At 64.7% G+C, this 57,203-nt stretch carries 48 protein-coding genes and 1 pseudogene (2 of these 49 running past the window's edge); 26 read left to right on the top strand and 23 right to left on the bottom strand.

Going from position 1 to position 57,203, the window contains the following annotated elements; genetic code table 11:
- Together HG549_RS17275 and HG549_RS17270 are read right to left on the bottom strand one after the other, a co-directional pair.
- On the bottom strand, positions 1-349 hold the 5' end (the start) of the coding sequence (locus HG549_RS17275) for an ABC transporter substrate-binding protein (RefSeq protein WP_170030826.1). Its footprint begins 542 nt before the window's first position; the window shows 349 of its 891 coding nt (coding positions 1-349); the start codon lies at positions 347-349; the stop codon falls past the left edge of the window.
- Positions 349-2,496 carry a TonB-dependent siderophore receptor gene (locus HG549_RS17270; protein ID WP_170030824.1) on the bottom strand — a complete coding sequence of 716 codons (2,148 nt, stop codon included), beginning with the start codon at positions 2,494-2,496 and terminating at the stop codon, positions 349-351. The genes HG549_RS17275 and HG549_RS17270 overlap by 1 nt, the downstream gene beginning before the upstream one ends.
- A 198-nt stretch (positions 2,497-2,694) precedes the next feature.
- On the opposite strand from HG549_RS17270, the gene HG549_RS17265 reads away from it, so the two are divergent.
- From HG549_RS17265 to HG549_RS17205, 13 genes are all read left to right on the top strand, one after another.
- Positions 2,695-3,720, top strand: coding sequence for an NAD(P)H-dependent glycerol-3-phosphate dehydrogenase (locus HG549_RS17265; protein ID WP_170030823.1), 1,026 nt, complete (start codon positions 2,695-2,697; stop codon positions 3,718-3,720).
- A 24-nt stretch (positions 3,721-3,744) separates the two neighbouring features.
- Complete coding sequence (locus HG549_RS17260; RefSeq protein ID WP_170030821.1) at positions 3,745-4,092, top strand: DUF4389 domain-containing protein; 348 nt, start codon at positions 3,745-3,747, stop codon at positions 4,090-4,092.
- Positions 4,089-4,547 (top strand): phosphohistidine phosphatase SixA, encoded by a 459-nt coding sequence (sixA, locus tag HG549_RS17255; protein ID WP_170030819.1) that lies wholly within the window; start codon positions 4,089-4,091, stop codon positions 4,545-4,547. The genes HG549_RS17260 and sixA overlap by 4 nt, the downstream gene beginning before the upstream one ends.
- A gap of 193 nt (positions 4,548-4,740) precedes the next feature.
- Positions 4,741-5,529, top strand: a complete 789-nt coding sequence (locus HG549_RS17250) for an alpha/beta fold hydrolase (RefSeq protein WP_170030817.1) — start codon at positions 4,741-4,743, stop codon at positions 5,527-5,529.
- Entirely contained in the window at positions 5,526-6,380 is an 855-nt protein-coding gene (locus HG549_RS17245) for an alpha/beta hydrolase (protein ID WP_170030815.1), read from the top strand. Before HG549_RS17250 ends, HG549_RS17245 begins: the two co-directional genes overlap by 4 nt.
- 109 nt (positions 6,381-6,489) lie before the next feature.
- Entirely contained in the window at positions 6,490-7,284 is a 795-nt protein-coding gene (locus tag HG549_RS17240) for a DUF4892 domain-containing protein (RefSeq protein WP_170030813.1), read from the top strand.
- A gap of 11 nt (positions 7,285-7,295) precedes the next feature.
- Complete coding sequence (locus tag HG549_RS17235) at positions 7,296-8,342, top strand: AI-2E family transporter (protein WP_170030811.1); 1,047 nt, start codon at positions 7,296-7,298, stop codon at positions 8,340-8,342.
- Between the two features lie 364 nt (positions 8,343-8,706).
- Positions 8,707-8,796, top strand: a complete 90-nt coding sequence (kdpF, locus tag HG549_RS17230) for a K(+)-transporting ATPase subunit F (protein ID WP_170030809.1) — start codon at positions 8,707-8,709, stop codon at positions 8,794-8,796.
- A 9-nt stretch (positions 8,797-8,805) separates the two neighbouring features.
- Positions 8,806-10,500 (top strand): potassium-transporting ATPase subunit KdpA, encoded by a 1,695-nt coding sequence (gene kdpA / locus HG549_RS17225; RefSeq protein ID WP_170030807.1) that lies wholly within the window; start codon positions 8,806-8,808, stop codon positions 10,498-10,500.
- A 9-nt stretch (positions 10,501-10,509) separates the two neighbouring features.
- The gene (kdpB, locus tag HG549_RS17220) at positions 10,510-12,564 is read left to right on the top strand and encodes a potassium-transporting ATPase subunit KdpB (protein WP_170030805.1); all 2,055 of its coding nucleotides are present in this window, start codon (positions 10,510-10,512) and stop codon (positions 12,562-12,564) included.
- 10 nt (positions 12,565-12,574) lie between these two features.
- The gene (gene kdpC, locus HG549_RS17215) at positions 12,575-13,126 is read left to right on the top strand and encodes a potassium-transporting ATPase subunit KdpC (protein WP_170030803.1); all 552 of its coding nucleotides are present in this window, start codon (positions 12,575-12,577) and stop codon (positions 13,124-13,126) included.
- Between the two features lie 170 nt (positions 13,127-13,296).
- Entirely contained in the window at positions 13,297-15,951 is a 2,655-nt protein-coding gene (locus tag HG549_RS17210; protein ID WP_170030802.1) for a sensor histidine kinase KdpD, read from the top strand.
- Complete coding sequence (locus tag HG549_RS17205; protein ID WP_170030800.1) at positions 15,948-16,643, top strand: response regulator; 696 nt, start codon at positions 15,948-15,950, stop codon at positions 16,641-16,643. The genes HG549_RS17210 and HG549_RS17205 overlap by 4 nt, the downstream gene beginning before the upstream one ends.
- Positions 16,644-16,720: 77 nt before the next feature.
- On the opposite strand, the gene HG549_RS26060 is transcribed toward HG549_RS17205, so the two are convergent.
- From HG549_RS26060 to HG549_RS17180, 5 genes are all read right to left on the bottom strand, one after another.
- Complete coding sequence (locus HG549_RS26060; RefSeq protein ID WP_256665943.1) at positions 16,721-17,488, bottom strand: DUF6708 domain-containing protein; 768 nt, start codon at positions 17,486-17,488, stop codon at positions 16,721-16,723.
- Positions 17,485-20,670: a T6SS effector BTH_I2691 family protein gene (locus tag HG549_RS17195; protein ID WP_170030798.1), complete on the bottom strand. Its 3,186-nt coding sequence runs from the start codon at positions 20,668-20,670 to the stop codon at positions 17,485-17,487. Before HG549_RS17195 ends, HG549_RS26060 begins: the two co-directional genes overlap by 4 nt.
- A complete protein-coding gene (locus HG549_RS17190; RefSeq protein ID WP_170030796.1) occupies positions 20,667-21,632 on the bottom strand; it encodes a hypothetical protein in 966 nt (321 codons plus the stop codon). Before HG549_RS17190 ends, HG549_RS17195 begins: the two co-directional genes overlap by 4 nt.
- A 164-nt stretch (positions 21,633-21,796) precedes the next feature.
- Positions 21,797-22,702 carry a LysR family transcriptional regulator gene (locus HG549_RS17185; RefSeq protein WP_170030794.1) on the bottom strand — a complete coding sequence of 302 codons (906 nt, stop codon included), beginning with the start codon at positions 22,700-22,702 and terminating at the stop codon, positions 21,797-21,799.
- A gap of 62 nt (positions 22,703-22,764) precedes the next feature.
- Complete coding sequence (locus tag HG549_RS17180) at positions 22,765-25,695, bottom strand: aminotransferase (RefSeq protein ID WP_170030792.1); 2,931 nt, start codon at positions 25,693-25,695, stop codon at positions 22,765-22,767.
- Positions 25,696-25,921: 226 nt separating this feature from the next.
- On the opposite strand from HG549_RS17180, the gene HG549_RS17175 reads away from it, so the two are divergent.
- The 4 genes and pseudogenes from HG549_RS17175 (at position 25,922) to HG549_RS17165 (ending at position 31,123) form a co-directional block, all read left to right on the top strand.
- On the top strand, positions 25,922-27,703 hold the full coding sequence (locus HG549_RS17175; RefSeq protein WP_170030790.1) for a sensor domain-containing phosphodiesterase: 1,782 nt from the start codon (positions 25,922-25,924) through the stop codon (positions 27,701-27,703).
- Positions 27,704-27,732: 29 nt separating this feature from the next.
- Positions 27,733-28,260 (top strand): annotated as a pseudogene (locus HG549_RS26375) (PAS domain-containing protein); the annotation flags it as partial.
- Positions 28,261-28,395: 135 nt separating this feature from the next.
- On the top strand, positions 28,396-28,845 hold the full coding sequence (locus HG549_RS26370; RefSeq protein WP_372241580.1) for a methyl-accepting chemotaxis protein: 450 nt from the start codon (positions 28,396-28,398) through the stop codon (positions 28,843-28,845).
- 88 nt (positions 28,846-28,933) lie between these two features.
- On the top strand, positions 28,934-31,123 hold the full coding sequence (locus HG549_RS17165) for a TonB-dependent siderophore receptor (protein WP_170030786.1): 2,190 nt from the start codon (positions 28,934-28,936) through the stop codon (positions 31,121-31,123).
- Between the two features lie 100 nt (positions 31,124-31,223).
- Here the strand turns inward: HG549_RS17165 and HG549_RS17160 are convergent, their stop codons facing one another.
- The 7 genes from HG549_RS17160 to gloB form a co-directional block, all read right to left on the bottom strand.
- Complete coding sequence (locus HG549_RS17160) at positions 31,224-32,831, bottom strand: ABC transporter ATP-binding protein (RefSeq protein WP_170030784.1); 1,608 nt, start codon at positions 32,829-32,831, stop codon at positions 31,224-31,226.
- Position 32,832: 1 nt separating this feature from the next.
- On the bottom strand, positions 32,833-33,852 hold the full coding sequence (locus HG549_RS17155; RefSeq protein ID WP_170030782.1) for an ABC transporter permease: 1,020 nt from the start codon (positions 33,850-33,852) through the stop codon (positions 32,833-32,835).
- A 1-nt stretch (position 33,853) separates the two neighbouring features.
- Entirely contained in the window at positions 33,854-34,927 is a 1,074-nt protein-coding gene (locus tag HG549_RS17150; RefSeq protein WP_170030780.1) for a microcin C ABC transporter permease YejB, read from the bottom strand.
- A 1-nt stretch (position 34,928) separates the two neighbouring features.
- Positions 34,929-36,764: an extracellular solute-binding protein gene (locus HG549_RS17145; RefSeq protein ID WP_170030778.1), complete on the bottom strand. Its 1,836-nt coding sequence runs from the start codon at positions 36,762-36,764 to the stop codon at positions 34,929-34,931.
- Entirely contained in the window at positions 36,761-38,590 is a 1,830-nt protein-coding gene (locus tag HG549_RS17140; protein ID WP_218576015.1) for an extracellular solute-binding protein, read from the bottom strand. The genes HG549_RS17145 and HG549_RS17140 overlap by 4 nt, the downstream gene beginning before the upstream one ends.
- 297 nt (positions 38,591-38,887) lie before the next feature.
- The gene (locus HG549_RS17135; protein ID WP_170030776.1) at positions 38,888-40,318 is read right to left on the bottom strand and encodes a lytic transglycosylase domain-containing protein; all 1,431 of its coding nucleotides are present in this window, start codon (positions 40,316-40,318) and stop codon (positions 38,888-38,890) included.
- Between the two features lie 100 nt (positions 40,319-40,418).
- Positions 40,419-41,198 carry a hydroxyacylglutathione hydrolase gene (gene gloB, locus HG549_RS17130; protein WP_170030774.1) on the bottom strand — a complete coding sequence of 260 codons (780 nt, stop codon included), beginning with the start codon at positions 41,196-41,198 and terminating at the stop codon, positions 40,419-40,421.
- A gap of 85 nt (positions 41,199-41,283) precedes the next feature.
- On the opposite strand from gloB, the gene HG549_RS17125 reads away from it, so the two are divergent.
- From HG549_RS17125 to HG549_RS17110, 4 genes are all read left to right on the top strand, one after another.
- Positions 41,284-42,057 carry a class I SAM-dependent methyltransferase gene (locus HG549_RS17125; RefSeq protein ID WP_170030772.1) on the top strand — a complete coding sequence of 258 codons (774 nt, stop codon included), beginning with the start codon at positions 41,284-41,286 and terminating at the stop codon, positions 42,055-42,057.
- 13 nt (positions 42,058-42,070) lie between these two features.
- On the top strand, positions 42,071-42,517 hold the full coding sequence (gene rnhA, locus HG549_RS17120; RefSeq protein ID WP_170030770.1) for a ribonuclease HI: 447 nt from the start codon (positions 42,071-42,073) through the stop codon (positions 42,515-42,517).
- Positions 42,518-42,568: 51 nt separating this feature from the next.
- Positions 42,569-43,327 (top strand): DNA polymerase III subunit epsilon, encoded by a 759-nt coding sequence (dnaQ, locus tag HG549_RS17115; protein WP_170030768.1) that lies wholly within the window; start codon positions 42,569-42,571, stop codon positions 43,325-43,327.
- 187 nt (positions 43,328-43,514) lie between these two features.
- Positions 43,515-45,764 (top strand): Orn/Lys/Arg decarboxylase N-terminal domain-containing protein, encoded by a 2,250-nt coding sequence (locus HG549_RS17110; protein ID WP_170030766.1) that lies wholly within the window; start codon positions 43,515-43,517, stop codon positions 45,762-45,764.
- Here HG549_RS17110 and HG549_RS17105 read toward each other — a convergent pair.
- Positions 45,748-45,966, bottom strand: a complete 219-nt coding sequence (locus tag HG549_RS17105) for a hypothetical protein (protein ID WP_170030764.1) — start codon at positions 45,964-45,966, stop codon at positions 45,748-45,750. The genes HG549_RS17110 and HG549_RS17105 overlap by 17 nt on opposite strands.
- A 156-nt stretch (positions 45,967-46,122) precedes the next feature.
- Here HG549_RS17105 and HG549_RS17100 point away from each other — a divergent pair, with 156 nt between their 5' ends.
- Positions 46,123-46,683, top strand: a complete 561-nt coding sequence (locus HG549_RS17100; protein WP_170030762.1) for an NADPH-dependent FMN reductase — start codon at positions 46,123-46,125, stop codon at positions 46,681-46,683.
- A gap of 161 nt (positions 46,684-46,844) precedes the next feature.
- Here the strand turns inward: HG549_RS17100 and HG549_RS17095 are convergent, their stop codons facing one another.
- Positions 46,845-48,905, bottom strand: a complete 2,061-nt coding sequence (locus tag HG549_RS17095) for a TonB-dependent receptor domain-containing protein (protein ID WP_170030760.1) — start codon at positions 48,903-48,905, stop codon at positions 46,845-46,847.
- Between the two features lie 220 nt (positions 48,906-49,125).
- Between HG549_RS17095 and HG549_RS17090 the strand changes: the two genes are divergently transcribed.
- Genes HG549_RS17090 through HG549_RS17080 form a run of 3 tightly spaced genes read left to right on the top strand, consistent with a single transcriptional unit; the run spans position 49,126 to position 50,086 of the window.
- A complete protein-coding gene (locus tag HG549_RS17090; protein ID WP_170030758.1) occupies positions 49,126-49,374 on the top strand; it encodes a helix-turn-helix transcriptional regulator in 249 nt (82 codons plus the stop codon).
- Between the two features lie 9 nt (positions 49,375-49,383).
- The gene (locus tag HG549_RS17085; RefSeq protein WP_170030756.1) at positions 49,384-49,731 is read left to right on the top strand and encodes a head completion/stabilization protein; all 348 of its coding nucleotides are present in this window, start codon (positions 49,384-49,386) and stop codon (positions 49,729-49,731) included.
- On the top strand, positions 49,724-50,086 hold the full coding sequence (locus HG549_RS17080; protein ID WP_170030754.1) for a hypothetical protein: 363 nt from the start codon (positions 49,724-49,726) through the stop codon (positions 50,084-50,086). The genes HG549_RS17085 and HG549_RS17080 overlap by 8 nt, the downstream gene beginning before the upstream one ends.
- Here the strand turns inward: HG549_RS17080 and HG549_RS17075 are convergent.
- On the bottom strand, positions 50,083-50,463 hold the full coding sequence (locus HG549_RS17075) for a helix-turn-helix domain-containing protein (RefSeq protein ID WP_170030752.1): 381 nt from the start codon (positions 50,461-50,463) through the stop codon (positions 50,083-50,085). The genes HG549_RS17080 and HG549_RS17075 overlap by 4 nt on opposite strands.
- 200 nt (positions 50,464-50,663) lie before the next feature.
- Here HG549_RS17075 and HG549_RS17070 point away from each other — a divergent pair, with 200 nt between their 5' ends.
- Positions 50,664-50,927 (top strand): ogr/Delta-like zinc finger family protein, encoded by a 264-nt coding sequence (locus tag HG549_RS17070; RefSeq protein WP_170030750.1) that lies wholly within the window; start codon positions 50,664-50,666, stop codon positions 50,925-50,927.
- A gap of 94 nt (positions 50,928-51,021) precedes the next feature.
- Here the strand turns inward: HG549_RS17070 and nuoN are convergent, their stop codons facing one another.
- The 6 genes in view from nuoN to nuoI are tightly spaced (at most 40 nt apart) and all read right to left on the bottom strand, a layout consistent with a single transcriptional unit that may run on beyond the window.
- Positions 51,022-52,491, bottom strand: coding sequence for an NADH-quinone oxidoreductase subunit NuoN (gene nuoN / locus HG549_RS17065; protein ID WP_170030748.1), 1,470 nt, complete (start codon positions 52,489-52,491; stop codon positions 51,022-51,024).
- 7 nt (positions 52,492-52,498) lie between these two features.
- Complete coding sequence (gene nuoM, locus HG549_RS17060; RefSeq protein WP_170030746.1) at positions 52,499-54,031, bottom strand: NADH-quinone oxidoreductase subunit M; 1,533 nt, start codon at positions 54,029-54,031, stop codon at positions 52,499-52,501.
- A gap of 40 nt (positions 54,032-54,071) precedes the next feature.
- A complete protein-coding gene (gene nuoL / locus HG549_RS17055; RefSeq protein ID WP_170030744.1) occupies positions 54,072-55,925 on the bottom strand; it encodes an NADH-quinone oxidoreductase subunit L in 1,854 nt (617 codons plus the stop codon).
- Positions 55,922-56,230 carry an NADH-quinone oxidoreductase subunit NuoK gene (gene nuoK / locus HG549_RS17050; RefSeq protein ID WP_008096201.1) on the bottom strand — a complete coding sequence of 103 codons (309 nt, stop codon included), beginning with the start codon at positions 56,228-56,230 and terminating at the stop codon, positions 55,922-55,924. Before nuoK ends, nuoL begins: the two co-directional genes overlap by 4 nt.
- A gap of 3 nt (positions 56,231-56,233) precedes the next feature.
- Positions 56,234-56,734, bottom strand: a complete 501-nt coding sequence (nuoJ, locus tag HG549_RS17045; RefSeq protein ID WP_170030742.1) for an NADH-quinone oxidoreductase subunit J — start codon at positions 56,732-56,734, stop codon at positions 56,234-56,236.
- A gap of 10 nt (positions 56,735-56,744) precedes the next feature.
- Positions 56,745-57,203 carry the 3' portion of an NADH-quinone oxidoreductase subunit NuoI gene (nuoI, locus tag HG549_RS17040; RefSeq protein WP_016488223.1) on the bottom strand. The gene runs 90 nt beyond the window's last position, so the window shows 459 of its 549 coding nt (coding positions 91-549); the start codon falls outside the window, past its right edge; it ends in the stop codon at positions 56,745-56,747.

Here is a 57,203-nt window from a genome sequence, read left to right as displayed (position 1 = left end):
TCCACAACAACGTGAGGAACCCTGGCAGCGACTTTCCCAGGCGCTGTGCAGCCTGTACCCGGCTGACCCGCATGGCCAGGGCTGGTGGGCCGGTGTTTTCTCCCAGGCGCCACTCCAGCGCGGCGTTGTCCAGCAGGATCAGGCGCAGGTCGCTCTTGAGCAGGCCGGGGCGTGGCAGGTCGGCGGTGGTCTGGAAGTGCACATGATCATGCGGGCGGCGGCTTTCCAGGGCCGCGACGAAGCTGCGGATGCCGGGCTGGTCCTCTGCGCCGACCAGCACGATTTCGCTGGCGGACAGCGGCCCCAACGGCCACAGGCAGAGCAGCAACAGGCGCAGCAACAGGGCCATCAGAACTCCAGCTCCGCGCTGACGCTCAGGCGATGGCGGCTGTCGTAGCGGTTCTGGATCGCGGTGGTCGGTTCATCGTCCAGGCGTTGTTGCCATAGCGCCGCCAGCTCGAGGTTGCTGCCATGTACCCGGAAGCGTTTGGCCAGGCGCAGGTCGAGGCGCTCGTAACGGTACTGGTTGAGGGCATCGTCGCCATAGTAGAACAGCGCGCTCGACCAGCCGTCGCCCCATTCGCGCATCCACCCGGCCGAACCGCTGTTGCGGGCGCTGAGGCGGCGGTCGTCGGGGTTGCTGGCCCAGGCATCGACATAGGCATAGGTCAGGCGCAGGCGGTCGCGCAGGGTCGGGCGCCAGTCCAGTTGTGCCTCGCTGCCGCTGAAGCGGGCCTTGTTGGCATTGCTGGCAATGAACTGGTTGTTCTTCAGGGGCTCGCTGATCATGCCGGTGATCTCGTCGTAGAACAGCTTCACATCCATGCTCAGGTCGATGTCGCTGAAGTAACCGTTGTAGCCTACCTCGCGCGAGCGCATGCGCTCCTGTTCGAGGTCGCCCGGGCCACGGGTCTTGACGAAGTACTCGCCGTTTTGCAGGCCGAACGCATTGGGGCTGAGGTTCTTGACCGTATAGCTCCAGTTGACGTTGTTCTCGAACATGTCGGGCGAGCGCACGGCCTCGGAATACACCGCACGCAAGCCATGGCGCGGGGTGATCAGGTAGTTGACCGCCACGCGCGGGGTCAACGAGCTGCCAGACAGGCGCGAGTCCTCGAACATGGTGCCGCCCTGCAGGATCCAGTGCTCGTCGGCGCGCCACTCCAGCTGGCCGAACAGGCGCCAGGTCTGGTCGTCGATGCTGCCGTTGAAGTAGGTCTGCGAGTCGGCACGATCGTAGCGGTAATTCATGCCGCTGAGCAGGCGCAGGCTGTCGGTGAGGCTCAGGGTATCCTGGATTTCCAGGTCATAGCGGGTTTCGCGCGTGCTCTGGTCAACATCGCCGCAGACCTGCTGGTTGCCACCGTTCGCCCATTGCTGCTGGACCTTCTCCAGCAGCCCTTTCATGACCGGGTCATTGGTCGAGAGTGGCGCACCGGTAGCAATGCCGCGCGCCACTTTCTCGGCGAAGTCGGGGTTGATCTGCCAGAGCTTGGTCAATTCCGGGCTGAACGACTGCAAGGCATCGCAGGCACGCCAGACCTGCTGACGGTCGAAATGCTGCGCCGAACCCTGGATATAAAGGCTGTGCTCGGCACTGAAGTCCTTGGTCCAGCGCAGTGAACCTGCGTAGTCCTTGGCATTGACGTCAGCGTCGTTGCCTACCTGGTATCTGTTGAATACCGGCTTGTAGGTGTAGGGCCGCTGGTTGCTGCCTTCTTTCGCTGCCAGCTGCCATTCCAGGGTCTGGTCGTGGGCCAGGCTGTGGCTGGCATTGAGGTTGAAGCGGGTCAGCCGGCGGCTGTCGCGGTAGTCCTGGCCGAACTGGTTTTCATCGAAACCATCATCCTGCTGGCCTGACAGCGACAGGCGCATGTCGCCGCCGTCCCAGCCAAAGCCGTGGCTGGCGTAGAAGTCGTCGATGCCGTCCTGGCCGCGGGTGGTCTTCAGCCGCGTGCCATGGCTGTCGGCGGGGTTGCGGGTCAGGATGTTGACTACCGCCATCAGTGCATTGGCGCCGTAGCTGACCGTGTTGGGGCCGCGAAACACCTCGATGCGCTCGATGTCTTCCATGGCCAGCGGGATATCGCTCCAGTCCACCGTGGCCAGGCCGGCACGGTACACCGAGCGGCCGTCGATCAGCACCTGCATGCGCCGGGCGTCGTTGACGTTGCTGCCGTGGTAGTTGACGGTTGGCTGGTTGCCGGCGCCATAGCCGATCATCATGCCCGGCACCAGGCGCAGCAACTCGGGGATGTCGCGGGCGCCGCTGGCGCGGATCAGCTCGCTGTCGAGCACGGTCATGCTGCCCGGCACTGCCGCCGGGGATTGTTTCAAGCGCGTGGCGGTCAGAACCTGCGGCAGGTCGGTGTTGTCGATGAACAGGTCATCGGCCACGGCAGGGCCACCGAGCAGGGCAGTCAGCAGGAGCAGGCGCGGGTACGGGGGCGTGCCAGGGAACACAAAGCTGCCTTGTTTCAGGATTGAGACAGGCATGGTAACTGACCGGGCGGGTTTTGCCAGTGGGCTGTGGGGGAGGCGGGCTTGGGATGGTGGTTGGGGCGGGGGGCGCTCGATCTCACAAGCGCCAAAAAACCCAAGGCGAACCCGAAAAACCCCAACACTGGCTCTGTAGCAGACGACCCGTATAATGTTCAGGTCGCCACTTAACTTAATGGCTCTAACGGATTGAATATGACTGAACAGCAACCTGTTGCAGTTCTGGGAGGCGGCAGCTTCGGTACCGCCGTGGCGAACCTGCTGGCCGAAAATGGCGTGCCAGTGCGCCAATGGATGCGCGACCCCGAGCAAGCCGAAGCCATGCGCGTCAACCGCGAAAACCCACGCTACCTCAAGGGCATCCGCCTGCATGACGGCGTCGAGCCGGTCAACGACCTGCTGGCGACCTTGCAGGCCAGCGACCTGATCTTCGTCGCCCTGCCGTCGAGTGCCCTGCGCAGCGTGCTGGCGCCCCACGCCGAGCTGCTGCGCGGCAAGGGCCTGGTCAGCCTGACCAAGGGCATCGAAGCACAGAGCTTCAAGCTGATGAGCCAGATCCTCGAAGAAATCGCCCCCGAAGCCCGCATCGGGGTGCTGTCGGGCCCCAACCTGGCCCGTGAGATCGCCGAGCACGCGCTGACCGCCACGGTGGTCGCCAGCGAGGACGAAAAGCTCTGCCAGCAGGTGCAGGCCGTGCTGCATGGGCGTACCTTCCGTGTCTACGCCAGTAGCGACCGCTTTGGCGTCGAGCTGGGTGGGGCGCTGAAGAACGTCTACGCCATCATCGCCGGCATGGCGGTGGCGCTGGGCATGGGCGAGAACACCAAGAGCATGCTGATTACCCGAGCCCTGGCCGAGATGACCCGCTTTGCCGTCAGCCAGGGTGCCAACCCCATGACCTTCCTCGGCCTGGCCGGGGTGGGTGACCTGATCGTCACCTGCTCCTCGCCCAAGAGCCGCAACTACCAGGTGGGCTATGCGCTGGGCCAGGGCCTCAGCCTGGAGCAGGCCGTCAACCGCCTGGGCGAAGTGGCCGAAGGGGTCAATACGCTCAAGGTGCTCAAGGCCAAGGCCCAGGAAGTGCAGGTGTACATGCCGCTGGTGGCGGGCCTGCATGCGATCCTGTTCGAAGGCCGCACGCTGAACCAGGTGATCGAGCACCTGATGCGCGCCGAGCCGAAGACCGATGTCGATTTCATTTCCATCAGCGGTTTCAACTGAACCGCACGAAGCAAGGAGCGAAACATGAACGATACCCCGGAGCGCGCCCAGCGCGAGTCGATCATCCTGCGGGTGCTGTGGATGCTGGTCTTCCTGGTGGTCTGGCAACTGGCCGAGATCCTCCTTGGCGGCCTGGTGCTGGTGCAGTTGATCTATCGCCTGGTGTACGGCGCGCCAAGCGCCAGCCTGATGAATTTCGGCGACAGCCTGAGCCAGTACCTGGCGCAGATCGGCCGATTCGGCAGCTTCCACAGCGACCAGAAACCCTGGCCGTTCGCCGACTGGCCGACGCCGCGCGCCCCCGAAGGCGAGGCGCCGCATGCCGTCGCCCCTGCGCCGCACCCGGTGCGTGACGAGGAGCCCAAGCTGTGAAGCTGTGGGTATTGCGCCACGGCGAAGCGGAGCCTCGGGCCAGCAGCGATGCCGAACGCCGGCTGACCGCCCATGGCCGCGAGCAGGTGCTGCACAGCGCAGCTCGCCTGCTGGGCCAGCCGTTGCAGGCGATCCTCGCCAGCCCCTATGTACGCGCCCAGCAGACGGCGGCGCTGGTGCATGACACCCTGGGCTTCGCCGAGCCGGTGCGCACTGTGCCGTGGCTGACGCCTGAGAGTGACGTGCAGCAGGTGATCGGCGAAATCGAGCGCCTGGGCCTGGAGCATGTGTTGCTGGTCAGTCATCAGCCGTTGGTGGGGACATTGGTCGGCGCGCTGGAGCATGGCCATCAACAGCGGCCGGCGGGCATGAGCACTGCCAGCCTGGCCGAGCTGGAAGGGGACTGGCCGCTGGCTGGCTTGATGACCCTGCGGGCAATCAACTCCCCGGCTTGAGCCGCCGGGGCCGCTTTGCGCCCCTTTGGCGACACAAGGCCGCTCCCACAAGTATCGTGCTGCTTTCCGGGCCAGCGCTGTACCGGTGGGCGCGGCATGACCTGATAGCCCTCGCCGATGACCTTTCCGGACGTTGCCGAACTGCCCGGCGATACCGACAATGGGCCATCATTTGCCATCCGGATGTGGCGCCATGTCGCAGCAGATCTTCTTCGCCCATGCCAACGGTTTCCCCTCGGCCACCTACGGCAAGCTGTTCGCGGCGCTGGCACCGGACTACCAGGTGCAGCACCTGGCCCAGCACGGGCACGATCCACGCTTTCCGGTGGACGACAACTGGCAGGGCCTGGTCGATGAGTTGCTGCATCACCTGGCCCGGCAGGACCAGCCGGTATGGGGTGTCGGCCATTCATTGGGCGGTGTGCTGCACCTGCATGCGGCCCTGCGCCGCCCGGAGTACTACCGCGGGGTGGTGATGCTCGACTCGCCAGTACTCACCCGCGCCGACCAGTGGCTGCTGCGCACTGCCAAGCGCTTCGGCTTCATCGACCGTATCACCCCGGCTGGCCGCACCTTGGGACGCCGCGAAACCTTCGGTGACCGTAACAGCGCCCGCGCTTATTTTGCCGGCAAGTCGCTGTTTCGCCATTTCGACCCCGACTGCCTGGATGCGTATGTCGAGCATGGCCTGCAGGCGATGCCGCAAGGGCTGCAACTGCGCTTCGACGTCGCCACCGAAATCAGCATCTACCGTAGCATTCCGCATACCAGCCCTGCGCCTGCGCGGCACTTGCAGGTGCCACTGGCCATGGTCCGCGGCGAGCGCAGCAAGGTCATTCGCCGCCACCATGCGCTGGCTGTACGCGGCATGCCCAAGGGCGAATACCACAGCGTGCCGGGCGGGCACATGTTCCCACTGGAGCGGCCGACCGACACCGCCAGCCTGATCAAGGGCCTGTTCGACCGCTGGAGCCAGGCATGAGCACGCAGGTCGAGGAAGTACGCCTGAGCCTGGGCCATATCGAACTGGCGGCGCACCTGTTCGGTCCTGCCGACGGGCTACCGGTGATCGCCCTGCATGGCTGGCTGGACAATGCCAACAGCTTCGCCCGCCTGGCACCGCGCTTGAAAGGCCTGCGCATCGTTGCCCTGGACCTGGCCGGGCACGGCTACTCCGAGCACCGGCCGCCCGGCGCCGGCTATGCCCTGGCCGATTACGCCCATGACGTGCTGCGGGTGGCCGGGCAACTGGGCTGGCAACGTTTCGCCCTGCTGGGCCATTCGCTGGGGGCAATCATTTCGGTACAACTGGCTGGCGCGTTGCCGGAGCGGGTGAGCCACCTGGCTTTGATCGATGGCGTGATCCCCCCGACCGGTGCCGAGCAGGACGCCGCCGAGCGCCTGGGCATGGCCCTGCAGGCCCAACTGCGCCTGGACGACAAGCGCAAGTCGGTGTACACGACGCTCGAGCAGGGGGTAGAGGCGCGCATGAAGGGCATGGTCGCGGTCAGTCGCGAGGCAGCCGAGCTGCTGGCCCAGCGCGGCCTGATGCCGGTGCCGGGTGGCTACAGCTGGCGCAGCGACAGCCGCCTGACCCTGCCATCGCCGCTGCGCCTGAGTGAAACCCAGGCCATGGCCCATGTGCGCCGGGTAAGCTGTCCGGCGTGCCTGGTGGTGGCGGCCGACGGCATGCTGGCACGCCACACCGCGTTGCTGCAGCAGCTACCCTTTGAACAGGTGAAGCTGCCCGGTGGCCATCACCTGCACCTGAACGATGAGCAGGGCGCAGCGCTTGTCGCAGACTGTTTCAATCGCTTCTTTGGCTTTGCTTGACTTGCAACGGACAACTGTCGAGGCTTGGCGGGTTGAACAGGGAGACAACCATGCAATTGCCAGACATCCTGGAGCTTCACCTCGGCGCTGAGCGCCGCCTGGGTCGCCGATGAGCGCGCCTGTTGCCATTCGGTTTGCCTTTGCGGCCTGCCTGGTGATCGCCAGCCCCGTGTCATGGGGCAGCAGCTTGCCGGTACCGGTGGACGCCAAGGTGGTCGACCAACGCCCGGCCGTGGAGCAGGAACGCGTCTACCCGCTGGGCCCGCTACGCAAGATCAGCGGCCGCCTGCGGGTCGAGAACAAGGTCGAAAGCCGCGGCCAGGTCAGCTCGGTCACCTATGAGCTGCCAGTCGAGCGCACCGCCCGCGAAGCGTTCACCAGCGCGCGCGAAACGCTGCAGCGCGAGGGTGGCTACCCGCTGTTCTGGTGCCAGGGCCGCGATTGCGGCGAAGCCAGCCTGTGGGCCAACGATGTATTCGGCAATGCCCGCCTCAACGGTGGCGACGAGCAACAGGCGTTCATCCTGTTGCGCCGCTCGGCGCAGCAGGCCGACACCCTGGTCGCGCTGTACAGCGTTACCCGTGGCAACCGCCGCGCCTACCTGCATGTGGAAGAGTTCGTCGCCGGCAGCCCGCTGGGCGTACTGCTGCCAACTGCCGCCACGGTGCTGCGGGAAATGCGCGACACCGGCAAGCTCGACTACCCGGACCTCGCGGCGCCGCAAGACACCTGGGCAGACCTGCTGGCGCGCAGCCTCAACCTCGACAGCACCCTGCGTGCCAGCCTCAGTGGCCCGCAGGCCGAAGCCTGGCGCGAGGCGCTGGTCAAGGCGGGGGTGCGCAATAGCCGCCTCGAGGTCGGTAGCGCGCCTGGCGAAGGCCTGCACCTTGAACTGATCCGTTGAACGAGCCCGCCATGCTTAACAATGACCGCCTGTTGATCCAGATTCTGCTGCTGGCACTGCTGGGTGCCGGCCTTTGGGTGATGGCACCGTTCATTTCGGCGCTGTTGTGGGGGGCCATCCTGGCCTTTGCCAGCTGGCCGCTGATGCGCTTTCTCACCCGCGTGCTGGGCGGGCGCGAAACCCTGGCCGCCAGCCTGCTCACCAGCGCCTGGATCCTGATCGTGGCCCTGCCGCTGGTGTGGCTGGGGTTCAACCTGGCCGACCACATTCGCGATGCCACGGCGTTTGTCCGTGACGTGCAGGTCGATGGCCTGCCCGATGCCCCGGCCTGGCTGGGGGGCATCCCGTTGGTGGGCGAACGCCTGGTCAGCTGGTGGCAGTCGCTGGACCAGCAGGGCGCGGCCTTGCTGGCTTCGATCAAGCCGCACCTGGGGCAGGTGGGTAACTGGTTGCTGGCGCGCAGTGCGCAGATCGGCAGCGGCGTGCTGGAGCTGACCCTGAGCCTGGTCTTCGTGTTCTTCTTCTATCGCGACGGCCCGCGGTTGTCGGCGTTCGTCCTGCGCTTGCTGCACCGCCTGGTGGGCGAGCGCGGCGAGTACTACCTGGAGCTGGTCGCCGGCACGGTGCAGCGGGTGGTCAACGGTGTGATCGGCACGGCTGCGGCGCAGGCCGTGCTGGCCTTGATCGGCTTCCTGATTGCCGGTGTCCCCGGTGCCATCGTGCTGGGCCTGGTGACCTTCATGCTCAGCCTGATCCCCATGGGGCCACCCTTGGCCTGGATCCCGGCCACGGCCTGGCTGGTGTGGAAAGGCGAGTATGGCATGGCGGTGTTCCTGGGCATCTGGGGCACCTTCGTCATCAGTGGCGTGGACAACGTGCTCAAGCCGTACCTGATCAGCCGTGGCGGCAACCTGCCGCTGGTGATCGTGCTGCTGGGGGTGTTTGGCGGCTTGCTCGCCTTTGGCTTCATCGGGTTGTTCATCGGGCCTACCTTGCTGGCCGTGGGGTATAGCCTGTTGCTGGACTGGAGCCGGAATTCGGGGCCGGTGCAGTCTTAGGCTCTGTACGAAAAGTCTTGAGACGCAGGTCAGGCAAGGCGAAAACAGCCGAGGAAGCGGAGTGTACTGGAGTACATGAGCATTCCGAGGCTGTTTTCAACGCAGCATGAACAAGTATCAAGGCTTTTCGTACAGAGCCTAGTTCGCCCTTGAGGTGTTTGTCGCCCGTGAGGGGGAGCGCCGCCCGCGCGGCGCATCGCGGATAAATCCGCTCCTACAAAAATCAGGTCGGTGCAGGCAACACATGACTTGATCTTTACGCATTCTTTATCCTGATCGCGGCCCCTCGATCTCGCCCCTTTACGCCCCTCCCTCGGACAATTCCCCCAAAGCGGCCCAAGCCGCACCACGGGGAGAACCACACATGAACGTGCTCGACGGGCTGTCACTGCTGCTGGCAGTGGCATTGGCGTTTTATCTGCTGGTGGCGCTGCTGCGCGCCGATCGCAGCTAGGGAGCGGCCATGCACAGTTACGATTTCGCCTTGCTCCTGGCTTTTTTCGCCATCGTGCTGCTACCGGCACCCTGGCTCGGGCGGTTCTATTACAAGGTCATGGAGGGCCAGCGGACCTGGCTGTCACCGGTGCTCGGCCCGGTCGAGCAGGCCTGCTACCGGCTGGCGGGAGTGCGCAGCAGCCAGGAACAGACCTGGCGGCAGTACAGCCTGGCCCTGCTGGCCTTCAACCTGGCCGGGTTCCTGCTGCTGTTCACCGTGTTGCTGCTGCAGGGTTACCTGCCTCTCAACCCGCAGCACCTGCCCGGCCAGGAATGGTCGCTGGCGTTCAACACCGCCGTCAGCTTCGTCACCAACACCAACTGGCAGGCCTACAGCGGTGAGGCGTCGGTCAGCTACCTGAGCCAGATGCTCGGCCTGACCGTGCAGAACTTCGTCAGCGCCGCCACCGGCCTGGCTGTGCTGGTTGCCCTGTGCCGTGGCATCGCCCGGCGCAGCGCGACGACGCTGGGCAACTTCTGGGTCGACATGACCCGTGCCACCCTCTATGGCCTGCTGCCGCTGTGCCTGCTGCTGGCATTGCTGCTGGTGTGGCAGGGTGTGCCGCAGACCCTGGCCGATTACGCCCACGCCGTCACCCTGCAAGGCAGCGAACAGACCATCCCGCTGGGCCCGGCCGCCAGCCAGATCGCCATCAAGCAACTGGGTACCAACGGCGGTGGCTTCTTCGGCGTCAACTCGGCGCACCCGTTCGAGAACCCCACGGCCTGGAGCAACCTGTTCGAGGTGGCGTCGATCATCCTCATTCCGGCGGCGCTGGTGTTCACCTTTGGCCACTACGTGAAGGACCTGCGTCAGAGCCGCGCCATCCTCGCCTGCATGCTGGCCCTGTTCCTGATCGGCGGCAGCACGGCGTTGTGGTCCGAGTATCAGCCCAACCCGGCCCTGGACAGTGCGCAGGTCCAGCACAGCGCGCCGCTGGAGGGCAAGGAAAGCCGCTTCGGCACCACCGGTTCGGTGCTGTGGACGGTGACCACCACCGCCGCCTCCAACGGTTCGGTCAACGCCATGCACGACAGCCTCAACCCCCTTACCGGGATGGTGGCGATGGTCAACATGATGGTCGGCGAGGTGATCTTCGGCGGCGTTGGTGCAGGGCTGTACGGCATGCTGCTGTTCGTGTTGATCGCGGTGTTCCTGGCGGGGCTGATGATTGGCCGTACCCCGGAATACCTGGGCAAGAAGCTGCAGGCCCGCGAGGTGCAACTGCTGGTGGCGACCCTGCTGGTGATGCCGGTCGGCGTGCTGGTGCTCGGTGCCATCGCCGCCAGCCTGCCTGGCCCGGCGGCTGCGGTGAGCAACCCCGGTGCGCATGGTTTCAGCCAGTTGCTGTACGCCTACACCTCGGGTGCCGCCAACAACGGCTCGGCCTTTGCCGGCTTCGGTGCCGGCACGGTGTTCCACAACCTGATGATCGGCCTGGCCATGCTCATCGGCCGCTTTGGCTACATCCTGCCGGTGCTGGCCCTGGCCGGCAGCCTGGCGGCGAAGAAAAGCGCGCCCCTGGGGCTGAACAGCTTCCCCACCCATGGCCCGCTGTTCACCGGCCTGCTGCTGGTGACCATCCTGCTGGTCGGCGGCTTGACCTTCCTGCCGGCCCTAGCCCTTGGGCCAATCGCCGAACACCTGAGCCTGGGTTTTTGAGGATCGACCATGAACATGCCCATTCCTGAAGTACAAACCCGCCACAGCGCCAAGGACCAGACCCGCTTCGCCGCGCTGTGGCGCCCGGCGCTGGTGCAGGCATTCGTCAAGCTCGACCCGCGTCAGCTCAAGCGCTCGCCGGTGATGCTGGTGGTCGCCCTGACGGCGTTGCTGACCACCGTCCTGTGCGCCGTGCCTGGCAGCGGCGTCAGCACCGGGGTGGCCGTGCAGATTGCCCTGTGGCTGTGGTTCACGGTGTTGTTCGCCAACTTCGCCGAAGCCCTGGCCGAAGGCCGTGGCAAGGCCCGCGCCGATAGCCTCAAGGCTGGTAGCCAGGGCCTGACCGCTCAACGGCGCAAGCGCGACGGCAGCTACGAAACCGTCGCGGCCAGCGCGCTGCGCAAGGACGATGTGGTGCGGGTGGTAGCTGGCGAGATGATCCCCGGTGATGGCGAGGTGCTCGAAGGTATCGCTGCGGTCAACGAGGCCGCCATTACCGGCGAGTCGGCGCCAGTGATCCGCGAGTCCGGTGGCGACCGCTCGGCAGTGACCGGCAATACCCGGCTGGTCTCCGACTGGCTGTTGATCCGGATCACCAGCAACCCGGGCGAATCGACCCTCGACCGCATGATTGCCCTGGTCGAAGGCGCCAAGCGGCAGAAGACCCCGAACGAGATCGCCCTCGACATCCTGCTGATCGGCCTGACCCTGATCTTCCTGATCGTGGTGGTGACCTTGCAGCCGTTCGCCCACTTCGCCGGTGGCAGCCTGCCGCTGATCTTCCTCGCCGCGTTGCTGGTGACGCTGATCCCCACCACCATCGGCGGCCTGTTGTCGGCCATCGGCATCGCCGGCATGGACCGGCTGGTGCGGCTGAACGTGATTGCCCGCTCCGGGCGTGCAGTGGAAGCGGCCGGTGACGTGCACACGCTGATGCTCGACAAGACCGGCACCATCACCTTCGGCAACCGCCGCTGCAGCGCGCTGCATGCCGCCCCGGGCGTCACCGCCCGTGAGCTGGGGGAGGGCGCCTTGCTGGCGTCGCTGGCCGACGACACCGCCGAGGGCAAGTCGATCGTCGAGTACCTGCGCCAACTGCATGACTTCATCGAACCGGCTGCCGGGCAATTCGAGGCCGTGGCGTTCAGCGCCGAGACGCGCCTGTCGGGCATCGACTTCCAGCAGCACCGCTACCGCAAGGGCGCCGTCGATGCCGTGCTGGCCTTCGTCGGCATGCAACGCCTGGAAATGCCACCAGCGCTGGCCCGTGAAGTGGAGCGCATCGCCCAGAGCGGTGGCACGCCGTTGCTGGTGTGCCTGGACAAGCGCCTGCTCGGCGTGATCCACCTCAAGGACGTGGTCAAGCCCGGTATTCGCGAGCGCTTCGCCGAGCTGCGCAAGCTCGGCATCCGCACGGTGATGGTGACCGGCGACAACCCGCTGACCGCTGCCGCCATTGCCGCCGAGGCCGGCGTGGATGACGTGCTGGCCGAGGCCACGCCGGAGAAGAAGCTGGCCCGTATCCGCCAGGAGCAGAACGATGGCCGCCTGGTGGCCATGTGCGGCGACGGCGCCAACGACGCCCCGGCACTGGCCCAGGCTGACGTGGGCATGGCCATGAACGACGGCACCCAGGCCGCGCGCGAGGCGGCCAACATGGTCGACCTGGACAGCGACCCGACCAAGCTGCTGGATGTGGTCCAGGTCGGCAAGGAGCTGCTGGTCACCCGCGGTGCGTTGACCACCTTTTCCATCGCCAACGACGTGGCCAAGTACTTCGCCATCCTGCCGGCGCTGTTCGCTGCCATCTACCCGCAGCTGGGCGTGCTCAACCTGATGCACCTGGCCAGCCCGCAGAGCGCGATCCTGTCGGCCATCGTGTTCAACGCGCTGATCATCATCGTGCTGATCCCGCTGGCGCTGCGCGGCGTACGGGTGCAGGCCGCCAGTGCCGCGCACCTGCTGCGGCGCAACCTGCTGATCTACGGCCTGGGCGGCATTGTCGTGCCGTTTGCCGGGATCAAGCTGATCGATCTGCTGCTCACTGCTTTGCACCTGGTCTGAGGAGGCCGCCATGAATGCTTATGTCCGCCCGGCGTTGAGCCTGGCCTTGTTGATGACCCTGCTGACGGGCGCGCTGTATCCCCTGGCGGTGACCGGCATTGCCCAGCTGGCATTCCCCAGCCAGGCCAACGGTAGCCTGGTACGCGATGACCAGGGCCAGGTGCGCGGTTCGGCGCTGATCGCCCAGGATTTCCAGGGTGATGGCTGGTTCCATTCGCGCCCTTCGGCGGGTGCCTTCGCCACCGTGGCCAGCAGTGCAAGCAACCTGTCGCCGAGCAACCCGGCGCTGGCCGAGCGGGTCAAGGGTGATGCGGCAGCGCAGTATCAGGCGCAGCAGGGCGCGGTGCCTCTGGCGCTGCTGACCACTTCGGGCAGTGGCCTCGACCCGCACCTGCCACCGGAAGCCGTGGCCTACCAGATCCCACGGGTGGCGGCGGCGCGGCAACTGCCGGTAGAGCGCTTGCAAGGCTTGCTCGAAGAGGCCACCCTGCAGCCATTGGTTGGCCCGCCGGTGGTCAATGTGCTGGCGTTGAACCAGGCCCTCGAGCAGCTGCGCAACTGATAAAGCGCAACCCACATCCCGGTAGGAGCGGCCTTGTGTCGCGAAGGGCCGCAAAGCGGCCCCAGGATTGCAGATGGACAGATTGCCTGGGGCTGCTATGCAGCCCTTTCGCGACACAAGGCCGCGCCAGCAAGCACGTGCGAAGCAAGGCCCTTGGTAAAGGATGAAAGATGAGTGACTCCACCCGCGCAGACGCGCTGTTGGCTACCCTCGCACAAACCGGCCGGGGCCGGCTGAAGGTGTTCCTCGGCGCCGCCCCCGGCGTCGGCAAGACCTTCGCCATGCTCCAGGCCGCCCACGCCCAGCAACGCCAGGGCGTGCAGGTAGTGGCCGGGGTGGTCGAAACCCACGGCCGCGCCGAAACCGAGGCGCTGCTCGGTGGCCTGCAGCAGCAGCCGCTGCTGCGTAGCCAGTATCGCGGCGTCACCCTCGAGGAAATGGACCTGGATGGCTTGCTGAAGGCCGCGCCAGCCCTGGTGCTGGTCGACGAACTGGCGCACACCAACGCGCCCGGCAGTCGCCACGCCAAGCGCTGGCAGGACGTTCAGGAGCTGCTGGCTGCCGGCATCAACGTGTACACCACGGTCAACGTCCAGCACCTGGAAAGCCTTAACGACAAGGTCCGCGACATCACCGGCGTGCAGGTGCGCGAAACCCTGCCGGACTGGGTGCTGCAGGAAGCCTTCGAACTGGTGCTGATCGACCTGCCACCGCGTGAACTGCTCGAGCGCCTGCGCGAAGGCAAGGTGTACGTGCCCGAGCAGGCGCGCGCCGCCATCGACGCGTTCTTCTCGCAAACCAACCTCACCGCCCTGCGTGAGCTGGCCATGCAGACTGCCGCTGCGCAGGTGGATGCCGACCTGGCGCATGGCTATCGGCAACGCGGGCAGGAGGCTCCGGCGCTGCGCGGGCGCCTGCTGGTGGGGGTGGATGGCGACGACCAGGCCGAACGCCTGGTGCGCCATGCCAGCCGGGTGGCGCAGCGCCGCCACCTGCCGTGGAGCCTGGTGCACGTGGACAACGGCCGCCTGCGCGACGAAACCGCGCGGCAGCGCCTGCTGGCGGCCCAGCAACTGGCCGAGCGCCTGGGTGGGGAAGTGGTGCTGTTGCGCGCCGGCGAAGTGGCGGGCACATTGATCCAGCATGCCGCCGAGCGGCGCGCCAGCCTGGTGCTGGTCGGGCAGTCGCGCAACCGCCTGCGCCGGCGCCTGTTCGGTGCCGGCGTGGCCGCGCGCCTGCTGCGCGAAAGCCACGGCCTGGAAATCAACGTGCTCGACCGTGACGTGCAGCCGCAGGCGCCGCGTCTGGCGGTGCGGCAGGTGTGGGTCTGGCGCCATTACCTGCTGGCATTGCTGGCGACCATCCTGGCGGCGGGCCTGGCCTGGGCGGTGTCGAGCGTGCTGGCGCTGCCCAATATCTCGCTGGTATTCCTCGCCGCCGTGTTGCTGGTGGCGGTGCGCAGCAGCCTCGGGCCCGCCCTGGCCTGTGCCGCGCTGTCGTTCCTGACCTACGACTTCCTGTTCATCCCGCCCAACTTCTCGTTCACCATCCAGCGCGAAGAAGACGTGCTGACCTTGCTGTTCTTCCTGCTGATGGCCGCGCTCACCGGCAACCTGGCCGCGCGCCAGCGCCGCCAGTTGCAGGCGCTGCGCGAGACCCAGGCGCAGACCAGCCAGCTGCTCGACCTGTCGCGCCGGCTGACGGTGGCCACCGACCGCCAGGCGGTGCTCAACGCTGCCGCGCAGTACCTGGATGGCTGGCAGGATGCGCAGGTATGCCTGCTGGAGCGCAATGCCGAAGGCCAGCTGCAGGTGGCCACTGGCATCGCCCATGCCTTCAGCGACAACGAACGCGCTGCGGCCGAATGGGCCTGGCAGCATGGCCAGGCCGCCGGCCATGGCAGCGATACCCTGCCCAATGGCCGCTGGTGGTGGTGGCCGCTGGCGGTGGATGAACAGCCCCTGGCCTTGCTCGGCGTGCGTTCACGTTCCGGCCAGCCGCTCAGCGATCCGCGCCGGCGCTTGTTGACTGCCCTGGGCCAGCCGCTGGCCCAGGCCCTGGCCCGCGCGCGCCTGGCCGAACAGCTGGAGGCCGCACGCCTGCATGGCGAAACCGAGCAACTGCGCAGCGCCTTGCTCGCCTCGGTGTCGCACGACCTGCGTACCCCGTTGACGGCCATGCGCGGCAGCATCGACAGCCTGCTGGCATTGGGCGAGGCGATTCCGCTCGCAGACCGTCGCGAACTGTTGGAGGGCACCCGCAATGAGGCGGAGCGCCTCGACCGCTATATCCAGAACCTGCTGGACATGACCCGCCTGGGCCATGGCGGCCTCAAGCTGGCCCGTGACTGGGTGGCCCCGGCCGACATCGTCGGCAGCGCGCTCAACCGCCTGCGCGTGGTGCTGGCACCGTTGCGCGTGCACACCGATGTGCCGGCCGAGTTGCCGTTGCTGTTCGTGCATGCGGCGCTGATCGAACAGGCGCTGGTCAATGTGCTGGAAAATGCCGCGCGCTTCTCGCCCGCCAACGGCCGGCTGGAACTGCAGGTGGCGGTGCGCGAGGCCCAGTTATGCTTCGCTGTCAGCGACCAGGGCCCGGGCATTCCGGTAGCCGACCGCGACAAGATCTTCGACATGTTCTATACCGCGGCCCGCGGCGACCGTGGCGGGCAGGGCACCGGCCTGGGCCTGGCCATCTGCCAGGGCATGATCGGCGCCCACGGTGGCCAGATCGAGGTTGGCGAAGGCATCGATGGCCAGGGCACCTGCATCACTCTATGCTTGCCGCTGCCCCCTCAACCTGAAGCCGAAAGCGAAACCCCATGAGTCACTCCGCTACCCTCCTGGTCATCGACGATGAACCGCAGATCCGCAAGTTCCTGCGCATCAGCCTGGCCTCGCAAGGCTACAAGGTGCTCGAGGCTGCGACCGGCAGCGAAGGGCTGGCCCAGGCGGCGCTGGGCAAACCCGACCTGGTGGTGCTCGACCTCGGCCTGCCGGACATGGACGGCCAGCAGGTGCTGCGTGAACTGCGGGAGTGGAGTGCGGTGCCGGTGCTGGTGTTGTCGGTGCGTGCCAGCGAAGTGCAGAAGGTCGATGCGCTGGATGGCGGCGCCAACGACTATGTGACCAAGCCGTTTGGTATTCAGGAATTCCTCGCCCGGGTGCGTGCCTTGCTGCGCCAGGTGCCGCAGGCCGGCGGCTCGGAAATCGCCGCCAGCTTCGGGCCGCTGACCGTGGATTTTGCCTTTCGCCGGGTGACCCTGAACGGGGTAGAGGTAGCATTGACGCGCAAGGAATATGCGCTGCTGGCACAACTGGCCGGGCACCCGGGGCGGGTGATTACCCAGCAGCAGCTGCTCAAGGATATCTGGGGGCCGACCCATGTGGATGACACCCATTACCTGCGGATCGTGGTGGGGCATTTACGGCAGAAACTGGGCGATGATCCCACCGCGCCACGGTTCATCATCACCGAGGCGGGGGTCGGGTACAGGTTGGTAGCGCCAACCGCCTGACCGTGGGAAAAGCGGGTGATAGTGGTTGTCCTGTGCTGCCTGTCCCGGCCCCATCCGGCAAGCTGCAACCCCTTGGTTCAGGGCGCTGTTCTCGACTCCAGGTCCATTTCTGCTGGCCACACGACCCTAGGCGCCAGGCGCAGGGCGAATTCACACCAGAGCACATCGTCATGGTCCTTCGGTTCGCCGGGGGGCGGCAGGGCTGAAGGGCCTTGTTGCATGTAAGTGCAGATATAGGCCCAAGCGTACTGGTCGGCCCCCATCGTCACCAGAGGGAAACGGTCGATTACATTGTTTGTACCTGGCGCGACGATGGAAAGTGTGACACCCCATTTGAAAATGACCCCATTTGGCAGGGGACTGGCCTGGGACCATCGCTCGGCGCGTACCTGCGACCAATCGTAACTGACTGGAACGACTTTGCCTTTGTCGAATGGGTTCCACCATTGGTGTTTGAAGTTGTAGGCGTAGATTTTATGGCGGGCTCGGTTGAAACGGATGGGTAGATCCCTGGGTGGAGCAAGATCAGCACGGAACAGGATAATGATGCTCCATGAGTACAATGCGTACATGAACACTAGCAGGAGGACACTCTCAATATCTGTTGGGTCCGTATGGTTGATCATCCAAGGGAGATCGCTCAAGATCCAGATAAAATAAAGAAGCGTCAGTGCCGAAACTACACCACGGTATGCCATTGCTGAGCGAGATATTTCGAGATAGATCTCATCTTGGTGGTTTGGCGTCTGATTTCCCAGATTGGGCTGTAAAAGCGTTGAGTCGCAAGGCCCTGGCAGGTCTTCTTTCCAACCGGTGCAGGGCGGGACGAGTGCTGGCCCGCTCATTGTTTATTATCCTTGCTGGCACGGATGTCACTTTCCTTCACGCTCACTTGAGCGTATGCCGTCGGGTCATGGCGGTCTGGCCAGTAACTCAAGTTGAATTCAAAGGCTTGGATCGTGTGATGGTCGGAGAGTGGCAGCGATCCCTGGACACTGAGACCTTCCGTCCTTTCGTCCAGCTTTATCAAGGGTTGCATATCGGACATGCTTAAGAAAAGGTCTATAGGGTCTTTATTTTCAGCATTCATTTTCACAGGGGACGAGCTGTCGGCTGATAATTCAACTATTTCACAGTGCCTGCCTCCGCGGTGCAGGCGCAGACTCCACTGGTAATGTGAAAGGTGTCGGTTGAAATTCGGAATGCGGATTAAATAATTAAGCCTGAAGCTGGCCGGCACCGCGTTACCGTCACTGATAGATACTGTTGCTTCAGCCTCTCGGTGAATGGCGTGACTAAAATTGAACTGTATTTGAATCGAGACTTCCGCTTCCAGGCCGACGATTGCAGCGTTAAGGGCGCCAATAGCCGCGTCCATATCAGTGTCGGCTTCCCACTGCCGAAATGATCGAGGCAGTCCCCACCTACAGTTTCTGGCCCAAAGTTCCATTGCTGAAGACTCCTTACGTTTGGCTGCAGTTGCAAGCAAATAGGCAGCAACACCTAACATAATGCTTATGCCTACTGGGCCCAGTAACGCACCGTAGCCAAAAGCGGCCAAGACCCCAAAGGCTGCAGCCCCGAATGAGGTGGCACTTGCGAACCGGTAGAGTTGAGTCGCTGGGGTATCTCCTATCTGCTCGGATCTGGAGCTTGCGTATGTGTACTGGGCTCCGTCCATGACGCCAGCAAGTGCCGCAATGCCGGAACCAAATCTTGCAATACCAGTTCCCAGCGAAATGGTGGTTACCATTCCGGGCCACGGTATCTTCGGGCGTACCACTGCAACAACGAGTCCTGCCGATTCGACACTTGCCCCCAACAACCCAAGCGACGAAGACCAGATCGCCGCCAGCGCTTCCGGGTTGTTCTGATGCGTTTCCTGCAATGCCCGATAGTTCCTGCCCAGGCTGTCCTGGTGAAACCACAGGCTGCCCAGGGCAAACAGCAAGCCGACGCTTCCGCCACTGGCGGCGGCATCGCGCAGGCTGCGCATGGCATCGCTGGCCACGCTTTGCGCGGCCTGTGAACTGATCTTCAACCCCTCCGTGACCTGTGTATGCAGCGTACCCGCACCTATCGCGATATTCCGTACCAGCGCTCCGACCCCATCGGCTGCCCCTTCGCGTAACTGCGCCAGCCGCGCCTGCAGCGTCTCGGCGCTTTCGAACGTCCACAGCACCACCTCGATCATCTGGTTGCGATTGCCCGGCGCGGCGATATTGATCGCCCCGCTCAGCACCATGGCCCGCACCTTGCGGCCCAGGGGATCGCGGAACTGCTGGTCGATCTGCTGCAAGAACGCATCGGTCCGTGCCTGCACGGCCTCGTTGAGCAGGCTCAGGTACTCGCCCAGGGTCAGCGAGAGCCTGAACGGGGTCAGCTGCTGCCCGGCGAACAGTGCAAACGCCGAGCGGTGCACATGGCCGATCAGCGTCTTGGCCCGTTTACTGAGGTGCTGGCTGAGTGCGTTCCCCGCGCTGTTGGTCGCGCCCAGCAACTGGCCGACGGCATCCTGTATCGGCTTGATCATCAACAGCTGGCCATCGCCAGTCCCGGCGATGCCCTTGATGATGTCGTGCACCTTGCCGAAGTCGTCCCCGGACAGCGCCGCGACCACTTGCTGCATCAGCCCCTGGTGCTTGGCCAGCAGCGCCTGGTACAGCAGGCTCTGCTCGTCTTCCAGCAGCTGCTGCCAGATATGCTGGGTGCTTCCGAGCGGCTGATCGTCCTGGGGCAGGGTCTCGCTGGGGCCACCGGCCAGGCAGGCCGCCATCATCTGGATGAAATACTCGACCGATACAGGATCTGCCGCGTCATAGTCGAAACAACCGATTTGTTGAAACGCGCGCGCGGCGTAGTGCCGTGCATACAGATCACCGACCTGGTCGATCATCGACTGCCAGCGCTTCAGTTCACGCTCGTAATCGGCCTGGAACGCGGCGCGGGCGCTTTCGTCGTAACGCTCTTCCAGGCGCTCGCGGGCTTCCTGCTGTTTTCGCGCGATGTTGCGTTCGCTCCTTGCCTCGATGTCCACCGCCGGCAGAGGCGCCTTGCCGGCCAGCGAGCTGTGGTTCCACTGCTCGACCTCTCGCGCCTCGCGCCGTGCGTCCTCGGCACCCTGCGCGGCGGCAGTGGCGGCGTGCAGCTCGCGGATGCCCAGCAGCGCCTGCGAAGTGAAGTACTCGAAGTGCCGCTGCGGCTGCGCGCGCCACTCCTGCATGGCCTGGACCCAGCCCGTGCGCTGCGCATTCAGCTCCATCACCATGCCGACCGGGTCGGGCAGGGTCAGCGCCAGTATGCCGTTGGGCAGTTGTTCGCGCTGGATGACATTGCATACATGGGTGCGGGTTTCATGCCAGCGCCCCAGGCGGCTGTAGAAGCCATGCACGCTGGCATACCTGGCAGAGGAAAACGTCGAGAACTCCAGCACATTCTCCAGGCCGAAGCGGAAGCTGTCGGTCATGGCGATGCCGAGGCTGGCAGGGTCGTTGCGCGCGGTGTGCAGGTCCACCTCGACAAAGCGGGCGAGGGTGCCCGGGTCTGCGCTGGCGACGCCTTGCCGGTAACGGTCGAGGACCGCTCGCGGCCAGGGGTCGTTGGCGAAGGCGATCCAGGCTTTGCGGTAGAGCAGGGTATCGATGTTGATGAACGAGGCGATGACGTCATGGCCCTCGGTGGCGCACCACTTGGGCAATGGCCTGGGTGGCGCCAGGGGCATCTGCGACACCGGGAAGCGCTGCAGGGTGCCGGTTGCCGCGACCTCGTAGGCTTGCCAGATCTCCTGGTCGAGCAGCACGTAGACATAACCCTGGCGCAGCAGGCGCAACTGGTCGGTGTGCATCGGGTGGAAGGTGATTGCGCTGTCGTCGGCCAGGCGATAGGGGCGTTCCGTATCCGGGCGCGGGGCGTAGGCTTGGCGCAGCAGCAGGATCGGCAGGCCGAGCCGTCCGCAGGCGTTGCAGTGGCCGTAGGTGTTGGGGATCTCTTCCTGCATGGCGATGTGGATGGCCTTGCTGATGCTCATGAGTAACTCCTTGCCTGCGGCAAAGCCGCGACGATGTGCGACCAGGTGCGGTCGTCATAGCTGGCGAAGCGCGCGGCCAGGCGTTGCTCGCCGGCAGCTGCCTGGGCCACATCGCGCTGGATGGTCGGGTGCTGCAGGAGCAGTGGGTGAATCATCAGCATGTGCAGGCACATGCACTGGAGATCGGCGCGGTCGCGCAGGCCCTGTTCGAAGGCTTTGAGGATCTGCTTCATGGCCTGGGCGGGTGCGTGGTCCGGCAAACCCGCTGCGCCTGCGAAGTGCCAGGGAGCACAGGTTTGCTGCACGGCGTTCAGGCGACGCCAGGCAACCAGCAGTTGAATGATCTGCGGTGCGACGTGCTGCGTCGCCCTCACGGCGTCGGGGACGACCAACTCGCCAGCCAATGGTTGCCGTTCAAACACCGCGCAACTGCCGCGGCCATCCGGGTGTAACCAGCTACGAATGGGCCCGAGTACCTCGCCGGCGTTGCTCATGCTCACGCGCAGCAAGGCCAGGCGCACAGGCTGGAACCAGGCCGTGATGCCATGCGGTGGCGGCTGATGCAGCACCTGGCATTGCTGGCTGATGTGCCGGCCGATGAGGGCGGCGGGTTGCTCGCTGAGCAGCCAGCCACACACATGGTGCCGGCTGGCCGTTGCCTCACGGGCGGCGCAGGCTGCGCTGGCAGCGGCCAGGGCTGGCGGCACTGAGCCAGGTGTGGCGAGCTGGACCAGGGCTGGCCAGTATTGCCGGTCCCGGACCAGCCCGGAGCAGTCGATACGGGTTACCGCTTCACTGCCTAGCGCGTCGATGAGTGCCGGAACGCTCAAGGGGTGCTCGGGCGGACACCCGGCAAACGGGTCGAGTAGAAGATAGAGGGCTTCTTCTGGGTTGCGCTGCCGGGTGGCGAAGTCATGGAGGCGCTGTGGGTAGCGAGTGGCCGGTTCTGCCTGGCTCTGCATGGGAAATTCCTTTTCGGCTAGTGCACCTTGAATGGCGTCCGCTGGGAGGGCGGAACACTAGCGAGGAATCAATTCGCAGGGGAGGTTTGGACGTCGCAATAGCTTGTAGGAAGTTTCGCTTCTTACGTTTTCAATGGTCTTTGAGGCTGCCGACCTAGCCATAATCAGGCCCGCGGCGGCTCCTTCTCGAACAGCTGGCGCATGACCTCCAGGTAGCGCCGTGCACCCAGCCCCAGCGGGCGCGGCTTGACCCAGATGATGTCGACCCACAGGCGCAAGCGGCTGGCCATGTTGTCGAAGCGCACTTCCGCCAACGCACCCGAAGCAATCAGCGGTTCCACCAGCGGCTGCGGCAGGTAGGCCCAGCCCAGCCCGGACTGCACCAGGTCCAGCGTGGCCAGGTAGCTGTCGGTCAGCCAGATGCGCCGCGACAGCACCATGCGCGGGTCCGAGCCGGTAGCCTTGCCCGAGGCCACGATGATCTGCCGTTGTTCGGCGAACACCTCTTCAGGCAGCGGTGTGGCGCTGTTCTGCCCGGCCGGATGGCGCGGTGAAGCGACGGCCACCAGCAGTTGGCTGCCAGCCTCCAAAAACGACTCGCGCTCGTCGATGCCGGGCCGCTCGAACACCAGCGCCAGTTGCACGCTGCCGTCATGCAGCAGGCGAATGGCCTCGGTCTGGGTGGCCGAGCGCACTTCGATCTCCAGGCTGGGGAATTCCTCGGCAAGGATTTCCAGTGGCTGGCTCCAGCGGCCGGTCTGCAGCTCGGGCGCCATGGCAATGGTCAGGCGTTTTTCCAGGCCCTTGTGCAGCTGCAGGGCCTGCGCGTCGAGCAGGTTGAGCTGGCACATCACCTGCCTGGCCTGGGGCTCCAATGCCAGGGCGGCACTGGTGGGCAAGGCCTTGCGCGTGGCCCGGTCGAACAGCACCAGGTCGAGCTCCGCTTCCAGCTGGGCGATCGCCATGCTCACGGCGGAAGGCACGCGCCCCAGCTTGCGCGCGGCGGCGGAGAACGAACCCGCCTCCAGCACGGCGAGGAAGATTGCCAGGGAATCACTGCTGAAGGCCATGGCGGCAAACCTGATGATCGGGCCGGAAATTATGACTTTTCGCCGGCCCGCTTGACAGCCCCCTACAGGCCTTCGCCCAGCACCCGGTCAATGCTGTCGACAAAGTAGTCGACGCTTGCCCGGGTAGTGCACATCGGTGGCTTGATCTTGAGGATGTTCAGGTAATCGCCGGTCGGCTGCATGAAAATGCCCAAGTCACGCAGGCGGTCGCACAGCGCCGCGGTTTCCTCGGTGGCCGGTTCGAGCGTGTCGCGGTCGCGCACCAGCTCCAGCCCCAGGTAGAAGCCCGAGCCATGCGCCGCGCCAGCCAGCGGGTGCTTGTCCACCAACGCTTGCAGGCGTGCCTTGAAGTAGCGCCCGGTGTCGCGGGCGTTGTCCCACAGGCCTTCCTCCTGCATCACGTCCAGCACCGCCATGCCAATCCGGCAGCTGACCGGGCTGCCGCCGGCCGAGGAGAAGAAGTAGCCTTCGGCCTCCAGGGCTTCGGCAATTTCGCGGCGGGTGATGACCACGCCAAGCGGCTGGCCGTTGCCCATGCCCTTGGCCATGGTGATGATATCGGGCACCACGCCCTGTTCCTCGAAGCCCCAGAAGTACTCGCCCAGGCGGCCATAACCGACCTGCACTTCGTCGGCAATGCATACCCCGCCACGGGCGCGGACTTTGGCATAGGCCTCGCGCAGGTAGCCGGCCGGCAACGCGATGCCCCCGGCGTTGCCATATACCGGCTCGCAGATGATGCCTGCCAGTTGGCGGCCACGGGCATCGAGGTCGGCCAGCTTGACGTCGACATCGTGCAAGTACTGCGCGGCGCTGTCGGCACCGCGGAAGCGGCCGCGGAAGGTGTTCGGCGCTTCCACCGGGTGCACCCAGTCCGGGCGGGTTTCCAGGGCCTGCGGGTTGTCGGCGATCGAAGTGGAGATGGCATCGGTGGCCACCGACCAGCCGTGGTAGGCCTCCAGCACGCTGAGGATGTCGCGCCCGCCGCTGTAGGCCCAGGCCAGGCGAATGGCCAGGTCGTTGGCTTCGGTGCCGCTGTTGACCATGAACACCCGGTCGAAGCCGGGGGGTGCCAGCGCCAGCAGGCGTTCGGAGAACTCACTGATGGCCGCATAGTGGAAGCGCGAGTTGGTGTTCAGCAGCGACCACTGCCGCGCCGATTCGGCGACCATGCGCGGGTGGCCGTGGCCCAGCACGGCGACGTTGTTGAGCATGTCCAGGTACGAGCGGCCCTGCATGTCGATCAGGTAGTTGCGCCAGCCGCGCTCGATGTGCGGCGGTTGCGCGTAGTAGTGCTTCTGCGAGCGGGCGAAGCTGGCGTCGCGGCGGGCCAGCAGGGCCTGCGGGTCCGGCAGCGGCTCGGCATCGCAGTCGAAGCCCAGCAGCGCCGCCGGCGACGGGCACAGGGCCAGCCAGGCCGGGGCATGCGACGGGGTGGCGAAGAACGGCGGCTGGATGCTGCTGTCCAGGCACAGCTGCACGCTGAGGAAGCCACAGCTGCTACCCAGCGACTGGCCTTTTTCCACGACCTGGCCATCGGCGGGGGCGCCTTCCAGGCCTTGCAGCCACAAGCTCCAATGCGCGCTGCGCAGGCAGCCACGGCTGTCGCCATGGCGCTGCCAGGTGCCGGCTTCCGGTGCCTGCACCAGGCTGCCATTGGGCACATGCAATTCGACGCCGAGGGCGCAGGTGGCGGGCTCTTCGGGGCGGTCGATATGGGTTTGCGACAGGCGATACTGCCCGTGCAGGCTGCAGGCCGGGGCTGGCTGCGCGCTCAGCAGGTGCTGGTCGAAGCCCGGTTGCTCCCAGTTGCCCGCCTGGTAATGCGCGCTGAGCACGCCGAGGTCTACGCGCGTGACGGGCTGTTCATTCAGCTCCGGGAGCAGGGGCGCGCAGGTGCCCAGGTCCGGCGTGGCAGGTTGCAGCCCCGCTGCTTGCAGGATGGCCATTTCCATCAGCGCGAAAGGTACGGCAGTGGCGGTGTCGAAGATCTCCCATTCATGGGCGATGTTGGCGCGGATGTACTGGTTGCCCGGGTCGACGCTGAGCTGCTGCTCGCTGCTGAGCACTAACACGGCGGCGCGGTTGACCACCAGTGGCCACAGGGCGCGTAGCTCGGCTTCACCCAGTGGGTTGAGCGCGTGATAGGCACGCACGGCTGGCAGGATGCGCAGCGGGTCGCCCTCGGCGTGGTGCAGCAGCGCGGCGCAGGTTACCGACAGGTCGGCGATACGCCAGGTGCGCAGCAGGTCGCCGAAATCGATCACGCCCTGCAGCTGCCATTGGCGCGCGGCGTCGCGGGCCCAGACCGAGTTGTCGTCGGTGATGTCCAGGTGCACGGCCTGGATCGGCAGTTGCGCGGCGAGCGGGGCCAGATGCGCGGCTGCCACGCTGGTGGCCTGTTCGACACGCGCGCGTTGTGCCGGGTCGGACAGTACCGGCAACAAGTGGTGGATCAGCGCCTGGGCGTGTTGCGGGTCCCATTGCAGGGTGCGCGACAGGCCTGGGTGGTCGAAGCCGGCGAGGGCTTTGTCCAGCTTGGCGCAGAGGCCGCCCAGCTCGGCCATCAGGTACGCCGGCATATGCCCGAGGCGGGTCAGCGGCTGGCCTTCGACATAGTCGAGCAGGCGAATGCGCAGCGCCTGGCCGTTCACGTCCACTTCCAGCAAGGCCTGGCCATCATTGGCCGCGCGCACGGCCGGTACCGGCAGGCCCTGTTCGCGCAGGTAAGCCAGCGCTGCATGCTGGGCTTCAAGCTCGACCCGCGCATAGCTGCCGTGGCACGCCTTGAGCACGTACCTGCCTTGGGCTGTATCGACCCGCAGGTTCAGGTCCTGCTGGCTGCCCAGGGCCGACAGTTCGCCGGCAATTCCGTAATGGGCCAGCAACAGATCGCTGGCCTGGCATGGGTCGAGCGCCGGGTTCGGCAGGCTGGAACGCTGGGCCAGGATGTCAATGACGGAGGAAGCGGGCGTTACTGGCTGGGTGGGCATGGCTCTACCGTGTTCGCTGAAAGAGGGCGGTAGAAAATTTATGCGGGTTTTGATTGATGATGAAAGACGATAATCGTCAATTTTTCTGATGACTGCACAACGACCCCGGCGGCCGACGGTCGTAAACCTATACAATATCTGTACAAATATTTTGTCTTGTACAAGTATTAGGTGTAGCGTAGTGCTATTACTTTCTTGGCTCCCCCTGTGGGACAGGTGAAACGACATGAAGGTTGCGCCCGTTCCGAGCAACGAGCAGGAGCGCCTGGCCACAGTTGCCCAATGGTGCGTGCAGCATCAGGAGCAGAGCAGTGAGTTGCGTGCGCTGGTAGAGCTGGCCCGGCATTACTTTTCCGCACCCATCTGCCTGGTTTCGATTGTCGGTGAATGTCAGCAATGGTTCACCGCCCGTGCTGGCCTGGAGACACCGGGCACGGCCAGGGACGTATCGTTCTGTGCCCACACCATCTTGCAGGCGCAGCCGCTGGAGATACTCGACGCTGCTGCCGACCCGCGCTTCGCGGACAACCCGCTGGTGACCGGTGAACCGGGCATTCGCTACTACTGCGGTGCGCCGCTACGGGTCGAGCAGCGGGTGGCGATTGGCAGTTTCTGCATCATCGACACCGCACCGCGCGCAGCGCTGAACGACGCTCAGCGCGGGATGCTGCTGGCCTTCGCCGACATGGCCATGCAGATCATCGCCGGCATGCGCCGCAACAACTTTCACGACCAGGCCACAGGGCTGTTCAACCGCCTGAAGCTCGAATGTGACGTCGGCGCGGGGCTGGATCGCGGCCAGTCGATGACACTGCTGGCCGTCGACATCATGTCGGCAGAGGCGCTGAGCGAGCTGATTCGCGGGCTGGGGTACAACTTTGCCCATGACTTGACCTTGCAGGCCAAGTCGCGCATCGCCAGCCAGCTGCAAAGCGGCTTGTCGTTGTACAAGATCAGCCCCACCCGGTTCGCCGTGCTGCTCGAGGATGCCGCTGCTGTCCTGCCGCTTTGCCAGCGCATCCTCCAGGCGCTCCAGGCGCCAGCCCAGTGTCACCAGATACCCGTGCTGCTCGACGCAGGCATCGGCATCGCGCCCATCACCCCGCTGGAGGATGAGCGCAACAGCCTGGAGTGGCTGCGCCGCGCCGTGGCCGCTGCCGACACGGCACGGCGCAGTGCGGGGCGGCATGCCTGGTACCAGACCGAGGTGGACGCGGCCCAACGTCGTGCGTTCATGTTGCTCACATCGCTGGCGCAGGCGTTGCACAGCGAAGATGAACTGAGCCTGCACCTGCAGCCGCGGGTCGAGCTGCCCAGCGGCGAGTGTCGCTCTGCCGAGGCCTTGTTGCGCTGGCGCCACCCGCTGCTGGGTGACGTTTCGCCCGGCGAGTTCATCCCGCTGGCAGAACAAACCGCGCTGATGGCCAACCTCAGCCTCTGGGTAATGCGTGCCGTGCTGCGCATTCTGCAGTGCACCCGCGGCCTGGATTTCAGCGTCAGCTTCAACGTCACTGCGCGAGACCTGGAAAGCGCGACGTTCATGGACACCTTGCTGGCCGAACTGCAACGCCAGGCGGTCGCGCCGGGCCGCGTACAGCTGGAGTTCACCGAAAGTGTGCTGATGGAGCAGCCCGAAGAGGTGCACCAGCAATTGCAACGCGCCGGCCAGGCCGGCATTGCTGTCGCCATCGACGACTTCGGTACCGGTTACAGCAACTGGGCCTACCTCACTCGCCTTCCGGCCTCGCTGGTCAAACTGGACAGAAGCCTTGTGCAGCGGTCCGCGCGTGGTGGCAAGGAGGCCTTGCTGGTGCAGTCGGTCGTCAGCCTGGCCAGCAGCCTGGGTTATCAGGTGGCCGCCGAGGGTATCGAAACGGCCGAGCAGCTTGCCCAGGCCAAGGATTGGGGCTGTGCCGAGGCGCAGGGCTACCACATCGCCAGGCCAATGCCGGTCGAGGTGTTCCGGCAGTGGTACTGCCGCACCCGGTTGTCGGGCCCGTTGGCCTGATCACATCTTGTCATTACGCAGGTACTTCCATGTTCAATCGGCACCTCAAAGCCGCGCTCGCCGAGCGCGATGCGCAAATACTGAGCCTTCGCCAGCGTCTGGCCCAGATCGAACAGGGACCTTTCATGAGGCTGGATGCCCAGGGCCGCGTGCTGGAACTCAACCCGGCGTGCGCTGCCGCCCTGGGCGCAGAGCCCGGCAGTGGCGTTGGCCAGCTGCTGGCGCAGTGGCTGCCGACCCCGGCCCAGCAGGGCCAGGCGCTGCTTGACGCGTTGCTGCGTTCGACGGCTGTGATCCAGTTCGGGCTCGATGGCACTGTGCTGGATGCCAACCCGATGTTTCTCGAGGCCATGGGCTATCGGCTCGAACAGGTGGTGGGCAGGCATCACCAGATGTTCTGCAGCGCCGCGCAGGCCAGCAGCCCTGACTACGCCGCGTTCTGGCAGACGCTCAATACCGGGCGTTATGTGGCGGGTCGCTTCTGCCGCCTGGACCGGCAAGGCCGTGAGGTCTGGCTGGAAGCCAGCTACAACCCGGTCAGCGACGCCCGGGGGCGCCTGGTGAAGGTGGTCAAGTTCGCCTCGGTGGTGACTGACCAGGTGCGGCGGGAGGCGGAGGTCAAGCGTGCCGCGCAGGTGGCGCTGGACGTTTCCCGCAGCACCGACGCCGGCGCCAGCGAAGGCGTGGCGGTGATGCACGCCATGGAGCAGACCATGCAGGACGTGGCTCGCCAGATGCAGGCTGCGGGGGTCACCATCAGTGCGCTGGGCGAGCAATCGACCAGCATCAGCGCCATCGTGCAGACCATTGGCGGGATTGCCGCGCAGACCAACCTGCTGGCACTCAACGCGGCTATCGAGGCGGCACGTGCCGGCGAGCAGGGCCGAGGCTTTGCAGTGGTGGCCGATGAGGTACGCAAGCTGGCGGCGCGCACCAGCACGGCCACCGCCGAGATCGATGCCGTGGTCGCACGTAACCAGGTCCTGGCCAGCCAGGCAGTCAGCGAGGTCGAGCGCAGCCGGATGGAGGCGGCCAGCGCATTGCAGTTGGCGCTCCAGGCCGGTACTGCCATCAGCGCCATCCAGGCCGGGGCGCGCAAGGTGGTGGATGCGGTGGAGCGGGTAAGCGAAGACCTGGGCTAGACAGAGCGGCAGGGCGGTCGCATTTGCCATATGTGTTTGCGAAGCATTAGCATTAGCAAGCTCATTAATCTTGCTCCGGATATCCGTCATGCCTTCGCCGCCACTGTCACGCCCAGCTCTGCTGGCGTTCTGCTGTTTCGTCCCGCTGCTGGCCCACGCTGGCGAACCGATCCAGCTGGAGGCTACCGACATCAATGCCGACGCCCTCAAGGTGCGGCCAGGCGCAATACCCGAGGCGTTCGCCGGTGGCCAGGTTGCCCGTGGCGGGCAGATGGGGGTGCTGGGCGACCAGGACTACATGGATGTGCCCTTCACCATGACCAGCTACACCGCCAAGGCTATCGAGGACCAGCAGGCCGAAGACATCGGCGACGTGCTGGCCAACGACCCTTCGGTGCGCGAGTCGTACGGCTTTGGCAACCAGTCCAAGGTGTTCGTGATCAGGGGACTGCCGCTGGCGGGTGATGACATTTCCTTCAACGGCCTGTACGGCATCTTGCCGCGCCAGGTGATGTCCACCGATGGCGTGGAACGGGTCGAAGTGTTCAAGGGGCCGAACGCTTTTCTCAATGGTGTCAGCCCGACCGGCACCGGCCTGGGCGGCAACGTCAACCTGCGGCCCAAGCGCGCCGAAGACCTGCCGACACGCCGCTACACCCAGGACATCAGCGCTGATGGCCGCATGGGCGAGCACCTGGATATCGGCCAGCGCTTTGGTGAAGACAACCGTTTCGGTGCCCGGCTGAACCTCAGCCAGCGTGAAGGCGAAACGGCGGTCGACGATCAGCACCAGCGCAGCAAGCTGTTTACCGCGGGCCTGGACTACCGCGGTGACACCTTTCGCCTGTCGACCGACATCGGCTACCAGAAGCAGCGCATCAACCACCTGCGCAATTCGGTGCGCCTGGGTGGCACCACCACCCGCCTGCCGACCGCGCCGGATGCCAGCCACAACTATGGCCAGGCCTGGAGCTACAGCGAGTCGGAAGACACCTTTGGCATGGCGCGCGGCGAATGGGACCTGAACGACAGCTGGACAGCCTACCTGGCCGGCGGTGCGCGGCATACCCGCGAACACGGCACCTATGGTACCCCGGTGCTGGTCGGCAACAGCGGCGCGGCGACTATCACTCCTTCCGATATTGTCCATGGGGAAGACAACAGCAGCTTCAGTGCCGGCCTCAATGGCCGCTTGCAGACCGGAGCGATCAGCCACCAGATCGCCGTGGGTGCGAACACCCTGTGGACCCAGGCGGAAAACGCCTACACCTTCTATGCGCCGATCAGCAGCAACATCTACGACACCGTGCAGCAAGCCAAGCCTGTGAAGGTCACCCGCTGGGGCGGTGACATGGGCGACCCGGGGGTAACCGCCAAGACCCGCACCCGCAGCCTGGCGATTTCCGACACGGTTGGCCTGTTCGACGAGCGCCTGTTGCTGACCTACGGCGTGCGCCGCCAGCAGCTGCGTATGCAAAGCTATTCCTACGACGGCAGCGGTCCTGTCACGCCTGGCCGGCCGAGTACGGACGGCAGCCGCAGTGGCGACCCCTACGACAAGTCGATCACCACGCCGGTGTACGGCGTCGTGTTCAAAGCCAGCGACAGCGTCTCGCTGTACGCCAACCGTATCGAAGGCCTCGCCCAGGGGCCAACGGCGCCTGCCAACGTCTCCAACGCCAGCGAGATGTTCCCCCCCGGGCGGACCAAGCAGCTTGAAGCCGGTATCAAGCTTGACCGGCAGACCTTTGGCGCGAACCTGGCCGTGTTCCGCATCGAGAAGCCGTCGGACGGCTACACCTTGAACAATGTCTTCATCCGCGACGGCGAACAGGTCAACAAAGGCCTGGAATTGAGCCTGTTCGGCGAGCCCGTCGAAGGCCTGCGCCTGATGGCCGGTGGTACCCGCATGAGCTCGGAGCAGAAGAACACCGCCAACGGCAGCAATGACGGCAACCACGCCATCGGTGTGCCGACCTTCCAGCTCAATGCCAGTGTCGACTGGGACGTGCCGGGTGTGCCGGGGCTGGCGCTGAATGCGCGGATGCTACGTACCGGTGGGCAGTTCGTCGATGCGGCGAACAACGTCAGCCTGCCGACCTGGAACCGTTTCGACATCGGTGGTCGCTACACGCTGAAAGTGGCGGAGAAAGACCTGACCTTGCGGGTCAACGTGGAAAACCTGACCGACAAGAACTACTGGGCTTCGGCCAACGGCGGCTACCTGACCCAGGGCGATCCGCGGCTGGTGAAGTTCTCGGGCACTATCGATTTCTGAGTAGCCGACCGGGGCGTTCGCTTCACAGAAGTTCGTGGCGTGCCAGTGCCGGCCCCTTCGCCGGTCTAGCCGCAAAGGGGCCCGCCCTGGCGGTGGCTGGCTACGACGCCTCCACCTCCAGAAACGCCGCCTCCAGCAACTGCCGGGTATACGGATGCTGCGGCGCGTGGAAGATCGCCTGCGCGTCCCCTTGCTCCACCACCTGGCCATGCTTGATCACCATCAACTGGTGGCTCAGCGCCTTGACCACCGCCAGGTCATGGCTGATGAACAGGTAGGTCAGGTTGTATTTCTGCTGCAGGTTGCGCAGCAGTTCCACCACCTGCCGCTGCACCGTACGGTCCAGCGCCGATGTGGGTTCATCCAGCAGGATCAGCGCCGGCTTCAATACCAGGGCCCGGGCAATGGCAATGCGCTGGCGCTGGCCGCCGGAAAACTCATGCGGGTAGCGATGCCGGGTGCGCGGGTCCAGCCCGACTTCCTCCAGCGCCGCGATGATCGCCGCTTCCTGCTCCTGCGGTGTGCCGATCTTGTGGATGCGCAGCCCTTCACCAACGATATCCGCCACGCACATGCGCGGGCTCAGGCTGCCGAACGGGTCCTGGAACACCACCTGCATTTCCCGCCGTAATGGCCGTACTGCCTTCTGGTTGAGGCATTCGAGCTGTTGCCCGTGGAAGCGAATCCCGCCCTGGCTGGCAATCAGCCGCAGGATCGCCAGGCCCAGCGTCGACTTGCCCGAGCCGGACTCGCCGACAATCCCCAGCGTCTGCCCCTGCGGCAGGCTGAAGTTGACACCGTCCACGGCCTTCACATGGTCAACCGTACGCCGCAGCAAGCCTTTCTTGATCGGGAACCACACCCTGAGGTCATCCACCTCCAGCAAGGGCGCGCCCACCGGGTTGTGGGCCGGTAGCCCGCTGGGCTCGGCATTGATCAGCATCTGCGTGTAGTGGTGCTGCGGGGCGCTGAACAATCGGCTGCATTCGGCCTGCTCGACGATCTGCCCGCGTTGCATCACGCACACCCGGTGGGCAATGCGCCGCACCAGGTTGAGGTCGTGGCTGATCAGCAGCAAGGCCATGCCCAGGCGCGCCTGCAGCTCCTTGAGCAGGTCGAGGATCTTCAACTGCACGGTCACATCCAGCGCCGTGGTCGGTTCGTCGGCAATCAGCAGGTCGGGTTCGTTGGCCAGCGCCATGGCGATCATCACCCGCTGGCGCTGCCCGCCCGATAGCTCGTGGGGCAGGGCCTTCAGGCGCTTGCGTGGCTCGGGGATGCCGACCATGTCCAGCAGCTCCAGCGTACGTGCCGTCGCTTCCTTGCCGGTCAGGCCCTTGTGCAGCAGCAGAATCTCGTTGATTTGCTTCTCGATGCAGTGCAACGGGTTCAGCGAGGTCATCGGCTCCTGGAAGATCATCGCAATGCGGTTGCCGCGGATGCGTTGCAGGCTCTTCTCGTTCTGCTGCAGGAGGTCCTTGCCCTCGAAGCGGATGCTGCCGCTGGGGTGCCGGGCGAGGGGGTAGGGCAGCAGGCGCAGGATCGAGTGCGCGGTCACCGACTTGCCCGAGCCGCTTTCGCCGACCAGGGCCAGCGTCTCGCCCTTGCGGATGTCGAAGCTGATGCCATCCACCACGCGGTTGACCTGCTCCCCGGTGACGAACTCCACCGCCAGGTCGCGCACTTCGATCAGGTTCTGTTCACTCATGTCACTTCCTCGGGTCGAAGGCATCGCGGGCGGATTCGCCGATGAACACCAGCAGGCTCAGCATCAGCGCCAGCACGGCGAAGGCGCTGATGCCCAGCCATGGCGCCTGCAGGTTGGACTTGCCCTGGGCAACCAGCTCGCCCAGCGACGGTGCGCCAGGCGGCAGGCCGAAACCGAGGAAGTCCAGCGCGGTGAGGGTGCCGATGGCGCCGGTGAGGATGAACGGCATGAAGGTCATGGTCGAGATCATCGCGTTGGGCAGGATGTGCCGGTACATGATCGCGCCATTGCGCATGCCCAGGGCACGGGCGGCGCGCACGTATTCCAGGTTGCGCCCGCGGAGGAATTCGGCGCGTACCACGTCCACCAGGCTCATCCACGAAAACAGCAGCATGATGCCCAGCAGCCACCAGAAGTTCGGCTGCACGAAACTGGCCAGGATGATCAGCAGGTACAGCACCGGCAGGCCGGACCAGACTTCCAAAAAGCGCTGCCCGGCCAAGTCGACCCAGCCACCATAGAAGCCCTGCAGGGCCCCGGCGATCACGCCGACGATGGAACTGAGCAGGGTCAGGGTCAAGGCGAACAGCACCGAAATACGGAAGCCGTAGATCACCCGTGCCAGCACGTCGCGGCCCTGGTCATCGGTGCCCAGCCAGTTGTCTGCCGATGGCGGCGCCGGGGCCGGTACACGCAGGTCGTAGTTGATGCTCTGGTAGCTGAACGGGATCGGTGCCCACAGCACGAAGCTGTCCTTCTTCGCCAATAGTTCGCGGATGTACGGGCTCTTGTAGTTGGCTTCCAGCGGGAATTCGCCGCCGAAGGTGGTTTCCGGATAGCGCTTGAACGCCGGGAAGTACCAGGCGCCGTCGTAGCGCACGGCAATCGGCTTGTCGTTGGCGATCAGCTCGGCGCCCAGGCTCAGGCCGAACAGGATCAGGAACAGCCACAGCGACCACCAGCCACGGCGGTTGGCCTTGAAGCGCTCGAAGCGCCGACGGTTGAGGGGGGACAAGGCCATGTCAGTGCTCCCGGCTGGCGAAGTCGATGCGTGGATCGACCAGGGTGTAGGTCAGGTCGCCGATCAGTTTCACCACCAGCCCCAGCAGGGTGAAGATGAACAGGGTGCCGAAGACCACCGGGTAGTCGCGGTTGATGGCCGCCTCGAAACTCATCAGGCCCAGGCCGTCGAGGCTGAAGATCACCTCGATCAGCAACGAGCCGGTGAAGAAGATACCGATGAATGCCGAAGGGAACCCGGCGATCACCAGCAGCATGGCGTTGCGGAACACGTGGCCGTACAGCACGCGCGGTCGGCTCAGGCCCTTGGCCTTGGCGGTGACCACGTACTGCTTGTTGATCTCGTCGAGGAAGCTGTTCTTGGTCAGCAAGGTCATGGTGGCGAAGTTGCCGATGACCAGCGCGGTGATCGGCAGGACCAGGTGCCAGAAGTAGTCCAGCACCTTGCCGGTGGTGCTCAGGTCGTCGAAGTTGTTGGAGGTGAGGCCGCGCAACGGGAACCAGTCGAAGTAGCTGCCGCCGGCGAACAGCACGATCAGCAGAATGGCGAACAGGAACGCCGGGATGGCATAGCCGACGATGATCGCCGAACTGGTCCACACGTCGAAGTGGCTACCGTGGCGTACGGCCTTGGCGATACCCAGCGGGATCGACACCAGGTACATGATCAGCGTGCTCCACAGCCCCAGCGAAATCGACACCGGCATTTTCTCGATGATCAGGTCGATGACCTTGGCATCGCGGAAGAAGCTGTCGCCGAAGTCCAGGCGGGCGTAGTTCTTGATCATGATCCACAGGCGTTCGGGCGCCGACTTGTCGAAGCCGTACATGCGCTCGATCTCGGCGACCAAGGCCGGGTCCAGGCCTTGGGCGCCGCGGTAGTTGGAACCGGCCACCGACACTTCGGCGCCGCCACCGGCAATCCGGCTGGTGGCGCCTTCGAAGCCTTCGAGCTTGGCGATCATCTGCTCGACCGGGCCGCCGGGGGCGGCCTGGACGATGATGAAGTTGATGATCAGGATGCCGAACAAGGTCGGGATGATCAGCAGCAGGCGGCGCAGGATATAGGCCAGCATCTCAGTTGGCCTCGTCCGCAGGGGTTGCGCCGACCGCTGGCGTCACGCCGGGCTTGATCCACCAGGTGTCGATGCCGATGTCGTACTTGGGCGATACCTTGGGGTGGCCGATGTGGTTCCAGTAGGCCACGCGCCAGGTCTTGATGTGCCAGTTGGGGATCACGTAGTAGCCCCACAGCAACACGCGGTCGAGTGCGCGGCAGTGGTCGATCAGGCTCTGGCGCGAATCGGCATTGATCAATTGTTCCACCAGCTGGTCGATGGCCGGGTCGCGCAGGCCGATGAAGTTGCGGCTGCCGGGGTTGTCGGCGGCGGCGCTGGACCAGAACTCGCGCTGCTCGTTGCCCGGCGAGTTGGACTGCGGGTAGCCGCCGACGATCATGTCGTAGTCGCGTGAACGCAGGCGGGTAATGTACTGCGACACGTCGACCCGGCGGATATTCAGCTCGATACCGAGGTCGGCGAGGTTGCGCTTGAACGGCAGCAGGATACGCTCGAACTCGGTCTGTGCCAGCAGGAACTCGATGCTCACCGGCTTGCCCTGGGCGTCGACCATCTTGTCGTCGACGATTTTCCAGCCGGCTTCCTGCAGCAGCTTGTAGGCCTGGCGCTGCTGTTCGCGGATCATCCCGCTACCGTCGCTGACCGGGTTGTGGAAGGCCTCGCTGAACACCTGCTCGGGCACTTTGCCGCGCAGCGGTTCGAGGATTTTCAGCTCGCTGGGGCTGGGCAGGCCGCGGGCGGCCATTTCCGAGTTCTCGAAGTAGCTGCCGGTCCGGGTGTAGGCACCATTGAACAGCTGCTTGTTGGTCCATTCGTAGTCCAGCAGCAGGCTCAGCGCCTGGCGCACGCGGATATCCTGGAACACCGGGCGGCGGATGTTGAAGATGAAGCCCTGCATGCCGGTGGGGTTGCCGTTGGGCAGCTGTTCCTTGATCAGGCGGCCGTCGCGTACCGCGGGTACGTCGTACGCCGTGGCCCAGTTTTTCGCGCTGACTTCCAGCGCATAGTCGAACGCCCCTGCCTTCAATGCTTCGAGGGCGACAGTGGTATCGCGGTAGGAATCGAAGGTCATCACATCGAAGTTATAGAAGCCGCGGTTGATCGGCAGGTCCTTGGCCCAGTAATCCTTGACCCGCTCGTAGCGTATCGAGCGCCCGGCTTTCACTTCGGCGACCTTGTACGGGCCGCTGCCCAGCGGGATTTCCAGGTTGCCGCGGTTGAATTCGCGGTTTTCGTACCAGTGCTTGGGCAGTACCGGCAGTTGCCCGAGAATAAGCGGCAGCTCGCGGTTGTTCCGGTGCTTGAAGCGGAACAGCACCTTCAGCGGGTCTTCGGCGACCACTTCGGCAACGTCGGAGTAATACTGGCGGTACAGCGGCGCACCGTCCTTGATCAGGGCATTGAAGGTGAATACCACGTCGTCGGCGCGCATCGGGTGGCCATCGTGGAAGCGTGCTTCCGGGCGCAGGTAGAAACGCACCCAGCTGTTGTCCGGGGCCTTCTCGATCTTGCCGGCCACCAGGCCGTATTCGGTGAACGGCTCATCCTGGCTCTGGCGCATCAGGGTGTCGTAGATGATGCTGATGTTCTCGGCCGACACGCCCTTGTTGATGAACGGGTTGAGGCTGTCGAAGCCGCCGAAGCTGGATTGGCGGAAGGTGCCACCCTTGGGCGCCTCGGGGTTGACGTAGTCGAAATGCTTGAAGTCGGCCGGGTATTTGGCCGGCTCGTCGTACAGGGTGAGTGCATGTTGCGGTGCGGCCAGGGCGGGAAGGCTCAGGCAGGCAAGCAACAGGCTGCCGGCCAGCCGGCGCAGGCGGTGCGTTGGCATCATTGGGCTTTCTCCGAAGTCTTGATCCACCAGCTGTTCAGCCCGAGGGTGTAGGGCGGCGTGGTGACGAAGGCGAACCGGTTGCGGTAGGCCAGGCGATGATTGTCGAGGTACCAGTTGGGGATCATGTAGTACTGCCATGAGAGCACGCGGTCCAGGGCGCGGGCGGCAGCCACCTGGTCATCGCGGGTGCGGGCGGCGAGCAGGGTGTCGAGCAGGTGGTCGACCACCGGGTCGCGGACCCCAGCATAGTTCTTGCTGCCCTTGGTCGTGGCCTGGCTGGAGTGGAAGTACAGCCATTGTTCAAGGCCAGGGCTCAGGGTCTGGTTCAAGGTCATCAGGATCATGTCGAAATCGAACTGGTCCAGGCGCTGTTTGTACTGGGCGCGGTCGACCGTGCGCAAATGTGCATCGATGCCGATGCTGGCCAGGTTTTCCACATAAGGCTGCAGGATGCGTTCAAGGTTGGGGTTGACCAGCAGCAGCTCCATGCGCAGTTGCTGGCCCTTGCTGTCGACCAGGCGCTGGCCATCGAGCTTCCAGCCGGCCTCGGCAAGCAGGCCGAGGGCCTGGCGCAGGGTCTGGCGGCCGATGCCGCGGCCATCAGTCTGGCTGATCTTGTACGGTTCGCTTAACAGCCTGGCCGGCAACTGGTCGCGGAACGGTGCCAGCAGCAGCCATTCCTTGCCGGTGGGCAGGCCGCTGGCGGTGAAGTCGCTATTGGGGTAGTAACTGGTCGAGCGGCGGTAGGCACCGCTGAACAGTGCGCGGTTGGTCCACTCGAAGTCGAGCATCAGCCCCAATGCCTGGCGCACCCGTGGGTCGCTGAAGGTCGCCCGCCGGCTGTTCATGAACAAGCCCTGGGTCTGGGTCGGGATGCGGTGCGGGATCTGCGCCTTGATCACCTCGCCACGGCGCACGGCGGGGAAGTTGTAACCGTTGGCCCAGTTCTTTGCCTGGTGCTCGATATAGATGTCGAATTCGCCGGCCTTGAACGCTTCGAAGGCCACCGTGGCATCGCGATAGAACTCATATTCGACGCGGTTGAAGTTGTACTTGCCACGGTTCACCGCCAGGTCCTTGCCCCAGTAGTTCTTCACCCGCTCGAACACCAGCCGGCGCCCGGGCTGGACCTCGGTGATGCGGTAGGGGCCGCTGCCCAGCGGCGGCTCGAAGGTGGTGGCCTTGAAGTCGCGTGTTTGCCAGTAGTGCTTGGGCAGTACCGGCATCTCGCCCAGGCGCAGGATCAGCAGCGGGTTGCCGGCGCGCTTGAAGACGAAGCGGATGCGCAGCGGGCCAAGGATATCCACCCGCTGCACTTCCTGCAGGTTGGTGCGGTAGATCGGGTGGCCGTCCTTGAGCAGCGTGCGGTAGGTGAAGGCCACGTCTGCCGAGGTGATCGGCTTGCCGTCGTGCCAGCGCGCTTCCGGGCGCAGGTTGAACACCACCCAGCTGCGGTCCTCGCTGTACTCCACTGAACGCGCGATCAGGCCGTAGCTGGAGGTCGGCTCGTCGCCGGACGGGTCGTACTGGCCGGTGCCGACCATCAGCGGCTCGTTCAGCTCGCTGATGCCGTATTGCTGGAAGTTGGGCGTGGTAATCGGGCTCGACCCCTTGAAGGTGTAGGGGTTGAGGGTGTCGAAGGTACCGAAGGCCATGGCCCGCAAGGTGCCGCCCTTGGGCGCATGCGGGTTGACCCAGTCGAAATGGGTAAATGTGGCTGGGTATTTGAGCGTGCCGAACTGCGCGTATCCGTGGCTTTCGCTCACCATCGCGGCTGCGGGAAAGCTCAAGGCCAGGCTGAGTGACAGCAGGAGGGGACGTATCAAGTCGGCATCCGATCCAGAGGCGTTGGGCTTTGATCGGGGTACAGTAACAGCTTGGTGGGGTTGGAAAAAGAGAGGTTTTGAAGGTGGGGTGGGCGAGCGTGCCTGCTTCTCTCCAACGGGCATGACGCGGTAGCTGTAGGAGCGGCCTTGTGTCGCGACAGGGCCGCTCCTACAGGGGTAGTGCCAACTGTAGGAGCGGATTTATCCGCGAAGCAGGCGACGCATAGGCTGGCACCGGCTGTGCCGGTGATCGCGGCTGAAGCCGCTCCTACAAGGACTGCGTCGTTTCTGTCGAGGTCAATGCGAGAGGTAGACGGTCAGGGTCTGGCCTGGCTTCAGGGCGTGACCGCTACGCGGGTTCCAGCGCTTGAGGTGTTGCATTTCAACGTTGAAGCGCTTGGCCACCAGGTACAGCGAGTCGCCCTTGCGCACCTTGTATTGGGTGGAACGCTTGCCGGATGCTGCTACCCGGTTGGCAGCTGCGCTTGGCGCATTGCCGCCGCGCAGGGCCAGCACCTGGCCAGCGCGTACGCTGTTGCCAGAGAGCCGGTTCCAGCGCTTGATGTCCTTGACCGAAACGCGGTTGGCCTTGGCAATGCTGCCCAGGTTGTCGCCGCGCTTGACCCGGTAGCTGCGCGCCGCCACCGGTGCCTGGGCTTCGGCCGCGGCACGGGCGAACACGGCCTGGTTCGGCTGCAGGCTGACCAGTTGCTCGGGCTTGAGGTTGGACAGGCTGTCGCTCAGCAGCTGCGCTTTTGCGGTCGGCACCAGCAGTTGTTGCGGGCCGTCCACGGTCATGCGTTTCTTGTACGCCGGGTTGAGCTGGATCAGCTCGTCCTCGTCGATGTTGGCGAAGGCGGCCACACGCGACAGGTCGAGGCGGTCGTTGATGGCCACCGCCTCGAAGTAGGGTTCGTTGGCGATCGGGTTGAGGTTCACGCCATAGGCTTCCGGCGTCAGCACCACCTGCGACAAGGCCAGCAGCTTGGGCACGTAGTCGCGGGTTTCCTGGGGCAGCGGCAGGTTCCAGTAGTCGGTCGGCAGGCCGAGCCGTTCGTTGCGTTCGATGGCGCGGCTGACCGTGCCTTCGCCGGCGTTGTAGGCGGCCAGGGCCAGCAGCCAGTCACCGTTGAACATGTCGTGCAGGCGGCTGAGGTAGTCCAGCGCGGCGTTGGTCGAGGCGGTCACGTCGCGACGGCCATCGTAGAAGTTGGTCTGGCGCAGGTTGAAATGACGACCGGTGGACGGGATGAACTGCCACATGCCCGCGGCGTGGGCGCGCGAGTAGGCCATCGGGTTGTAGGCGCTTTCGATGGCTGGCAGCAGGGCCAGTTCCAGCGGCATGTCGCGCTCTTCAAGGCGCTCGACAATGTAGTGCAGGTAGAGGCTGCCGCGCTCGCCGGCGGTTTCGATGAAGCTCGGGTTGCTGGCGAACCACAGGCGCTGCTGTTCGATGCGCGGGTTGACGTCGATGTTGTCCTGCAGGGCAAAGCCCTGGCGCATGCGTTCCCACACGTCCTGTGGCGGCTGCTCGGCCGGCTTGACCTGCAACGGGGATGGCTTGTGCTTGATCCGTGCCTGGTAGTTGTGCGCGCGAACGCTATCGGATTCGTCGAGCTGACGGGTGCTCTGGCAGCCCACCAGGGTGGCGGCCAGGGCCAGCGCACTGATTTGGGCCAGGCGCGTCAGGGCGACGGAATGAGAGGTTCTGCGGCTACGTGAAGACATCGGCTGACACAGGTTTCCGGGCGAAAAATTTCGGCGATTCTAGAAACCGCTCCGGGCCGGGTCAACCGTTGAGCCTCGCTTGCGATATATCTTGGGGTTATCAGAAGCCGTCCTTCCAAGACCTCAAGGCAGCAAAAACAGCGACATGCGAGGGGTTTGATTGTCCCTTCCATTCGTCTGCTTTTTGTTTAACTAATGTTTCAGAGGTGCGCAGGAAGGGGTTGGTCAGGCGTTCCAGGCCGATCGTTGATGGCAAGCTGATGCGATTGTCGGCGCGCAAGCGGGCAACGTCAGCGAACCGTTGCTGAACATGCTGGTTGCCCGGTTCCACGGCCTGGGCGAAGCGCAGGTTGCTCAGGGTGTATTCGTGGGCGCAGTACACCTCGGTGGGCGCGGGGAGCGCCGCCAGCCGAGCCAGGGCCGGCTGCATCTGTTCGGCGGTACCCTCGAACATGCGTCCGCAACCGGCGGCGAACAGGGTGTCGCCACTGAACAGCACGGGCGTTGCCGGCTGGTCGCTGAAGTAGGCGATATGGCCGAGGGTGTGGCCGGGCACTGCCAGTACCTGGAAGGTCACATCCAGCACGGTCACCTGGTCGCCGTCGTCCAGCGCCAGGTCACGGCAGGGAATGCGTTCCCGGGCCGGGCCGCACACCCGCGCCCCGGTCAGTTGCTTGAGCCGTTCCACGCCGCCGACGTGGTCATTGTGATGGTGGGTGACGAGGATGTCGCTCAGCACCCAGCCCGGGTGCGCCGACAGCCAGCCTTCCACTGGGCCGGCATCTCCCGGATCGACCACCGCGCAGCGGCGTTTGGCAGTATCCTGTAACAACCAGATGTAGTTGTCGGAGAAAGCGGGGAGAGCATCGATCTGTATCATGGTGCGGATCCGATTCGCCTAGCGTGGCACATGAGGGCATCTTAGCCGCGATGGCGCGGTGCGAGAACCTTCGAGGGAGAGCGCAATGACCGACCAAGCCTTTGCCCAGGCCGACCCGGACTGGGTCGAGCTGATCAGCCTGGCCCGTGAGTGGTTCAACGGCCCACTCGGCCAACTGATGCTCAAGGAAGAGGAAAAACTGCTGGAAGAAGAGCTCGGGCGCTTCTTCGGTGGCTATCTTGTGCATTACGGGCCGTGCGCCGAGCCGCCACCCAGTGCCCCTCAGGTGCAGCGCAACGTGCGCGTGGGGGCGCCGCTGCCAGGGGTGGAAATCGTCTGTGAAGAACAGGCCTGGCCGCTGAGCGAGCACGCCGCCGACGTGGTGGTGCTGCAGCATGGCCTGGATTTCAGCCTGTCGCCCCACGGCCTGCTGCGCGAGGCCGCCAGCGCGGTGCGCCCTGGCGGGCACCTGCTGATCGTCGGCATCAACCCATGGAGCAGCTGGGGCGTGCGCCATCTGTTCAGCCATGGCGCCTTGCGCAAAGCCCGCTGCATCTCGCCTTCGCGGGTGGGTGACTGGCTCAACCTGCTGGGCTTCGCGCTGGAGAAACGCCGCTTCGGGTGCTATCGTCCGCCGCTTGCCGCCACGGCCTGGCAGCAGCGCCTGGCAGGCTGGGAACGCCTGGCCGGGGGCTGGCAGGGTTCCGGTGGCGGCGTCTACCTGCTGGTGGCGCGCAAGATGGTGGTAGGCCTGCGGCCGCTGCGCCCGGAGCGTCGCGAACCGATGGGCAAGCTGCTGCCGCTGCCGCTGGCCAAGGTCAACCGCACGGCGGTCAATCCGGACACTGAAAAGCACTGAACATGAGTGGTACATGAGCGAAAGCGTCGAGATGTTTACCGATGGTGCCTGCAAGGGCAACCCTGGCCCGGGCGGTTGGGGAGTCCTGATGATCTACAAGGGCGTCGAGAAGGAACTGTGGGGCGGCGAACGCGAAACCACCAACAACCGCATGGAACTGATGGCGGCGATCCAGGGGCTGATGGCGCTCAAGCGCGAATGCGAGGTGGTGCTGACCACCGACTCGCAGTACGTGATGAAAGGCATCAACGAATGGATGGTCAACTGGAAAAAGCGCGGCTGGAAGACCGCCAGCAAGGAACCGGTGAAGAATGCCGACCTGTGGCAGTTGCTGGATGAACAGGTCAACCGCCACCAGGTGACCTGGAAATGGGTGCGTGGGCATATCGGCCACCCCGGCAACGAACGCGCCGACCAGCTGGCCAACCGCGGGGTCGATGAGGTGCGCGCGCAGCGCTGAGCTGGGGTACAATCGCCGCCTTTGTAACTGATGCAAGTTGGAGCGCCCTGCGTGGAGCAGCAGCAAGATAAGCGGTTTGTCATTCTCGATACCGAAACCACGGGTATGCCGGTCAGCGAAGGCCACCGGATCATCGAGATCGGCTGTGTCGAGGTGATCGGTCGGCGCCTGACCGGGCGGCATTTCCACGTCTACCTGCAGCCGGACCGCGAGAGTGACGAGGGCGCCATCAACGTCCACGGCATCACCGATGCCTTCCTGGTCGGCAAGCCACGCTTCGCCGATGTCGCCGAGGAATTCTTCGAATTCATCCAGGGCGCCACGCTGGTCATCCACAACGCGGCGTTCGACGTTGGCTTCATCAACAACGAGTTCGCCCTGCTGGGCCAGCACGACCGCGCAGACATTTCCCAGCACTGCACCGTGCTGGACACCCTGCTGCTGGCGCGCGCGCGCCACCCGGGGCAGCGCAACAGCCTCGATGCCCTGTGCAAACGCTACGACATCGACAACTCGGGCCGTGAGCTGCACGGCGCACTGCTCGACTCGGAACTGCTGGCTGACGTCTACCTGGCGATGACCGGTGGCCAGACCAGCCTGTCGCTGGCGGGCCACGGCGCTGACGCCGACGGTGACGGGCAGGCGGCTGGCGGCAGCGAGATCCGCCGGATTGTCGGGCGTACGCCCGGGCCGGTGATCATGGCCACTGCCGAGGAGCTGGAAGCGCATGCCGAGCGCCTGGCAGCGATTGCCAAGTCGGCCGGTGGGCCCTCGATGTGGCAGGTTCTAACCGAGACGCCAGCCGGTTGATAGCCTGCTGGTGGGCGATGCGGTCGCTGTAGGAGCGGCCTTGTGTCGCGAAGGGGCGCAACGCGGCCCCAACAGTTTTTGCATTCAAACCGAAAGCCCGGGGCCGCTTTGCGGCCCTTTCGCGACACAAGGCCGCTCCGACAGCTAACCTCATTGGGACGCCACGTCCTTCGGAGGTAGCCACCTGATGTACAAGGACCTCAAGTTCCCCATCCTCATCGTCCATCGTGCCATCAAGGCCGACAGCGTCGCCGGCGAGCGTGTGCGCGGTATCGCCGAGGAGCTGAGCCAGGACGGCTTCACCATCATCAAGGCTGCCGACCACGCCGAAGCGCGCCTGGTGGCTACCACCCACCACGGCCTGGCCTGCATGCTGATCGCCGCCGAAGGCGTCGCCGAAAATACCCACCTGCTGCAGAACATGGCCGAGCTGATCCGCCTGGCTCGCCTGCGGGCGCCCAACCTGCCGATCTTCGCCCTCGGCGAACAGGTCACCCTGGAAAACGCCCCCGCCGAAGCCATGAGCGAGCTCAACCAGCTGCGCGGCATTCTCTACCTGTTCGAAGACACCGTGCCGTTTCTCGCGCGCCAGGTGGCGCGTGCGGCGCACAGCTACCTCGATGGCCTGCTGCCGCCGTTCTTCAAGGCCCTGGTGCAGCACACCGCGCAATCCAACTATTCCTGGCACACGCCGGGCCACGGCGGTGGCGTGGCCTACCGTAAAAGCCCGGTGGGCCAGGCCTTCCACCAGTTCTTCGGGGAAAACACCCTGCGCTCGGACCTGTCGGTTTCGGTGCCCGAACTGGGCTCGCTGCTCGACCACACCGGCCCCCTGGCCGCAGCCGAGGCCAGGGCGGCGCGCAACTTCGGTGCCGATCACACGTTCTTCGTGATCAATGGCACCTCCACCGCCAACAAGATCGTCTGGCACGCCATGGTCGGCCGTGACGACCTGGTACTGGTGGACCGCAACTGCCACAAGTCGGTGGTGCATGCGATCATCATGACTGGCGCGATCCCGCTGTACCTGTGCCCCGAGCGCAACGAACTGGGGATCATCGGGCCGATCCCGCTCAGTGAATTCAGCCCCGAGTCGATCCAGGCGAAGATACAGGCCAACCCGCTTGCACGCGAACGCGGGCAGCGCATCAAGTTGGCAGTGGTGACCAACTCTACCTACGACGGCCTGTGCTACCACGCCGGGCTGATCAAGCAGACCCTGGGCGCCAGTGTCGAGGTGCTGCACTTCGACGAAGCCTGGTTCGCCTATGCGGCGTTCCATGGCTTCTTCACCGGGCGCTATGCCATGGGCACGGCCTGCGCGGCAGATAGCCCGCTGGTGTTCAGCACCCATTCCACCCACAAGCTATTGGCCGCATTCAGCCAGGCCTCGATGATTCACGTGCAGGACGGCGCCAGGCGCCAGCTGGACCGGGACCGCTTCAACGAAGCGTTCATGATGCACATTTCGACTTCGCCGCAGTACAGCATCCTCGCCTCGCTGGACGTGGCCTCGACCATGATGGAAGGCCCGGCCGGGCATTCACTGCTGCAAGAGATGTTCGACGAGGCCCTGAGTTTCCGCCGCGCCCTGGCCAACCTGCGCGAGCACATTGCCGCAGACGACTGGTGGTTCAGCATCTGGCAGCCGCCGGGCGCCGAAGGCATCCACCACCTGGCCGCGCAGGACTGGCTACTGCAGCCGGGCGCGGAGTGGCATGGGTTTGCCGAAGTGACCGATGACTATGTGCTGCTCGACCCGCTGAAAGTGACGCTGGTGATGCCTGGCCTGACTGCGGGCGGTGCGTTGGGCGAACATGGCATCCCGGCGGCGGTGGTCAGCAAGTTTCTCTGGGAACGCGGGCTGGTGGTGGAGAAGACCGGCTTGTACAGCTTCCTGGTGCTGTTCTCCATGGGCATTACCAAGGGCAAGTGGAGCACGTTGCTCACCGAGTTGCTGGAGTTCAAACGCCACTATGACGGCAATACACCACTAAACGACTGCCTGCCCAGCGTGGTGGCGGCCGATGCGTCGCGCTACCAGGGCATGGGCTTGCGCGAGCTGTGCGACCAGTTGCATGGCTGCTACCGCGCCAATGCCACGGCCAAGCAACTGAAGCGGCTGTTCACCCGCTTGCCGGAAGTGGCCGTGAGCCCGGCCAGGGCCTATGACCTGATGGTGCGCGGCGAGGTGGAGGCGGTACCGATCGAGGCGCTGTCGGGGCGGGTGGCGGCGGTGATGCTGGTGCCGTACCCGCCGGGCATTCCCTTGATCATGCCAGGGGAACGGTTCACCGAAGCGACCCGCTCGATACTCGACTACCTGGCCTTTGCCCGGGCGTTCAACCAGGGCTTCCCCGGCTTTGTCGCCGACGTGCACGGCCTGCAGAACGAAAGTGGCCGCTACACGGTGGACTGCATCAAGGAATGCGAATGATCTCGACGCCGCTGCGGGCCAGTTCGAAGCGGTTTTCACCCAGGTGGTTGACCTTGTCACCGATGGCCAGGCGGTAGGTGGTGATGGGCGTGCCCAGCGTGCTGCCGTCCACTTGCAGGGTCGACTCCTGGAACTCGTGCACGGGGTAGATGCGGCCTTCGGCGTCACGGGCGTGGAATTGGCCGACCATTACTGCTGCCATTTGGGTGAAAACCTCTGAATTGCGTAGGGAATGTCTGAACGGATAGACCGTGGAACCGCGTTGGAAGTTTTCGTCCTGCGGAAAAAAAACCAAAGTGGCGAACGACGGTCATCTATAACTACAACGTCCCTTTACCCAGCAAAGGTTGGAATTGCCATGACCCAGGTGTATTCGGTAGCAGTCGTCGTCGGTAGCTTGCGCAAGGACTCCTACAACCGCAAGGTTGCCCGCGCGCTCTCGGAGCTGGCGCCGTCCAGCCTGGCGCTGAAGATCGTCGAGATCGGTGACTTGCCGTTGTACAACGAGGATGTCGAGGCCGATGCGCCACCGCCATCGTGGAAGCGTTTTCGCGATGAGATCCGCCGCAGCGATGCGGTGCTGTTCGTCACCCCGGAATACAACCGCTCGGTGCCGGGCTGCCTGAAGAACGCCATCGATGTCGGTTCGCGGCCCTACGGGCAAAGTGCCTGGAGTGGCAAGCCGACGGCGGTGGTCAGTGTGTCGCCGGGAGCCATTGGCGGCTTTGGCGCCAACCATGCCGTGCGCCAGTCGCTGGTTTTCCTGGACATGCCTTGCATGCAGATGCCCGAGGCCTACATTGGTGGGGCGGCGAGCCTGTTCGACGATGCCGGCAAGCTCAACGACAAGACTCGGCCGTTCCTGCAGGGTTTCATCGACAAGTTTGCTTCGTGGGTGAAGTTGAACAGGGCAGTTTGACCTGCCTTCAGCCATCAGCGTTGAGCGCACGACCGCTGTAGGAGCGGCCTTGCGTCGCGAACGGGCTGCGCAGCAGCCCCGGCAATTCACGTTACGATGCTGAAATTGTGGGGCTGCTGCGCAGCCCTTTCGCGACGCAAGGCCGCTCCTACAACGGCGGTTCAGCGGAAGCTGTAGGAAACCCCGGCATACACTGCAAACCCTTCGCCCGGTGTCGAGCGGGCAACGTCCTTGCCTGCATCGTTGTAGCCGGGTGTTACCGTTGCCGCATAGCGCTGGTTGGTCAGGTTGCGCAGGTCTAGCCAGGTCTGCCAGTCCTGTTTCGGTGAATTCCAGCCAAGGCGCGTGCCGAGCAAGGCATAGGCGTCGGCGTGGAAGCTGTTGGCGTAGTCCACCTGCACCTTCGACGCCATTTGCGTATTCACCCCCGCGTAGAAGCCACTTGGCCAGTCATAGCGCAGCTCGGCCTGGTAGTAGTGCATCGGGATGCCGGGCAGGCGGTTGTCGCCGAACTGGTCGTCGTCGCGGTAGTGGAAGTCACTGAACGTGTAGGCCTGGCGCAAGCTGAGCCTGCCAGTCCCGGCGCGTTCCCACAGTGTGCTGTCGAGGCCGGCTTCCAGCCCCTGGTGCACGGTGGCGCTGGCGTTGAATTCCTTGGCCGGTGCGCCTTGCATGATTTCCACGGCGAGCAGTTCATGGCGGACCTGCGCGTAGTACCAGGCCAGGTCCCAATGGCCTATTGCCGCATCGCCGCGCGCACCCAGTTCCAGGGTGGTGGCGGTCTGGTTCTGCATTTCGATCGGCTGGTAGGCAGTTGGCGCACTCCAGATCAGCGACCAGGGATGCGGCGGTTCGACCGAGCGGCTCAGGTTGCCGTACACCTGCAAGTCCGGGCGGATGTCATAGCGCAGCCCCAGGCGAGGTGCATAGTCCCAGTCATGCATACTCACCTTGCCGCCCTCGGCAGGGTAGGTGACCGCGCTTTCGCGGCGGGTGTAGATCATCGCCAGGCCGCTGGTCAGCCACAGGTCCGGGACCAGCTCCAGGTCGTTGCCGAAATGCACCACGGTGTCCGAACCCTGGTAGGTGAAGTCTCGGCTGCGTGCACCGAACCTATCGCCAGTGCGCGCGAACTGCGAAGCGCCGCTGTTGGGCAGGTGCTTGGTGGTGCGCCAGCCGACGGTGGTCCTGCTGTCATGGCCGAACAGCGTGTCGCGGCGGAAGTAGTTCAGGGTGCCGCTGACATCGGTGTAGGCCACCTTCAGGCGCATCGGGCCTTCGCGCAGGTCCATCGGGTAGTCATGGTAGACCAGGCCGGCTTCCAGGCGTGCATCGTCGTCGAGGTAGAAGGTGGTCTTGTTGCCCAGCCAGGTGCTGCCCGGCTGGGGGCGGCTGTCATCGCGGGCCAGGTAGTTCGGGTTGGCAGCGCGCGGGTGGTGCTTGATCTGCTCCTTGGTCAGGCCCCCGGGCAGTTGGTTCTCGGTTTCCCGGTAGCGCAGGTAGAAGCGGGTTTCCAGGTCAGGGTTGAAACGGTAGCCAAAGTTGGCGGCAACGCCCTTCGCACTGCCGCTGCTGTGCGCCTGGTAGCCGTCATATTCCGAATCGGTCAAGGCCAGGTAATAGTCGAGATTGCCCACTACCTGGCCCGAACTGACCTGGCGGTGCTGGTAGCCACGGCTGCCGACTTCGTAGCGCACCTGCAGCGGCGCGGCGTCGTAGCCGCTGTGGGTGATGTAGTTGAGCGCTCCGCCCAGGGCCAGCGCGCCGTGGTCGAAGCCATTGGCGCCGCGCAGCACTTCGGCACGGCTCAGCCACAGCGGCTCGAACAGTTCGTAGGGGGTACCGCCCGGGCCGGTCAGGGGCAGGCCGTCGAACATCGTGTACACCCCGGAGCCATGGGCCCCTGGGGCGCGGTTGATGCCTGAACCGCGGATCGACAACTTGATGCCATCGTTGCCCGCCGACTGGGCGAATACCCCCGGCTGGTAGGCCAGCACGTCCTGGTTGCTGGCGAGCCGGCCCTGTCCGGCACGCTGCATGTCCACCAGGTTACTGGCCCCTGGCACCTCGCGCAGGCGTTCGCTGGCTGCGCTCAGGTCATTCTGCTCCTCGTCGGTGATCAGCACCTGGTCCAGCTCGACCGAGGAGGCTGCCGCAGGCTGGTTGGCAGCCAAGGCAGCCAGCAGGCCGAGGCAGGACGATAGGGGCAAAACGCAACGCATGGTACGACTCCAGGTGACAGGGCAAATGACAACGGCGTTGAGACGAGCGAAATCACCCTTGAAGCACGAAGAAACTCGGCAAATTTGCCGCAGGTTCGGTTAGGTGGTTTTGTACGAAAGTTCGCTACAAGCCGCAGTGGTGGAGCCGCACGGCAAGCGCTTCGTAAGGTGGCCGCAGACCGGCAGCGATGCCTCTCTCAATCACCTGCGGAGTTCAACCATGAATGACCACGCACGACATTCGCAGCACCCCCTGGCGGACGCCCCGGTTCGCCTGACGCCACGTGAACAGCAAGTCCTGTTGTGGTGCGCCTACGGCAAGAGTTCCTGGGAAATCGGCCAGATCCTGGCGTGCAAGGAATCGACGGTGAACTTCCACGTGTCGAACATCCTGCGCAAGTTCGATGTGCCCACGCGGGTGGCAGCAGTGATCAAGGCCATTCGCTACGGCATGTTGGCCGGGCAGTGAGGGGCGACCATGGGCAGCGATCCTCTGTTTCCACGTTTTGCCGACAACCATGACCCGTTCTGGCCTCGCATAGACCTCGGCAGGCTGCGCGAGCGGCTGCTGCTGCAGCCGTCGGTCAGCGAAACCGCGTTGGCAGTGGCCGCCCGTTGCGCGGTCATCGACGCGGCACGCGAGTTCGCCCATTGGCGAGCGGTGCTGCGCAGGCGAGGTTACAAGCGCCTCGAGGATGTCGCCAGGCATGACCATGGGCGCGCATTGCGGGTGTGCTACTTGCGCTTTATCGAGGCTGCGGTCCGCCACAACCTGGGATCGACGGCGTGCTTGCCCACTGCACGTGGAGGGCGCAAGCATGCCTGAAGCCGAGCTGTTCGACACGCCGTGCGCCGCGCTCGTGGCGTTGCTGGAAATGGATGGCGATGTGCTGTTTGCTGCGCTACTCGGCGCACTGCTGGTGAGTGCGGCGCGTGACCGCTTGATCACCAATACCGCCAGGCGCCTGAAACTGGGCCAGAAGCTGCTGCTGGTATTCGTCACCGTCGGGGTGGGCCACTTGTTCGAGCCGCTGGTGTCGTCACTGACGCCCTTGTTGACACGCGGCATGGCGGCATTCGTGGCTGCGGTGGTGGTGATCCCGATCAGCCTCAAGGTCATGGTCTGGCTGGATACACTGGACCCGCGCGAGCTCATCCAGCGCTGGCGGAACCGGGGCTAGCCGGTGGCTGACCCGGCCAGCGCATTCAGTTGCTGTTCCAGTTGCTGGATGCGTTGCTTGTCCTTGATCAGCAGCAGGATGGCCTGGCGATCAGCCGGCGCTAGCGTGCGCAGCCGCGTGAGCATGTCGTGCTCCCAGTCGGCGTCATCCACGGCTGAGCTGGCGGGGGCGGCTTCGCCCAGCAGCAGCCAGTCCAGCGAGCAACCATGTTGCCGGGCCAGGTCTACGCACAGCGAATAGGGAATGCTGTCGCGCACCTTCCAGCTGCTCAGGGTTTGCGGGCTGATCGACAACTTGCGCGAGAGTTCGGCATCGGTCTTGGCGCCGGTCAGAAGCTTGAGGCGGGTGAGCACTGCAGCAAGTACATGAGTACTCATAACAGATATCCATGACTGGTTTAATGATATTCCATGGGCTTAAACTACTCGTTATGAATACAGCCCTGCATTTTAAGGAGCATTTCTGCAATGAGAAACATTGAACTGAAGAATAATCTCAAGTTTGCAGCCAATACTGACACAGCTGAACGATTATTCTTAGAGAGCCTGGCGGTGAATCATGCTTGCAGGTACTTGCCGTGAGTACCTACAAGCTGGTTTGCCCGCATTGCCACAGCCGAATGCGCATACGCACCAGCGAAGGGCGCCATATTTTCCTGCGCATTGCCTATTTGCAATGCACAACCGAGGCGTGTGGCTGGTCAGTGCGTGCCGAATTCGAAATGACCCACGAACTCTCACCCAGCGGCATGCCCAACCCGGAAGTTTACCTGCCTTCGGCCAATGGTGAGTTGCGCAGGGCGGCGTTGCCGACGGTAACCCAGGGAGCCGCTGATGAATGAGCTGCCACTGGACCCGATGAAACGACCTGCAGCGAAAACAAGGCAGATAAAAAAACACCCCGCATGAGCGGGGTGTCTTGTTTTGCCGGGACGATCAGCCGATCAGTTGCAGGCCCGCCTGCTGGACCATTTCCAGCAGCGGTTGCGGGTACACGCCAAGCACGAAGGCGAGAATGGCGATGGCCAGCAGCATCACGCCGCCAGTGCGCTGTTCCCACTTCAGCGGGGCGTCGTGGCGACGCAGGTTCGGCTCGACCAGGTACAGGGTGACCATGACGCGCAGGTAGTAGTAGACGCCGATGGCGCTACCGATCACCAGCGCACCGACCAGCCACCACAGGTGCGACTCGACGCCAGTGGCGATGATGTAGAACTTGCCGATGAAGCCGGCGGTCAGCGGGATGCCGGCCAGCGACAGCATCATCACGGTGAGGACCGCGGTCAGGTACGGGCGGCGCCAGAACAGGCCGCGGTACTCGTACAGCGCATCGGCGTCACGGCCGCCGTATGGCGACGACATCAGGGTGATGACACCGAATGCGCCAAGGCTGGTGATCACGTAGGTGACCAGGTACACGCCCATGGCTTCCAGGGCCAGGCCCTTGCTGGCAACCAGGGCGATGACCAGGTAGCCGAAGTGGGCGATGGACGAGTAACCGAGCAGGCGCTTGAGGTTGCTCTGGGTCAGTGCCAGCAGGTTACCGATCAGGATCGAGGCCACGGCAATTACCGCCAGCACGGTGCTCAGCACGCCGCTGCTGGCAGCAGGGGAGAGCATGAACAGGCGTACCACCACGGCGAACACCGCCACCTTGCTGGCGGTGGCCAGGAACGCGGCGACCGGCGCCGGGGCGCCTTCGTAGACGTCCGGGGTCCACAGGTGGAACGGTACCAGCGACAGCTTGAAGGCCAGGCCGACCAGCATCATCGCCAGGCCCAGCTGGGCCAGCAGGCTTGGCATGCTGGTGGCGGCCAGGGCCTTGCCGATCTGGTCGAAGCTCAGGCTGCCGGCGTCGGCGTACAGCAGGGCCATGCCGAACAGCAGGAACGCCGAGCCGGCAGCCGACAGCACCATGTACTTGATGCCGGCCTCGAGCGAGCGCTTGTTGAAGAAGGCATACGCCACCAGGCCGTAGACCGGTACCGACAGCAGCTCCAGGCCGATGAACAGGCCGGCCAGGTGGTTGGCGCTGACCAGCACCAGGCCGCCGAGGGCCGACATCAGCAGCAGCAGGTAAAGTTCTTCACGGTTGCCCGGGAAGCCCTTGGAGCCTTCGCCGAGGTAGGCGTGGGCGAGGGTGACGCAAGCCAGCGTCGCCACCAGCATGATCGCCATGTACAGGCAGGCGAACTTGTCGATGGTCACCAGCGAGGTGACCGCCAGCGGCGCGACCTTCAGCGCCGGCAGGATCGACAGCAGGGCCAGGTTGAGGCCCACGGTGGACAGCAGGAAGGTCTGCGAGTGGTTGCGCTTCCAGGCGATCGCCAGCATCACCACCACCGTGGTGATGGTGGTGATCAGCATCGGCGCCAATGCGATGAAGTGTTGAGTGGTGAATTCCATAGCGCTCTTACCGGGCCGAAGCGAGTTGAGTGAAAGCGGAACCGAGCCACTGCTGCACACCACTCATGGTGGCGGCAGAGGTGTCGAGGAACGGCTGCGGATACACGCCCAGCAGGATCAGCAGTACTGCCAGACCCAGGACCATGATCAGCTCGCGACCGTCCATGCCGGCCAGCACGCTGTCGGCCTTGGCCGGGCCGAAGTAGGCGCGGTGGATCATGATCAGCGAGTACACCGAACCGAACACCAGGCCAGTGGTGGCGATCACGGTGATCCACGGCACGCTGGCGAAGCTGCCGATCAGGATCAGGAATTCGCCGACGAAGTTGCCGGTGCCGGGCAGGCCCAGGGAGGCGGCGGCGAAGAACAGGCTGATGGCCGGCAGGTAGGCGATGCGGTGCCACAGGCCGCCCATTTCGCGCATGTCACGGGTGTGCAGGCGCTCGTACAGCTGGCCGGCCAGGATGAACAGCGCGGCAGCCGACAGGCCGTGGGCCAGCATCTGGATCACCGCGCCTTGCAGGGCCTGCTGGCTGCCGGAGTAGATACCGATCAGCACGAAGCCCATGTGCGAGACGCTGGAGAAGGCCACCAGGCGCTTGATGTCGGTTTGCGCGAAGGCCAGGAAGGCACCGTAGAAGATACCGATCAGGCCCAGGGTCATGGCGATTGGCGCGAACTCGGCCGAGGCATTCGGGAACAGCGGCAGGGCGAAGCGCAGCAGGCCGTAGGCCGCGGTCTTCAGCAAGATACCGGCGAGGTCCACCGAACCTGCGGTCGGCGCCTGGGCGTGGGCGTCAGGCAGCCAGGAGTGGAACGGCACCACCGGCAGTTTCACCGCGAAGGCGATGAAGAAGCCCAGCATCAGCAGGTACTCGGTACCGGCTGGCAGTTCGGCTTTCAGCAGGTCGCTGTAGTTGAAGGTGATCACCCCGGTGTTGGTGTAGTTGACCAGCACCAGGCCAAGGATCGCCACCAGCATGATCAGGCCGCTGGCCTGGGTGAAGATGAAGAACTTGGTCGCCGCGTAGATCCGGGTCTTCTTGCCGTCTGCCGAGCTGTGACCCCAGAGCGCGATGAGGAAGTACATCGGCACCAGCATCATTTCCCAGAAGAAGAAGAACAGGAACAGGTCCAGGGCCAGGAACACACCGACCACGCCGCCGAGGATCCACATCAGGTTGAGGTGGAAGAAGCCGACGTGGCGCTGGATTTCCTTCCAGGAGCACAGTACCGACAGCACACCGAGCAGGCCGGTGAGCAGGATCATCAGCAGCGACAGGCCGTCGAGGGCCAGGTGGATGCTGATGCCGAAGCGCTGGATCCACTGGACTTTGTATTCCAGGGCCCAGGCCGGCTCGGCGCCCGGAGCAGGGGCGAGGGTGTAGTCGCCGTTAGCCCACAGCCACAGGCCGATGCCGAGCAGCAGGGACATGGTCAGCAGCGCGATCCAGCGCGGCAGGGTGGCGCCGAAGCGCTCACCCAGCCAGCACAGGAAGCCGCCGATGAAGGGGATCAGGATCAGCCAAGGCAAAATCATGACGGGTTGGTTTCCTTTGGCAAAGTCGCAAGATTCATAGTCATACCGCAGCCACTACCACGGCACCGAGCACCAGCACGGCACCCACGGCGATAGAGGCGGTGTACCAGCGCAGCTGGCCAGTCTCGGTCTTGCTCATGGCTACGTGGCCGCCACGCGCCATCCGAGGAATCAGGCCGATGGTGCGGTCAACCGGGTCCTTGCGCAGGATATGGCTGATCAGCAGGTACGGTTTGACGAAGAGCTTGTCGTAGATCCAGTCGAAGCCCCAGGCAGCGAACCACCAGGCCGACAGGACACGGCCGATGCCACTGTTGGCCACGGCGCTGACGAAGCGGCGCTTGCCCAGGAACAGCAGGGCCGACAGCAGGATACCGGCGATGGCGATGGCACCCGAGGTGATCTCCAGCGCGTGCTTGGCTTCGCCACCGGCGTGGCCGGCGCTTTCCGGCAGCACGCCTGCCAGCGGCGGAGTGATCCAGGCGCCGACGAAGGTCGACAGCACGATCAGCACGCCCAGCGGCAGCCAGTGGCTGATGCCGTGGCCCGCGTGGGCTTCGGTCTTGGCTTCGCCGTGGAAGGCGATGAAGATCAGGCGGAAGGTGTACAGCGAGGTCATGAACGCGCCGACCAGGCCGGCATACAGCAGGCCGGTGTTGCCGCTGGCGAAGGCTTCCCAGAGGATCTCATCCTTGGAGTAGAAGCCCACGGTCACGATCGGCAGGGCGGCCAGGGCAGCACCACCGACCACGAAGCTGGCGTAGGCCAGCGGCAGTTTCTTCCACAGGCCGCCCATCTTGAAGATGTCCTGCTCGTGGTGGCAGGCAACGATCACCGCACCGGAAGCCAGGAACAGCAGGGCCTTGAAGAAGGCGTGGGTCATCAGGTGGAAGATCGCCGCGTCCCAGGCACCCACGCCCAGGGCGAGGAACATGTAGCCGATCTGGCTCATGGTCGAGTAGGCGAGGATACGCTTGATGTCGGTCTGCACCAGCGCGGCGAAGCCGGCCAGTACCAGGGTCACGCCACCGACCACGCCGACCAGGTGCAGGATGTCCGGGGCCAGCAGGAACAGGCCGTTGGTACGGGCGATCAGGTACACGCCCGCGGTCACCATGGTTGCCGCGTGGATCAGTGCCGAGACCGGGGTCGGGCCGGCCATCGCGTCGGCCAGCCAGGTCTGCAGTGGCAGCTGCGCCGATTTACCGACCGCACCACCCAGCAGCATCAGCGTGGCCAGGACCATCCAGGTGTCGCCAGCCTGGAACTTCTGCGGTGCCAGCACCAGCAGCTGCTGCACGTTCAGGGTACCCAGCTGGGCGAACAGGATGAACAGGCCGATGGCCATGAACACGTCGCCGATGCGGGTGACGATGAACGCCTTGAGTGCCGCGTTACCGTTGTTGCGGTTGCTGTAGTAGAAACCGATCAACAGGTATGAGCACAGGCCCACGCCTTCCCAGCCGAAGTAGATGAACAGCAGGTTATCGCCCAGCACCAGGAACAGCATGCTGGCGATGAACAGGTTGGTGTAGGCGAAGAAGCGCGAATAGCCGGTTTCGCCGCGCATGTACCAGGAGGCGAACAGGTGGATCAGGAAACCGACACCGGTGACCACGCCGAGCATGGTCACCGACAGGCCGTCCAGGTACAGGGTGAAGTTCGGCGCGAAGCCGTCCACCGACATCCACTGCCACAGCAGCTGGCTGTACGCGCCGCCTTCCGGCGGGGCGACGTTGAACTGCCAGATGACGTAGGCAGCCACGGCGGCCGACAGGCCCACCGAGCCGACGCCGATCAGGGCCGACAGGTTCTCCGAGAAGCGCCCGCGCGAGAACGACAGCAGCAGGAAGCCGAGGAGGGGGAAGACGAAAGTCAGGAAGAGAAGGTTCATCCGCGCATCTCACTGGCAGCATCGATGTCGAGAGTGTGGAAGCGGCGATACAGCTGCAGCAGGATGGCCAGGCCAATACTGGCCTCGGCGGCTGCCAGGCTGATCACCAGAATGAACATCACCTGGCCGTCGGGCTGGACCCAACGGGCACCGGCGACGATGAACGCCAGGGCAGAGGCGTTCATCATGACTTCCAGGCTCATGAGCACGAAGAGGATGTTGCGGCGGACCATCAGGCCAACCAGACCTAAGCAGAACAGGATGCCGGCGACCGCCAGACCATGCTCGAGAGGGATAGCACCCATGATTTACTCCTTCGCCTCGTTGCGGCCCAGGTGGAAGGCGGTGACGGCTGCAGCCAGCAGCAGCATCGACGCCAGTTCGACCACCAGCAGGTACGGGCCGAACAGGCTGATGCCCACGGCTTTAGGGCCCACGGTGGTACCGCTGATGGCGGCGCCGCTCGGGGCGACGAACAGCACGTACAGCAGCTCCAGCAGCAGCAGGGCGGCGAGGATCACCGGCCCGGCCCAGATGCCGGGCTTGAGCCAGCCGCGTTCCTGGGCGACCGAAGCCGGCCCGAGGTTGAGCATCATCACCACGAACACGAACAGCACCATGATGGCGCCGGCGTAGGCGATCACTTCCAGGGCGCCGGCGAACGGCGCACCCAGGGCGAAGAAGATCATGGCCACGGAAATCAGCGAAATGATCAGGTAAAGCAAGGCGTGCACGGGGTTGGTACCGGTCACCACCCGAAGGGTGGAGAGCACGGCGATCCCGGATGCGAAGTAGAAAGCGAATTCCATCTTTCTGTCCTTATGGGAGCAAGCTCTTCACGTTGATCGGCTCGGCTTCGTTCTGCGCAGCGCCTTTCGGCTTGCCAGCGATCGCCATACCCGCAACACGGTAGAAGTTGTAGTCAGGGTTCTTGCCGGGGCCGGAGATCAGCAGATCTTCTTTCTCGTACACCAGGTCCTGACGCTTGAACTCGGCCATTTCGAAATCCGGAGTCAGCTGGATCGCGGTGGTCGGGCACGCTTCTTCACACAGGCCGCAGAAGATGCAGCGCGAGAAGTTGATGCGGAAGAACTCCGGGTACCAGCGGCCGTCCTCGGTCTCGGCCTTCTGCAGCGAGATGCAGCCGACCGGGCAGGCCACCGCGCAGAGGTTGCACGCCACGCAGCGCTCCTCGCCATCGGGGTCGCGGGTGAGGACGATGCGGCCGCGGTAGCGCGGCGGCAGGTACACGGGTTCTTCGGGGTACTGCAGGGTATC

This window comes from Pseudomonas sp. SK (genome assembly GCF_012975065.1).
Lineage (GTDB): Bacteria > Pseudomonadota > Gammaproteobacteria > Pseudomonadales > Pseudomonadaceae > Aquipseudomonas > Aquipseudomonas anuradhapurensis.
This window is presented reverse-complemented; position numbering and strand designations above follow the sequence as displayed.

What these genes read in the sequence shown, in the direction of transcription:
- HG549_RS17270 (WP_170030824.1), bottom strand. Translation starts at nt 2,496, where the DNA reads ATGCCTGTCTCAATCCTGAAACAAGGCAGCTTTGTGTTCCCTGGCACG.
- HG549_RS17265 (WP_170030823.1), top strand. Translation starts at nt 2,695, where the DNA reads ATGACTGAACAGCAACCTGTTGCAGTTCTGGGAGGCGGCAGCTTCGGT.
- HG549_RS17260 (WP_170030821.1), top strand. Translation starts at nt 3,745, where the DNA reads ATGAACGATACCCCGGAGCGCGCCCAGCGCGAGTCGATCATCCTGCGG.
- HG549_RS17250 (WP_170030817.1), top strand. Translation starts at nt 4,741, where the DNA reads ATGTCGCAGCAGATCTTCTTCGCCCATGCCAACGGTTTCCCCTCGGCC.
- HG549_RS17245 (WP_170030815.1), top strand. Translation starts at nt 5,526, where the DNA reads ATGAGCACGCAGGTCGAGGAAGTACGCCTGAGCCTGGGCCATATCGAA.
- HG549_RS17240 (WP_170030813.1), top strand. Translation starts at nt 6,490, where the DNA reads ATGAGCGCGCCTGTTGCCATTCGGTTTGCCTTTGCGGCCTGCCTGGTG.
- HG549_RS17235 (WP_170030811.1), top strand. Translation starts at nt 7,296, where the DNA reads ATGCTTAACAATGACCGCCTGTTGATCCAGATTCTGCTGCTGGCACTG.
- kdpF (WP_170030809.1), top strand. Translation starts at nt 8,707, where the DNA reads ATGAACGTGCTCGACGGGCTGTCACTGCTGCTGGCAGTGGCATTGGCG.
- kdpA (WP_170030807.1), top strand. Translation starts at nt 8,806, where the DNA reads ATGCACAGTTACGATTTCGCCTTGCTCCTGGCTTTTTTCGCCATCGTG.
- kdpB (WP_170030805.1), top strand. Translation starts at nt 10,510, where the DNA reads ATGAACATGCCCATTCCTGAAGTACAAACCCGCCACAGCGCCAAGGAC.
- kdpC (WP_170030803.1), top strand. Translation starts at nt 12,575, where the DNA reads ATGAATGCTTATGTCCGCCCGGCGTTGAGCCTGGCCTTGTTGATGACC.
- HG549_RS17210 (WP_170030802.1), top strand. Translation starts at nt 13,297, where the DNA reads ATGAGTGACTCCACCCGCGCAGACGCGCTGTTGGCTACCCTCGCACAA.
- HG549_RS17205 (WP_170030800.1), top strand. Translation starts at nt 15,948, where the DNA reads ATGAGTCACTCCGCTACCCTCCTGGTCATCGACGATGAACCGCAGATC.
- HG549_RS26060 (WP_256665943.1), bottom strand. Translation starts at nt 17,488, where the DNA reads ATGAGCGGGCCAGCACTCGTCCCGCCCTGCACCGGTTGGAAAGAAGAC.
- HG549_RS17195 (WP_170030798.1), bottom strand. Translation starts at nt 20,670, where the DNA reads ATGAGCATCAGCAAGGCCATCCACATCGCCATGCAGGAAGAGATCCCC.
- HG549_RS17190 (WP_170030796.1), bottom strand. Translation starts at nt 21,632, where the DNA reads ATGCAGAGCCAGGCAGAACCGGCCACTCGCTACCCACAGCGCCTCCAT.
- HG549_RS17185 (WP_170030794.1), bottom strand. Translation starts at nt 22,702, where the DNA reads ATGGCCTTCAGCAGTGATTCCCTGGCAATCTTCCTCGCCGTGCTGGAG.
- HG549_RS17180 (WP_170030792.1), bottom strand. Translation starts at nt 25,695, where the DNA reads ATGCCCACCCAGCCAGTAACGCCCGCTTCCTCCGTCATTGACATCCTG.
- HG549_RS17175 (WP_170030790.1), top strand. Translation starts at nt 25,922, where the DNA reads ATGAAGGTTGCGCCCGTTCCGAGCAACGAGCAGGAGCGCCTGGCCACA.
- HG549_RS26370 (WP_372241580.1), top strand. Translation starts at nt 28,396, where the DNA reads ATGCACGCCATGGAGCAGACCATGCAGGACGTGGCTCGCCAGATGCAG.
- HG549_RS17165 (WP_170030786.1), top strand. Translation starts at nt 28,934, where the DNA reads ATGCCTTCGCCGCCACTGTCACGCCCAGCTCTGCTGGCGTTCTGCTGT.
- HG549_RS17160 (WP_170030784.1), bottom strand. Translation starts at nt 32,831, where the DNA reads ATGAGTGAACAGAACCTGATCGAAGTGCGCGACCTGGCGGTGGAGTTC.
- HG549_RS17155 (WP_170030782.1), bottom strand. Translation starts at nt 33,852, where the DNA reads ATGGCCTTGTCCCCCCTCAACCGTCGGCGCTTCGAGCGCTTCAAGGCC.
- HG549_RS17150 (WP_170030780.1), bottom strand. Translation starts at nt 34,927, where the DNA reads ATGCTGGCCTATATCCTGCGCCGCCTGCTGCTGATCATCCCGACCTTG.
- HG549_RS17145 (WP_170030778.1), bottom strand. Translation starts at nt 36,764, where the DNA reads ATGATGCCAACGCACCGCCTGCGCCGGCTGGCCGGCAGCCTGTTGCTT.
- HG549_RS17135 (WP_170030776.1), bottom strand. Translation starts at nt 40,318, where the DNA reads ATGTCTTCACGTAGCCGCAGAACCTCTCATTCCGTCGCCCTGACGCGC.
- gloB (WP_170030774.1), bottom strand. Translation starts at nt 41,198, where the DNA reads ATGATACAGATCGATGCTCTCCCCGCTTTCTCCGACAACTACATCTGG.
- HG549_RS17125 (WP_170030772.1), top strand. Translation starts at nt 41,284, where the DNA reads ATGACCGACCAAGCCTTTGCCCAGGCCGACCCGGACTGGGTCGAGCTG.
- rnhA (WP_170030770.1), top strand. Translation starts at nt 42,071, where the DNA reads ATGAGCGAAAGCGTCGAGATGTTTACCGATGGTGCCTGCAAGGGCAAC.
- HG549_RS17110 (WP_170030766.1), top strand. Translation starts at nt 43,515, where the DNA reads ATGTACAAGGACCTCAAGTTCCCCATCCTCATCGTCCATCGTGCCATC.
- HG549_RS17105 (WP_170030764.1), bottom strand. Translation starts at nt 45,966, where the DNA reads ATGGCAGCAGTAATGGTCGGCCAATTCCACGCCCGTGACGCCGAAGGC.
- HG549_RS17100 (WP_170030762.1), top strand. Translation starts at nt 46,123, where the DNA reads ATGACCCAGGTGTATTCGGTAGCAGTCGTCGTCGGTAGCTTGCGCAAG.
- HG549_RS17095 (WP_170030760.1), bottom strand. Translation starts at nt 48,905, where the DNA reads ATGCGTTGCGTTTTGCCCCTATCGTCCTGCCTCGGCCTGCTGGCTGCC.
- HG549_RS17090 (WP_170030758.1), top strand. Translation starts at nt 49,126, where the DNA reads ATGAATGACCACGCACGACATTCGCAGCACCCCCTGGCGGACGCCCCG.
- HG549_RS17085 (WP_170030756.1), top strand. Translation starts at nt 49,384, where the DNA reads ATGGGCAGCGATCCTCTGTTTCCACGTTTTGCCGACAACCATGACCCG.
- HG549_RS17080 (WP_170030754.1), top strand. Translation starts at nt 49,724, where the DNA reads ATGCCTGAAGCCGAGCTGTTCGACACGCCGTGCGCCGCGCTCGTGGCG.
- HG549_RS17075 (WP_170030752.1), bottom strand. Translation starts at nt 50,463, where the DNA reads ATGAGTACTCATGTACTTGCTGCAGTGCTCACCCGCCTCAAGCTTCTG.
- nuoN (WP_170030748.1), bottom strand. Translation starts at nt 52,491, where the DNA reads ATGGAATTCACCACTCAACACTTCATCGCATTGGCGCCGATGCTGATC.
- nuoM (WP_170030746.1), bottom strand. Translation starts at nt 54,031, where the DNA reads ATGATTTTGCCTTGGCTGATCCTGATCCCCTTCATCGGCGGCTTCCTG.
- nuoL (WP_170030744.1), bottom strand. Translation starts at nt 55,925, where the DNA reads ATGAACCTTCTCTTCCTGACTTTCGTCTTCCCCCTCCTCGGCTTCCTG.
- nuoK (WP_008096201.1), bottom strand. Translation starts at nt 56,230, where the DNA reads ATGGGTGCTATCCCTCTCGAGCATGGTCTGGCGGTCGCCGGCATCCTG.
- nuoJ (WP_170030742.1), bottom strand. Translation starts at nt 56,734, where the DNA reads ATGGAATTCGCTTTCTACTTCGCATCCGGGATCGCCGTGCTCTCCACC.